54 protein-coding genes, 1 pseudogene and 1 other annotated feature (1 of these 56 running past the window's edge) are annotated in these 57671 nt (G+C 41.3%); of the genes and pseudogenes, 48 read left to right on the top strand and 7 right to left on the bottom strand.

Going from position 1 to position 57671, the window contains the following annotated elements; translation table 11 throughout:
• The 4 genes and pseudogenes from M3205_RS03610 to M3205_RS03595 all read left to right on the top strand — a co-directional run.
• Positions 1–430: the 3' portion of an NUMOD4 domain-containing protein gene (locus M3205_RS03610; RefSeq protein ID WP_251168676.1), read on the top strand. The gene continues 122 nt to the left of window position 1, outside the view; 430 of the gene's 552 nt are visible here — the last part of the coding sequence; its start codon lies off the left edge, out of view; the stop codon is at positions 428–430.
• Between the two features lie 120 nt (positions 431–550).
• Positions 551–628, top strand: a pseudogene (locus M3205_RS03605) (hypothetical protein); the annotation flags it as partial.
• Positions 629–1043: 415 nt separating this feature from the next.
• Positions 1044–1883 (top strand): EcsC family protein, encoded by an 840-nt coding sequence (locus M3205_RS03600; RefSeq protein WP_251168675.1) that lies wholly within the window; start codon positions 1044–1046, stop codon positions 1881–1883.
• Between the two features lie 41 nt (positions 1884–1924).
• Positions 1925–2437 (top strand): MogA/MoaB family molybdenum cofactor biosynthesis protein, encoded by a 513-nt coding sequence (locus M3205_RS03595; protein WP_251168674.1) that lies wholly within the window; start codon positions 1925–1927, stop codon positions 2435–2437.
• A gap of 35 nt (positions 2438–2472) precedes the next feature.
• On the opposite strand, the gene M3205_RS03590 is transcribed toward M3205_RS03595, so the two are convergent.
• Positions 2473–2787 carry a hypothetical protein gene (locus tag M3205_RS03590; RefSeq protein WP_251168673.1) on the bottom strand — a complete coding sequence of 105 codons (315 nt, stop codon included), beginning with the start codon at positions 2785–2787 and terminating at the stop codon, positions 2473–2475.
• 240 nt (positions 2788–3027) lie between these two features.
• Here M3205_RS03590 and pbp4b point away from each other — a divergent pair, with 240 nt between their 5' ends.
• The 3 genes from pbp4b to argH all read left to right on the top strand — a co-directional run bounded on the left by pbp4b (position 3028) and on the right by argH (position 7210).
• A complete protein-coding gene (gene pbp4b / locus M3205_RS03585) occupies positions 3028–4416 on the top strand; it encodes a penicillin binding protein PBP4B (RefSeq protein WP_251168672.1) in 1389 nt (462 codons plus the stop codon).
• A gap of 191 nt (positions 4417–4607) precedes the next feature.
• Complete coding sequence (locus tag M3205_RS03580) at positions 4608–5816, top strand: argininosuccinate synthase (protein ID WP_251168671.1); 1209 nt, start codon at positions 4608–4610, stop codon at positions 5814–5816.
• Complete coding sequence (argH, locus tag M3205_RS03575; RefSeq protein ID WP_251168670.1) at positions 5813–7210, top strand: argininosuccinate lyase; 1398 nt, start codon at positions 5813–5815, stop codon at positions 7208–7210. The genes M3205_RS03580 and argH overlap by 4 nt, the downstream gene beginning before the upstream one ends.
• Positions 7211–7247: 37 nt before the next feature.
• Here the strand turns inward: argH and M3205_RS03570 are convergent, their stop codons facing one another.
• Complete coding sequence (locus M3205_RS03570) at positions 7248–7700, bottom strand: universal stress protein (RefSeq protein WP_048008351.1); 453 nt, start codon at positions 7698–7700, stop codon at positions 7248–7250.
• A gap of 110 nt (positions 7701–7810) precedes the next feature.
• Between M3205_RS03570 and M3205_RS03565 the strand changes: the two genes are divergently transcribed.
• The 3 genes from M3205_RS03565 (at position 7811) to ald (ending at position 10828) form a co-directional block, all read left to right on the top strand.
• A complete protein-coding gene (locus M3205_RS03565; RefSeq protein ID WP_175609141.1) occupies positions 7811–7978 on the top strand; it encodes a hypothetical protein in 168 nt (55 codons plus the stop codon).
• 426 nt (positions 7979–8404) lie between these two features.
• Positions 8405–9370: an NAD(P)H-dependent glycerol-3-phosphate dehydrogenase gene (locus tag M3205_RS03560; protein ID WP_251168669.1), complete on the top strand. Its 966-nt coding sequence runs from the start codon at positions 8405–8407 to the stop codon at positions 9368–9370.
• 336 nt (positions 9371–9706) lie between these two features.
• A complete protein-coding gene (ald, locus tag M3205_RS03555; protein WP_251168668.1) occupies positions 9707–10828 on the top strand; it encodes an alanine dehydrogenase in 1122 nt (373 codons plus the stop codon).
• Positions 10829–10908: 80 nt separating this feature from the next.
• On the opposite strand, the gene M3205_RS03550 is transcribed toward ald, so the two are convergent.
• Positions 10909–12006, bottom strand: coding sequence for a M24 family metallopeptidase (locus M3205_RS03550; RefSeq protein ID WP_251168667.1), 1098 nt, complete (start codon positions 12004–12006; stop codon positions 10909–10911).
• Between the two features lie 162 nt (positions 12007–12168).
• On the opposite strand from M3205_RS03550, the gene M3205_RS03545 reads away from it, so the two are divergent.
• The 3 genes from M3205_RS03545 to M3205_RS03535 all read left to right on the top strand — a co-directional run bounded on the left by M3205_RS03545 (position 12169) and on the right by M3205_RS03535 (position 14603).
• Positions 12169–12849: a metal-dependent hydrolase gene (locus tag M3205_RS03545; protein ID WP_251168666.1), complete on the top strand. Its 681-nt coding sequence runs from the start codon at positions 12169–12171 to the stop codon at positions 12847–12849.
• A 103-nt stretch (positions 12850–12952) separates the two neighbouring features.
• The gene (locus M3205_RS03540) at positions 12953–13201 is read left to right on the top strand and encodes a hypothetical protein (RefSeq protein WP_251168665.1); all 249 of its coding nucleotides are present in this window, start codon (positions 12953–12955) and stop codon (positions 13199–13201) included.
• 82 nt (positions 13202–13283) lie between these two features.
• Positions 13284–14603 (top strand): CBS domain-containing protein, encoded by a 1320-nt coding sequence (locus M3205_RS03535; protein WP_251168664.1) that lies wholly within the window; start codon positions 13284–13286, stop codon positions 14601–14603.
• A gap of 72 nt (positions 14604–14675) precedes the next feature.
• Here M3205_RS03535 and M3205_RS03530 read toward each other — a convergent pair whose 3' ends face one another.
• Positions 14676–14981 carry a YtpI family protein gene (locus M3205_RS03530; protein ID WP_251168663.1) on the bottom strand — a complete coding sequence of 102 codons (306 nt, stop codon included), beginning with the start codon at positions 14979–14981 and terminating at the stop codon, positions 14676–14678.
• Between the two features lie 138 nt (positions 14982–15119).
• Here M3205_RS03530 and M3205_RS03525 point away from each other — a divergent pair, with 138 nt between their 5' ends.
• Positions 15120–16058, top strand: a complete 939-nt coding sequence (locus tag M3205_RS03525; protein WP_251168662.1) for a DHH family phosphoesterase — start codon at positions 15120–15122, stop codon at positions 16056–16058.
• Positions 16059–16087: 29 nt separating this feature from the next.
• Here the strand turns inward: M3205_RS03525 and ytrI are convergent, their stop codons facing one another.
• Together ytrI and ytrH are read right to left on the bottom strand one after the other, a co-directional pair.
• Positions 16088–16588, bottom strand: a complete 501-nt coding sequence (ytrI, locus tag M3205_RS03520; RefSeq protein WP_251168661.1) for a sporulation membrane protein YtrI — start codon at positions 16586–16588, stop codon at positions 16088–16090.
• Entirely contained in the window at positions 16585–16980 is a 396-nt protein-coding gene (gene ytrH / locus M3205_RS03515; protein ID WP_311315697.1) for a sporulation membrane protein YtrH, read from the bottom strand. Before ytrH ends, ytrI begins: the two co-directional genes overlap by 4 nt.
• A gap of 114 nt (positions 16981–17094) precedes the next feature.
• On the opposite strand from ytrH, the gene dnaE reads away from it, so the two are divergent.
• From dnaE to M3205_RS03475, 8 genes are all read left to right on the top strand, one after another.
• On the top strand, positions 17095–20454 hold the full coding sequence (gene dnaE / locus M3205_RS03510; RefSeq protein ID WP_251168728.1) for a DNA polymerase III subunit alpha: 3360 nt from the start codon (positions 17095–17097) through the stop codon (positions 20452–20454).
• 188 nt (positions 20455–20642) lie between these two features.
• Positions 20643–21881, top strand: coding sequence for an NADP-dependent malic enzyme (gene ystJ, locus M3205_RS03505; protein WP_251168660.1), 1239 nt, complete (start codon positions 20643–20645; stop codon positions 21879–21881).
• Positions 21882–21889: 8 nt separating this feature from the next.
• Positions 21890–22513, top strand: a complete 624-nt coding sequence (locus M3205_RS03500; RefSeq protein WP_251168659.1) for a FadR/GntR family transcriptional regulator — start codon at positions 21890–21892, stop codon at positions 22511–22513.
• 162 nt (positions 22514–22675) lie between these two features.
• A complete protein-coding gene (gene accD, locus M3205_RS03495) occupies positions 22676–23554 on the top strand; it encodes an acetyl-CoA carboxylase, carboxyltransferase subunit beta (protein WP_251168658.1) in 879 nt (292 codons plus the stop codon).
• Positions 23539–24516 carry an acetyl-CoA carboxylase carboxyl transferase subunit alpha gene (accA, locus tag M3205_RS03490; RefSeq protein WP_251168657.1) on the top strand — a complete coding sequence of 326 codons (978 nt, stop codon included), beginning with the start codon at positions 23539–23541 and terminating at the stop codon, positions 24514–24516. The genes accD and accA overlap by 16 nt, the downstream gene beginning before the upstream one ends.
• 346 nt (positions 24517–24862) lie before the next feature.
• The gene (gene pfkA / locus M3205_RS03485; RefSeq protein ID WP_251168727.1) at positions 24863–25822 is read left to right on the top strand and encodes a 6-phosphofructokinase; all 960 of its coding nucleotides are present in this window, start codon (positions 24863–24865) and stop codon (positions 25820–25822) included.
• Between the two features lie 85 nt (positions 25823–25907).
• Positions 25908–27668, top strand: coding sequence for a pyruvate kinase (gene pyk, locus M3205_RS03480; RefSeq protein ID WP_251168656.1), 1761 nt, complete (start codon positions 25908–25910; stop codon positions 27666–27668).
• Between the two features lie 118 nt (positions 27669–27786).
• Positions 27787–28173, top strand: coding sequence for an FxsA family protein (locus tag M3205_RS03475; RefSeq protein ID WP_251168655.1), 387 nt, complete (start codon positions 27787–27789; stop codon positions 28171–28173).
• 102 nt (positions 28174–28275) lie between these two features.
• On the opposite strand, the gene ytvI is transcribed toward M3205_RS03475, so the two are convergent.
• Positions 28276–29397, bottom strand: a complete 1122-nt coding sequence (ytvI, locus tag M3205_RS03470) for a sporulation integral membrane protein YtvI (protein WP_251168654.1) — start codon at positions 29395–29397, stop codon at positions 28276–28278.
• Positions 29398–30078: 681 nt separating this feature from the next.
• Here ytvI and M3205_RS03465 point away from each other — a divergent pair.
• The 26 genes from M3205_RS03465 (at position 30079) to M3205_RS03340 (ending at position 57521) form a co-directional block, all read left to right on the top strand.
• Positions 30079–30540, top strand: a complete 462-nt coding sequence (locus tag M3205_RS03465; protein ID WP_251168653.1) for a DUF441 domain-containing protein — start codon at positions 30079–30081, stop codon at positions 30538–30540.
• Between the two features lie 525 nt (positions 30541–31065).
• Entirely contained in the window at positions 31066–32187 is a 1122-nt protein-coding gene (gene citZ / locus M3205_RS03460) for a citrate synthase (RefSeq protein ID WP_251168652.1), read from the top strand.
• Between the two features lie 213 nt (positions 32188–32400).
• On the top strand, positions 32401–33669 hold the full coding sequence (gene icd, locus M3205_RS03455; RefSeq protein ID WP_095244902.1) for an NADP-dependent isocitrate dehydrogenase: 1269 nt from the start codon (positions 32401–32403) through the stop codon (positions 33667–33669).
• 354 nt (positions 33670–34023) lie between these two features.
• Entirely contained in the window at positions 34024–34965 is a 942-nt protein-coding gene (gene mdh / locus M3205_RS03450; RefSeq protein ID WP_076260697.1) for a malate dehydrogenase, read from the top strand.
• A gap of 184 nt (positions 34966–35149) precedes the next feature.
• Positions 35150–35626 (top strand): MaoC/PaaZ C-terminal domain-containing protein, encoded by a 477-nt coding sequence (locus M3205_RS03445; protein WP_251168651.1) that lies wholly within the window; start codon positions 35150–35152, stop codon positions 35624–35626.
• A 207-nt stretch (positions 35627–35833) separates the two neighbouring features.
• Positions 35834–36550 (top strand): response regulator transcription factor, encoded by a 717-nt coding sequence (locus tag M3205_RS03440; protein WP_251168650.1) that lies wholly within the window; start codon positions 35834–35836, stop codon positions 36548–36550.
• Complete coding sequence (gene pnpS, locus M3205_RS03435) at positions 36547–38307, top strand: two-component system histidine kinase PnpS (protein ID WP_251168649.1); 1761 nt, start codon at positions 36547–36549, stop codon at positions 38305–38307. Before M3205_RS03440 ends, pnpS begins: the two co-directional genes overlap by 4 nt.
• A 265-nt stretch (positions 38308–38572) precedes the next feature.
• Positions 38573–39538: an FtsH protease activity modulator HflK gene (gene hflK, locus M3205_RS03430; protein WP_251168648.1), complete on the top strand. Its 966-nt coding sequence runs from the start codon at positions 38573–38575 to the stop codon at positions 39536–39538.
• Positions 39531–40463, top strand: a complete 933-nt coding sequence (gene hflC, locus M3205_RS03425) for a protease modulator HflC (protein WP_251168647.1) — start codon at positions 39531–39533, stop codon at positions 40461–40463. Before hflK ends, hflC begins: the two co-directional genes overlap by 8 nt.
• Positions 40464–40721: 258 nt before the next feature.
• Positions 40722–43355, top strand: coding sequence for a DNA polymerase I (gene polA, locus M3205_RS03420; protein ID WP_251168646.1), 2634 nt, complete (start codon positions 40722–40724; stop codon positions 43353–43355).
• A gap of 51 nt (positions 43356–43406) precedes the next feature.
• Complete coding sequence (gene mutM, locus M3205_RS03415) at positions 43407–44234, top strand: DNA-formamidopyrimidine glycosylase (RefSeq protein ID WP_251168645.1); 828 nt, start codon at positions 43407–43409, stop codon at positions 44232–44234.
• A gap of 94 nt (positions 44235–44328) precedes the next feature.
• Positions 44329–44964 carry a sporulation membrane protein YtaF gene (ytaF, locus tag M3205_RS03410; RefSeq protein WP_251168644.1) on the top strand — a complete coding sequence of 212 codons (636 nt, stop codon included), beginning with the start codon at positions 44329–44331 and terminating at the stop codon, positions 44962–44964.
• Positions 44965–44988: 24 nt separating this feature from the next.
• Positions 44989–45588: a dephospho-CoA kinase gene (coaE, locus tag M3205_RS03405; protein ID WP_251168726.1), complete on the top strand. Its 600-nt coding sequence runs from the start codon at positions 44989–44991 to the stop codon at positions 45586–45588.
• A gap of 536 nt (positions 45589–46124) precedes the next feature.
• Entirely contained in the window at positions 46125–47156 is a 1032-nt protein-coding gene (locus M3205_RS03400; RefSeq protein WP_251168643.1) for a glyceraldehyde-3-phosphate dehydrogenase, read from the top strand.
• Positions 47157–47478: 322 nt separating this feature from the next.
• Positions 47479–47853: an adenosylmethionine decarboxylase gene (gene speD / locus M3205_RS03395; RefSeq protein WP_251168642.1), complete on the top strand. Its 375-nt coding sequence runs from the start codon at positions 47479–47481 to the stop codon at positions 47851–47853.
• A gap of 133 nt (positions 47854–47986) precedes the next feature.
• On the top strand, positions 47987–48391 hold the full coding sequence (locus M3205_RS03390) for a hypothetical protein (protein ID WP_251168641.1): 405 nt from the start codon (positions 47987–47989) through the stop codon (positions 48389–48391).
• A 104-nt stretch (positions 48392–48495) separates the two neighbouring features.
• Positions 48496–48960, top strand: a complete 465-nt coding sequence (gene nrdR, locus M3205_RS03385; protein ID WP_251168640.1) for a transcriptional regulator NrdR — start codon at positions 48496–48498, stop codon at positions 48958–48960.
• 138 nt (positions 48961–49098) lie between these two features.
• Positions 49099–50529 carry a replication initiation and membrane attachment family protein gene (locus M3205_RS03380; RefSeq protein WP_251168639.1) on the top strand — a complete coding sequence of 477 codons (1431 nt, stop codon included), beginning with the start codon at positions 49099–49101 and terminating at the stop codon, positions 50527–50529.
• On the top strand, positions 50529–51458 hold the full coding sequence (gene dnaI / locus M3205_RS03375; protein WP_251168725.1) for a primosomal protein DnaI: 930 nt from the start codon (positions 50529–50531) through the stop codon (positions 51456–51458). The genes M3205_RS03380 and dnaI overlap by 1 nt, the downstream gene beginning before the upstream one ends.
• 113 nt (positions 51459–51571) lie before the next feature.
• Positions 51572–52456: a putative sporulation protein YtxC gene (gene ytxC, locus M3205_RS03370; protein WP_251168638.1), complete on the top strand. Its 885-nt coding sequence runs from the start codon at positions 51572–51574 to the stop codon at positions 52454–52456.
• Positions 52457–52921: 465 nt separating this feature from the next.
• The gene (gene thrS / locus M3205_RS03365) at positions 52922–54853 is read left to right on the top strand and encodes a threonine--tRNA ligase (RefSeq protein ID WP_251168637.1); all 1932 of its coding nucleotides are present in this window, start codon (positions 52922–52924) and stop codon (positions 54851–54853) included.
• A gap of 238 nt (positions 54854–55091) precedes the next feature.
• Positions 55092–55215, top strand: a sequence feature (ribosomal protein L20 leader region).
• A gap of 175 nt (positions 55216–55390) precedes the next feature.
• Positions 55391–55894 (top strand): translation initiation factor IF-3, encoded by a 504-nt coding sequence (gene infC, locus M3205_RS03360; protein ID WP_048008086.1) that lies wholly within the window; start codon positions 55391–55393, stop codon positions 55892–55894.
• A gap of 14 nt (positions 55895–55908) precedes the next feature.
• The gene (gene rpmI / locus M3205_RS03355; RefSeq protein WP_009333215.1) at positions 55909–56109 is read left to right on the top strand and encodes a 50S ribosomal protein L35; all 201 of its coding nucleotides are present in this window, start codon (positions 55909–55911) and stop codon (positions 56107–56109) included.
• A gap of 26 nt (positions 56110–56135) precedes the next feature.
• Positions 56136–56495 carry a 50S ribosomal protein L20 gene (rplT, locus tag M3205_RS03350; RefSeq protein ID WP_251168636.1) on the top strand — a complete coding sequence of 120 codons (360 nt, stop codon included), beginning with the start codon at positions 56136–56138 and terminating at the stop codon, positions 56493–56495.
• Between the two features lie 120 nt (positions 56496–56615).
• Positions 56616–56888, top strand: coding sequence for a DUF1294 domain-containing protein (locus M3205_RS03345; protein WP_251168635.1), 273 nt, complete (start codon positions 56616–56618; stop codon positions 56886–56888).
• 63 nt (positions 56889–56951) lie between these two features.
• Positions 56952–57521 carry a TVP38/TMEM64 family protein gene (locus tag M3205_RS03340; RefSeq protein WP_251168634.1) on the top strand — a complete coding sequence of 190 codons (570 nt, stop codon included), beginning with the start codon at positions 56952–56954 and terminating at the stop codon, positions 57519–57521.
• The last annotated feature ends 150 nt before the right edge of the window (positions 57522–57671 follow it).

The following is a 57671-nucleotide window of genomic DNA, read 5'->3' as shown; positions in this document are numbered from 1 at the left end:
GAAGATTCTAAAGCCTGTTCATGATGGAAAAGGATATTTTCAAGTATGTTTATGCAGGAACGGAAAGGCGAAAATGTTTCTAATTCATAGGCTGGTATCCTTGGCTTTTAATCCAAATCCCTATAATAAACCTGAAGTAAATCATAAAGACGGAGATAAAGCCCATAATTATGCATCTAATTTAGAATGGAATACTGGCAGCGAAAACATAAAACACGCATTTGATACAGGATTAATGAAGCCGACAAAATTAATAGGTGAAGAAAATCCAAGTTCCAAATTAACTGAAAAAGAAGTTCGATATATCAGGGAAAATTATATCCCTAGAGATAAAGAATTCGGAACAGAAGCATTAAGGAAAAGATTCGGAGTCAGTCAACAGTGTATATCGAAAATAGTTAATTTTAAGGTATGGAAGAACGTAATATAATTTACTTGAATAACAATAAAAGTTGATTATTATGACTGTACAAACCATTACCAAAATGATACCATCTAATCAGATAATATTGAAAAAGATTGATTTAATAAGGTTTTGGTTACTAAAATCTCACCAGTTAAAGTCATGATTATCCCGACAAATGAGGAAGTTATGATTGCACGTGATGTTGTGAGATTGGCAAAATAGTATTGATAAAAAGGCAAGGGCTTCCCGCTCTTGTCTTTTTTATTGGCTCTTTTCGAATAAAATATTATTTTTCCACCTATTAAAGTTGCCCGTTGATTGCTGCGGGAGGCTGCTCAGCGAACCGCGGGGCAGGAGGTGAGCCCGACGCACGATCTGCGGGGGTCTCACCTGTCCCTCCACTCCCGCAGGACGTTGAGTAAGCTTCCTTGAGTAAACACCGCACTAAGAAAATGCGATAGCATTTTCGAGGATCTCGCACCTTCCGCTCCAATCAACTCAGTAAATAATATATAAATAGCCACAAACCTTGAGAAACGGCCTTTTTATTTGATTATTGCCCATCATCCGGTAGGAGAATTTCCCATCCAACTTATGCTATACTGAGTCCAAGAAAAATGTTTTGGGAGGAATTGCGATGCCATTGAACGAACGGGAAGAAAGTGTTTTGGCCGGAATTCAGGAGTGGGAGAACAAGCTGCTGAATTATGAGCCCAATGACTTGGAGATGGTTTATGATAAATCATTGGAAAGGTCTTTTTCACTATTGCCTGAAGAAGTTCAGCAGCAATTTTTTTCAGCAATGGATAGCTGGCTGTTTCATCTGCATGCGCTTATTCAGGGTTCACAGCTTCAAATGGATGCGAAAGAGCGTATATTGACGGCAGGCCGTGTTTTTCATTCTGATATAGAGACGATTGAAGATCTGAAGCAATTGAATATCGACCAGCTTCAATACATAGCTCAACAGCAGATTGCCCGTCATCGTCTTTATTCGTTTGCACAGGGCGGTATCGCGGGTTCGGGCAGCTCACTCATGCTGGGTGCTGATATTCCTGCAATGGCGGTAATTAATCTGCGTGTAGTACAGCTGATTGCCATGACCTATGGCTTTGAAGTCAATACTCCATTCGAAATGATGAGTTCACTTAAGGTTTTTCACGCTGCCACATTGCCGCCCAGGATGCAGAGCAGTGCATGGGAAGAATTAATGAACGAGCTGAAGAACCAGGAGGAATTTTACTTTTATGAAGGAAAAGAAGAGTTGACTGATATCAGCTGGATTGAGCAGCCAATGAAGCAGCTTCTTAAAGGAATGGCTATTTACTTTTTCCGGAGAAAATCCATTCAGGGAATTCCCTTTATCAGCATGGCCATTGGAGCAGGGACCAACTACCAGCTGACAAGAAAAGTAACAGAATTTGCCCATAAATATTATCAGATGAGATATTTGCAAAGAAAGAATGATCAGCAGTAAACTCAGGTTAATTATAATTTTCAAGCAAAGGTGGTGCCAATATGAGTATATTTGAGCATAAAAAAGTAGCGCCTAAAAAAGTCAGATGTAAAGTGATTACCGTAAGTGATACGAGAGATGAAGAAACGGATAAAAGCGGAAAGCTGATGATCCAGCTGCTCGAAGAGGCGGGACATATTATTGCCGACTATGAAATCGTCAAGGATGAAGGAACTCTCATTCGTGGGGCCGTATTAAAAGGCTGCGAAAATCCTGGCATTGACACTATTCTGACAAATGGGGGCACAGGTATTGCTCTCCGGGACGTAACGATCGAGACGGTTAGAGAATTATTTGATAAAGAAATCGATGGATTCGGTGAATTGTTCAGGATGCTGAGCTACACTGAAGATATCGGGTCTGCTGCCATTCTTTCACGGGCTGCTGCAGGCACCGTACGAAATAAAGCAGTTTTCTCAACACCGGGATCATCCGGGGCTGTCCGCCTTGCGATGAATAGATTGATATTGCCTGAACTCGGGCATATCGTCAGGGAACTAAGAAAAGATTTATAAAGACCAAAAACCTTTCCCCAGCGGAAAGGTTTTTCTTATGAATGCATCTTTCCTGAAATATCCTGATTCGTTCGATACCATAGCCAAAGATCATTTATTACAGATGCCAGTTCTGAAATTTCACTGTTGAGTCTGCATGATCTTTCGAAATCTCCTTCATCCGATAGCTCAGCCTGTTTCCTGTTAATATCCGCTTCAAGCTCTGCAATGCGGTCAGGAATCCTGCCTCTTATTTTTTCCCATTCAAACAGGATCATCTGCTGTATTTTTGGTGAATATTCATCCCATTCCCGGTCAAAGGCGGGTATAGGAATGCCAAGACGGCCATTATGCGAAAAATGCTCCTCCATTATGAATCCCCCATACATTAATCTTGTTTTTATTTTACTATAAAGATGTTTTCGGTGCATGGATGTTTTAGTATTCAATGGTTTTCTGCAGATAATACTATAGGACTAATATGAAGATGAATGAACGTGGTTCACAAGAACTGATTTAATAGAAAGGCAAAGGTATTGGTTTACAGCTTAAATGGATATCGAATAACATATTGATTATTAAGAAAATTGAATAAATAAAAGGAGGAGAATATGAAAAGGTTTTTAGCACTATTAGCAGTTTTATGCCTAATGCTGGGTTTGCTCTTGCCTTACCCCGCTGCAGCCCTGGGAGAAGAATTGGACAGAACAGGAAGCAGCCCCTTAGAGCAAGTATCTAAACATAAAAAAGCTTTAGAATATCCAACCCTGTCAAAAGCAAAGCGCCCCGAGGATGCAGGCTTTTCTTCCAAAAAGCTCAAAGAGGTTGATAAGCTCATCAATGAGGAAATCAAAAATGGGTTTCCAGGGGCTGCTTTAGTCGTTATTAAAGATGGCAAGATTGTAAAAAACTCTGCATATGGTTCAGCCAAGGTTTTTGATGAATTTGATCCTTTAAATCACCCGCAGAAAATGAAAACAAAAACCATGTTTGATCTTGCATCAAACACGAAAATGTATGCCGTTAACTTTTCACTGCAGCATCTTGTCAGTGAAGGAAAGATTAATCTTGAAGAAAAAATCCAGTATTATTTTCCAGAATTTAAAGATTCAGCTGACGATGAAATAAAAGGGAAAGCAGAGCTCCGGATAATCGATTTGCTTCATCATACCGCCGGATTTCCTTCAAGCGTCCATTATCATAATCCTGAAAGGGCGGGAGAATTGTATTCCCAGGAACGCAGTAAAACCCTTTCCATGATATTAAAAACTCCCCTCGAGTATGAACCAGGAACCAAACAGGTATATAGTGACATTGACTATATGCTTCTGGGATTTATAATTGAAAAAATTACTGGAGAGCAGCTTGACGATTATACGGAGAACCATATTTACAAGCCATTGGGGTTAAAGCAGACTTTATTTAATCCGCTCCGCAAAGGTTTCAAGGAAAAGGATTTCGCTGCAACTGAATTGCATGGAAATACCCGGGATGGAGTCATTTCTTTCCCTAATATTCGGACCTATACTCTCCAGGGAGAGGTTCATGATGAGAAGTCCTTTTATTCAATGGATGGAATATCCGGGCATGCAGGTCTCTTTTCCACAACTTCAGATCTTGCTGTACTGATGCAGGTGATGCTTAATGATGGAGGCTATGGAAATATAAAGTTATTTGATAAACAAACAATTGATAAATTTGTAAAACCATACGATGTGAATCCTACATATGGGTTAGGTTGGCGTTTGAACGGAGATTCAAGTATGGAGTGGATGTTCAGCGAGTATGCCGGGAAAGAAGTATTTGGTCATACCGGCTGGACAGGAACAGTAACGGTGATAGACAGAGAAAATAATTTAGCAATCGCTCTCCTGACTAATAAAAAACATTCTCCTGTCATCGATCCATTAAAAGATCCGCACAAGTTTCAGGGTGACACATACAGTATCAGTCAATATGGAAGTGTAATTACAGCGGTTTATGAAGCATTAAAACATTAACCTATACTGCTGGCAAAAGCTGAATACAGGGCTTTTGCCTTTTTTTATTGAATAATTGTATTTATTTTTATACATTTTTAAGAATAAGTATTGATTTTTAAATAAAAGGTTGTTAAAGTAAGAGAATAATAAATGAATAAAAATATAATTAAATTGTATATTTATACGTATTATCTAAGGAGGAAAAATAAATGTCACAAAATAAAGTTGTTCTTGCATACTCAGGCGGTCTGGATACATCAGTTGCGGTTAAATGGCTGCAGGATCAAGGTTATGCTGTAGTTGCATGCTGCCTTGACGTTGGGGAAGGAAAGGATCTGAACTTTATCCAGAAAAAAGCTTTAACTGTTGGAGCAGTCCAATCATATGTGATTGATGCAAAAGAGGAGTTTTCTAATGAATATGCATTAATTGCGCTTCAGGCACATGCTTTATATGAAAACAAGTATCCATTGATTTCTGCACTTTCACGCCCGCTGATCGCCAAAAAGCTTGTTGAAGTAGCAGAAAAGGAAGGTGCAGTAGCAGTAGCGCATGGATGTACCGGAAAAGGAAATGACCAGGTTCGTTTTGAAGTGGCAATTCAGGCTTTAAACCCTGATCTTCAGGTTTTAGCTCCGGTTCGTGAATGGAGCTGGTCACGTGAGGAAGAAATTGAATATGCAAAACAAAACAATATACCTATCCCAATTAACCTGGATTCTCCATACAGCATTGATCAAAACTTATGGGGCAGAAGCAATGAGTGCGGAGTTCTGGAAGATCCATGGGCTGCTCCTCCGGAAGATGCATACGATCTTACCGTGTCTCTTGAAAAAGCTCCTGATACACCTGATACGGTTGAAATCGGTTTTGAAAAGGGTGTGCCAGTCAGCTTGAATGGCAATAGTATGAAACTTTCCGTGCTTATTGCCGAACTGAATGAGATTGCAGGCAAGCATGGGGTTGGGCGCATCGATCATGTGGAAAATCGCCTTGTCGGCATCAAATCACGTGAAGTTTACGAGTGTCCGGGAGCCATGACGCTTCTTAAAGCCCATAAAGAGCTTGAGGACTTAACGATGGTAAAAGAAATGGCTCACTTTAAACCGGTTATTGAGAAAAAAGTGGCTGAGCTTATATATGAAGGATTGTGGTTCTCCCAGCTTAACAATGCGTTAACGGCTTTCCTGAAAGAAACACAAACATTTGTAACAGGAACAGTCAGAGTAAAGCTCTTTAAAGGCCATGCAATTGTTGAAGGAAGAAAATCTCCTTATTCCCTATACGACGAAAAGTTAGCAACCTATACTTCAGATGATGAATTTGATCACAATGCAGCAGTTGGCTTCATAAAGCTATGGGGATTGCCGACAAAAGTGCAGAGCATTGTTCAAAATAGCAAGAAGGTGACAGTGTGAAAAAATTATGGGGAGGCAGATTTACAAAATCTGCTGAAGAATGGGTAGATGAATTCGGAGCATCGATTTCATTTGATCAGGAATTGGTTATGGAAGATATCGAAGGAAGCGTGGCCCACGTTTCCATGCTTTCTAAAACAGGAATTATTACTGAGGACGAAGCAGAAAAAATCAAGGCTGGCCTTCAGCAGCTTAAAGCGAAAGCTGAAAAGGATGAACTCACTTACTCAGTAAAACTTGAAGATATTCATTTAAATCTTGAGAGCCATTTGACTGAACTGACGGGAACTGTCGGCGGCAAACTTCATACAGCAAGAAGCCGAAATGACCAGGTGGCAACAGACATGCATTTATATCTGCGCAAGCAGGTGGAGCAGATTGTTGAATTGATTCAGGAAATGCAAGAGGAGTTAATCATCCAGGCTGAAAATAATGTGGAAACCATCATGCCGGGCTATACTCATCTGCAGCGTGCACAGCCGATCTCCTTCGGCCACCATCTTATGGCTTATTTCTGGATGCTTGAGAGAGACAAAGAGCGCTTTACTGAAAGTCTAAAGAGAATTAACGTATCACCTCTTGGAGCTGGGGCTCTGGCTGGCACAACTTTCCCGATTGACCGTGAGTATACGTCTGAGCTTCTCGGGTTTGAAGGCATTTATGAGAACAGCCTGGATGCTGTCAGTGACAGAGACTTTATTTTGGAGTACTTGTCTTCAAGTTCCATTCTGATGATGCATCTGTCACGTTTAAGTGAAGAATTCATCCTTTGGTCAAGCCAGGAATTTCAATTCATTGAACTCGATGACAGCTTTGCAACAGGCTCAAGCATCATGCCGCAGAAGAAGAACCCTGACATGGCGGAGCTAATACGCGGTAAAACGGGACGTGTTTACGGAAATCTCATGGGTCTCTTGACGGTATTGAAAGGTCTTCCCCTTGCCTATAACAAAGATATGCAGGAAGATAAGGAAGGGATGTTTGATACTGTAAAGACAGTCACAGGTTCACTTAAAATCTTTGCGGGGATGATCCGTACTATGAAGGTTAAAACCGGGCAGATGGAAAAAGCGACTAAAAATGATTTTTCCAATGCTACTGAACTGGCGGATTATCTCTCTGATAAAGGAATTCCATTCAGAGAAGCACATGAGATTGTAGGGAAACTGGTTCTTGTCTGTGTTCGAAAGGGATGCTTCCTTGGTGATTTGCCGCTTGAAGATTTCAAGGATGCCCATCCATTGTTCGAAGAAGATATTTATGAAGTGCTGGATCCATATACAGCTGTCAAAAGAAGAAATAGTGCAGGCGGAACAGGATTCAAACAAGTAAGCATCGCGATTGAAAAAGCGAAGGAATACATCGTCGGCAATAAAGAGTTTGCCAATAAATAATAAAAAAATGGCGCTGCATCAGGCAGCGCCATTTTTTCTATTCTTCTTCTTTATCCGTTCTGACTACGAGGACATCACAGCGGGCATAGCGGGTGATATGTTCAGATACACTGCCGATGATGAAGCGTTCAACCGCGTTCATGCCTGTTGCCCCGCAAATGATCAGGTCAACATTGTGCTTCCTGGCAATATCCTTTGGAACCTTCACTTTAGGAGAACCATAGTCAACTTCATATGTTACATTCTCAATGCCTGCATCCATAGCCGTTCTTTTGTATTTTTCCATTAATTCTGTTGCGAACCGGTCAGCTCTCTCGGCAATCGTGCGGTCATAGGCTTCGACAGTAGCAAACGTGCGGGTATCAATGATATGTGCCAATACCAGAGAAGCGTTATTGCGCTTGGCGATTTCAATTGCCTTTTTAAAAGCCCATTCTGCTTCAGTCGAACCATCTACAGCGACTAATATGTTTTTATACTTCATGCCCATTTGAATCTCCTCCTTTACTTATATTATACATCTATAAAAATTGAATATCTGTAACAGAAAATCGAACAATAGTAAGGCTGATAAAAATTTTATGAAAAGGAGCAGATGAAATGGAAAAGAGAGAGCCAAAAGCAGAATCCGGATATTTTTTTGACGAGCAGGGTACAAATGAGGTTAGCGCACAGATCATGAATGCGTATAACAGCGGTGTAATTGATCAGCCAAATGCCGAGTTTGACATGGAAGCTCACGAACGGAATGAAGGCAATCTGCAATAAGAAAAGCGAGCTCTCATAAATACTAAAGGGTTCCGTTTTGAGGCGTTTTTCGAATAAATGACATTGAAACTGACTTATGAATTGGCATAGGTCAGTTTCTCTTTATATCAAGCTTCATTAGGTTTTTAATGAGAAAATGCCAAGACAAATGGCAACACTTTTATTCTGGACAATAGCTATTGTCCTCGTAAGAAGAGGTTCCAAAATGAGTGTCATTTTCCTGGCCGTTTTGTCCGTCAAAGATAACAACATAAACTTTTAAATAAGCAGTCTAACCTGTGGTAAGGTAAGGATAGAGGAAGATGAAGAATATTCCAATAAAGGGTAGGTTAATTGAATAAGTTGAATGGTTTTTTGCTAAAGGCCCAAGGTTAAAAAATGAATCCTTAAAGGAAAAGAAAAAATTAATCAAAAAAGGTGAGAATAATGAAAATTTCAGTTCTTGGTTGTGGTCGTTGGGGCACATTTATAGCTTGGTATGCTAACAAAATTGGTCATAAAGTAATGCTGTGGGGAAGAGAAAACTCAAAAAATTACATTAGATTAGACGAAACTAGAAAGAATGATTATCTTACATTGTCTGAAGATATTGAGTTAAGTAATTCTATACATAAAGCAGTTTCATTTGCAGAGTTCATAATTATTTCTATTAGTGCTCAGGAATTACGTTCGTTTGGAAGTCAGCTAAGCCTCATTAATGAAATACAAGGAAAAACCTTCATCTTGTGTATGAAAGGAATAGAAGCTTCTAGTGGAAAAAGGTTATCTCAAGTATTCGGTGAAACAGTTGGGTACGATACCAATGTAGCTGTTTGGGTAGGACCGGGACACGTACAAGATTTTGTGAATAATATCCCTAACTGTATGGTAGTTGATTCCGAAGAGGTCAAAATCACTAAAAAAATTGTGCAAGAATTCAGTAGTGATTTAATAAGGTTTTACTACGGACAAGATATGATTGGAAACGAGATAGGGGCAGCTGCGAAAAACGTTATGGGAACTGCGGCAGGAATGTTGGATGGATTGAATTACGGCAGTTTAAAAGGTTCACTTATGGCGAGAGGGACTAGGGAACTTTCACGCCTTGTTACAGCAATGGGAGGCAATGATGTAACCATCTATGGATTGAGTCACTTAGGTGATTATGAGGCAACGTTGTTCTCTTTACATAGTCATAACCGGAAGTTTGGACAATCTTATGTTTCAGGTGAAAAGTTTGAAAAATTGGCAGAAGGAGTCTCAACAGTCAAGGCATTAAAAGAGTTATCTGAACAATATGATGTTGAACTTCCAATTTGCAAGGCTATGTACGATATTTTGTTCAACGATCAAGATGCAAAAGATACGTTGGAAAACCTTTTTCTAAGACCTGTCAAGTTTGAGTTCCAATAATAATGAAATAGATATTATGAACTTCTTGTTCCATTATAGGGGGCTTTAATTGAAGATCGTTATGCCGGTAACACTTTATATTACAAGACAAAAGACTCGTCAATTTGACGAGTTTTTTGTCTTTTTAAGCTGCCAGTTTGGCTGTCAATATGAGTGTTGTTAGGTCTTGTTTTTTGGGTTTGAGCACCTCAAAACGGAACACTTTACATAAATACATGAGGGCTTTTTATTTGGTTGTTTGGGAGGAGAAAAATAGGCAAAGGAATTGTATACTTTTCCATAAAAAATCCATATAAAGTTAATAGTGATATCACTAAAAATACGGAGGTGTGCAGAATGCGCATCGGAGTTCCCAAGGAAGTAAAAAACAATGAAAACAGGGTTGCCATGACTCCTGCCGGTATTATGAACCTTGTCCAATTTGGCCATGAAGTCTATATAGAAACGGGTGCCGGGGTCGGATCGGGCTTCTCTGACAGTGACTATATGAGTGCAGGCGCACAGATTGTTCAGACGGCAGAAGAGGCATGGGCCATGGAAATGGTCATGAAGGTAAAGGAGCCGATACAGAGCGAATATGTGTATTTTCGGGAAGGGTTAATTCTCTTTACATATTTGCATTTAGCTGCTGAACCTGATTTGACTAATGCTTTAATAAATAAAAAGGTTGCAGGCATAGCCTATGAAACAGTCCAGCTTCCCAACCGGACTTTGCCTCTATTGACTCCAATGAGTGAAGTAGCGGGAAGGATGGCAGCTCAGGTAGGCGCGCAGTTCCTTGAAAAAATACATGGCGGGAAAGGAATCCTCCTATCGGGTGTCCCGGGTGTACATCGGGGGAAAGTTACAATTATCGGCGGCGGTGTAGCTGGGACTAATGCGGCAAAAATGGCAATTGGTCTTGGTGCCAAGGTGACTATGATCGATTTGAATCCGGATCGCCTTCGGCAGCTTGATGATATTTTTGGAAGAGACGTAACAACTTTAATCTCAAATCCTTATAATATCGCTGAAGCTGTTGAGGAGTCAGACCTCGTTATTGGAGCTGTACTGATTCCGGGTGCTAAAGCTCCTAAGCTTGTGACAGAGGAAATGATCAAAACGATGAGTCCGGGTTCTGTTATCGTGGATATTGCCATTGATCAGGGCGGGATTTTTGAAACAACTGATCGAATTACTACCCATGACCATCCAACATATGAAAAACATGGCGTCGTTCATTATGCGGTAGCTAACATGCCGGGGGCAGTTCCGAGAACATCCACTATGGCACTGACAAACGTGACGGTACCATATGCAGTTCAAATAGCAAATAAAGGCTATAAACAGGCTTGCCTGGATAATGAAGCTTTATTAAAGGGAATCAATACATTAAATGGCTACGTGACATACAAAGCTGTTGCTGAGGCCCATAGCCTTGACTATTCAGATGCGAGAACACAATTAGAGCAGCAATAGGATAATCGTGGATTCTATCTAAGTGTGAATTAATAAAAAAATCCGGGGCAGGCTCGCTCCGGATTCTTCTATTGAAGTTGTTATTTAATAACCTGAAGTTCTTTCGGAAACTTTGTCAAAATTTCTACTCCATCTGCTGTTACAGCAAGGTCATCCTCAATCCTCACTCCGGCAACACCCGGGACGTAGATTCCTGGTTCGATGGTGAAGACCATACCTTCTTCAAGCAAAAGTGGGTTTGTTTCTGTTAATGAAGGGTACTCATGCACGCTCACACCCAGCCCATGGCCTAATCGATGAGGGAAATAGTCGCCGTATCCGGCTTCTGCTATCAGATTTCTTGCTGTCAGGTCAATATCTGCGCAAGTGACCCCCGGCCTGCTCGCTTCCACCGCTGCAAGCTGAGCTTTTAAGACGGTATCATAAATTTCTTTCTGTTTATCATTGATATCACCGTAAGCTACAGTTCTTGTAATATCTGAGCAATAGCCATTCCAGACAACTCCGAGGTCAAACAGGACTAAATCCCCTTTTTGAATCTTCGTCATTCCTGGTGTGCCATGAGGTGAAGCTCCGTTAGCCCCAGTCAGAACCATGGTAGAAAAAGACATTTCATTAATGCCTTTTTTCTTTAACGCATATTCTACTGCAGCCAGAACATCCAGTTCCGTTTTTCCTTCCTGAATCTCTGAACAGCCTGTTTCAATCGCAAAATCAGCCAGTGCACATGCTTCGCGGATGATTTCCAATTCTTTTTCATCCTTAACCATACGAAGCTGACGAAGCTTTGCTTCAGCCGAAACGAATGAAGCACCGCTGAACAGTCCGGAGATTGATTCATAGCGCTCCACATTCATATGCTCTTTTTCAATTGCTGTTTTATTTATTTTTCCAATTCTTTTATGTATGGATGTTTGAATAAATTCCCAAGGGTTTTGAATATCGCTGTACCCAATAATTTCATGGCTCCAGCCGGCATTCTTAGCATCTTCTTTTTCCATAGCCGGGCATACGAGGAACGGCTCCTCTTCCTGGAAAACAGCCAGTCCAAGCAAGCGCTCATGAGGGTCGCTTAAAAAGCCACTTAAATAAAATACATTATCCGGTGATGTGACAAAAGTGACCTGAATATCATTTTCCTTCATCCACTGTGACAGTTTCTGCAATCTGTTATTCATAGTGAACCTCCTTATGTATTAATACTTTGAGAGTAGCAACTAAATAAGATATTGTAAACTTTTTAAAGATTGCCAATTCGGGTATATATTAAAAGAAAGCAGGAATAACCTGTTTTTCGTTGAAGTAACTTACATAACTTAAAATAGGAGAGGAGCATCCAATTGAAAGTATCATTTCATGGCCATTCAGTAGTAAAAATCGAATCACAGGGGAAAACCATTTTAATAGACCCCTTTATTACCGGAAATAGTTTGACAGACTTAAAAGCTGAGGATCAGAAGCCGGACGTCATCATTGTCACACATGGACATGGGGACCATCTCGGAGACACAATTGAGTTGGCAAAGCGTAATGATTCTCTTGTCATTGCCAACTTTGAGCTAGCCACATATCTTGAGTGGCAGGGAGTAAGAGCGCATGGAATGTCGATCGGCGGAGGATATAATTTTGATTTTGGAAGAGTGAAGCTGACACCTGCATTTCATGGAACAGGCCTCGAGACGGATAACCAGGAAATCATCTACTTGGGAATGCCTGCCGGTGTGCTTATCACATTAGAAGGAAAAACCATTTATCATGCAGGGGATACTGGACTTTTCTCTGATATGAAGCTAATTGGCGACCGTCATCCGATCGATTTGGCATTTCTGCCGATTGGAGACAATTATACAATGGGACCGGATGATGCAGCATACGCAGCAGAACTTTTGGGTGCCAAAAAGGTTGTTCCCATTCACTTCAACACATTTCCGCCAATCAGGCAGGATCCACATAAATTCATCAGCATGCTCGATAGTGGAGTCGGGCAGGTTCTCGAAACAGGGGAATCAATTGAAATGTAATGACAACGCAGCTTCTGATGGAGGCTGCGTTTGTTTTTTTATAACTAAATCCCGGCCTGTCCGCATACATATTAGGGAAGACAGGATAAAGGAGGAAGCGGAATTGAACAAAAATAGATATTTGCTATGCTTGCTGCTTTGCGGCTTGATGCTTTATTATGCAGCTCCAAGAATGGGCATATATAATGGAGGGACGGAAGGGATCTTCGCCATCAGTTGGCTGTCCCTTGCGCTATTTGTCATTGCCGGAAACCTTACTGCATTGCTCTATGCACCGAAAAAAGCGGCTGTTTCGGGGAAGCAGGTGCGCAAATTGGCAGACAGGAAGCGGGCGCACTCCTTAGGCAGGTAATGAAGATTGCCGGAGTCAATTGTATCAAGGCCTCTTTACCCTTATAATGAAAATAAGGAATAATTTGTAGAGGGTGAAAGTCTTGGCTACTAAGCATGAGCAAATATTACAATATATTGATGAACTGCCAATTGGGGAAAAGATATCGGTCAGACAGATCGCCAAGGCGCTCGCTGTGAGTGAAGGGACGGCATACAGAGCGATTAAGGATGCTGAAAATAAGGGATATGTCAGTACTATAGAACGTGTTGGGACCATAAGGATCGAGCGAAAAAAGAAAGAGAATATTGAGAAGCTTACTTTTGCAGAAGTTGTTAATATTGTTGACGGTCAGGTGCTCGGTGGAAGAGCAGGTCTTCATAAAACTTTAAATAAATTTGTTATTGGCGCGATGAAGCTTGAAGCGATGATGAGATACACAGATGCCGGAAACCTGCTTATCGTCGGAAACCGGACACAGGCACACGAATTAGCTTTGAAGGCTGGCGCTGCTGTATTAATTACCGGGGGATTTGATACAGAAGACCATGTCAAAAAACTGGCTGACGATTTGCAGATGCCTGTGATCTCAAGCAGTTATGATACCTTCACAGTTGCGACTATGATCAATCGGGCAATTTATGACCAGCTGATTAAAAAAGAGATTGTACTTGTTGAAGATATCCTCACTCCTCTGCAAGAGGCGGTTTTCCTGAAGACAACCGATACAATTGCAGATTGGATGACATATAACCGAGAGACCGGCCACAGCCGATTCCCGGTTGTCGACAATACTCTCAAGGTGCAGGGAGTAGTTACTTCCAAGGATATCATGGGACATGACAAGGAAACCCTTATCGAAAAAATCATGACTAAAAACCCAATGACAGTTGGCGGAAAGACGAGCGTTGCTTCTTCTTCGCATATGATGGTGTGGGAAGGAATTGAATTGCTTCCAGTGGTGGATGAAGGGAATAAACTCGAAGGCATTGTAAGCCGCCAGGATGTTTTGAAGGCTTTACAGATGATACAGAGGCAGCCTCAGGTGGGTGAAACAATTGATGATATTGTCACCAGCCAGCTGGTTATGACACGGGGGAAGACTAAAGGTGATGACGTATACCGCTGCGAGGTTACTCCGCAGATGACCAACCACCTTGGAACAATTTCCTATGGAGTCTTCACAACCATTGTTTCGGAAGCTGCAAACAGAGTGTTAAGAAGCTATAAAAAGGGAGATCTCGTAGTTGAGAATATGACTGTCTACTTTATAAAACCTGTGCAGATTGAAAGCATGCTTGAAATCAATCCTAAAGTCCTGGAAGTAGGGCGAAAGTTCGGTAAAGTGGATGTGGAAGTTTTTAACGAAGGCGTCCTTGTTGGCAAGGCGATGATGATGTGCCAGCTGATTGACAGGCATTAGTATTGAAATGCAAAAAAGCCGCTCAAATTGAACGGCTTTTTTGCATGGCTTCTTCCGGAAGTCAGGGAATCTTTAATTCTTCCTTGCTGCTTCAGCTTCTTTCACAGCATGAGGCGTGTAAAACTTGTATGCTTTAATGCCGCCCCATATGCTTAATCCGCCAATTAGTATAAACACAATCGCCACAATGAGAGCAGTGGTCGTGTCGTATAAAAACAGCTGGTTAAGGCCAAATATGGCAACAAATGTCCCGAGGGCAATTCTGGACTTCGCTGATATCCATTGTTTTTCAGCCGGCTGTCTGCTTCTGAAAAATTTTACTTTGTAGAAAATATAGAAAGAAAAAGAAAGTATAATCAGGATAACCAAAATAGGCATTTCATAACCTCCAAGTTTCGACAATCTCTTATTATTCTACCTTCATTAATAAAAAAATGCCATAAGCTCGGAATGTTTTCTTTTTCTTTTCATGGTGGTATGGTAAAAATATAGTAATCAGAATAAAAGGAGCGCGCCATGAAACAGAAGATATTTGATGAAATAATAAAATATGAAACAATCATTATTCATAGGCATGTCCGTCCGGACCCGGATGCATACGGTTCACAGGGAGGGCTTGCTGAAATCCTTAAGGCTTCATTTCCGAAAAAATCGATCTTTACTGTCGGGCAGGAAGAAGAAACACTTCATTTTATGAGAAGGCTTGATGATATATCTGATGATACATATAAAAATGCGCTGGTCATTGTCTGTGATACAGCAAATGCAGAACGGATTTGTGGTGAAAGGTATGGAATGGGCAGTAAGCTGATCAAAATTGATCATCATCCCAATATGGATCCGTATGGAGATTTAATGTGGGTGGATACAGATGCAAGCTCTACAAGTGAAATGATTTATGAGTTTTATCTTTTCGGCAAAGAACAGGGCCTGAAAATGTCTGATGAGGCGGCCAGGCTGTTATTTGCTGGAATAGTTGGGGATACCGGCCGATTCCTTTATCCAAGTACGACAGAAAAGACGTTTGCGTATGCAGGTGAATTGATTCACTATAATTTTTCACGTCCGGACCTGTTTGATAAGATGTATGAGCTGGACGCAAATATTGTTAAATTGAAGGGCTATGTGCTGCAGAATTTTGAGATGAGTTCCAGCGGGGCTGCTGTTATGGTCCTGAAAAAGGAATTGCTCGAAGAATTTAACGCTGTCCCTTCCAAAGCATCCCTGCTTGTAAGTACTCTTGGTGATGTTAAAGGTATAAAAGCATGGGTTTTCTTTATCGAGGAAAGCGATCAAATCCGAGTGCGGTTCCGTTCAAAGGGTCCAATCATTAATGAAATTGCAAGGAAGTATAAAGGCGGAGGACATCCTCTTGCTGCCGGTGCTTCAATATATTCATGGGATGAGATGGAATCCGTTGTAAAAGACCTTGAGGCTGTCTGCTTAGACAGCTGACATAAGATGCCCGGCAAAATAGCCGGGCATTAATCCAGCATTATATTCAATTCAATTGAGACAGTGGTATAGATGACCAATTCTTTAACTTCCACCCGGTATCTTTTTTCGTTTACGCGGTGTGACTTATTCTCTATGATTTTCTTGATCAGTTCACTGCTTTTATATACAGTATCCATGTCTTTAGCAATCATCATGCTAATATCCTCTTTTATTTTATCTTCCAGCTGGAAAACGCTGAAGGAATCCAGTTTATACTTTTCGCCGTTGACAATTTTAATGGAAATATCCTGGACAGTCAGTTTTTTTTGGTTTTCTTTATTCAGCTTTTTGAATTCCTCCTGCCAGATTTCTTTATCTTTCTCCAATTCATAAATTGCATCCTGCTGAAGCTTGATTTCTTTGCTATATCTCTCCTGCCATTGCCCAAAGATAAATAAAAAAATAAACCAGCTGATGATGCCTCCCAGGGCCATTCCTGCAAAAAAACGCTGCCAGGATGGCAATCGGTAGTAAGGCGGTATCCTCATACTGAAATGTTCTCCTGAGTCAGCCAGTTAATAAGCATGGCGCCGGTCTGGGCCCCTCCGAGAGCAGATAGAATTAGCATCAGTTGTTTAAAGATGTCTTTAGTCTGTCCATCCATAACGCCTCTTTCAAAGCTGTAAACGGTATCGAAGGTGCCTCCTATAGCTGCAATGATGGCCCATATGCGAATCATATTAGAAATCTGGAAAATTTGATTTAAAGGAGGCTTTCCTGTCAGAAAGGCAGCCATGCCGCCGATGATTGAACCTCCAATCAAAACACCGAACGCAATGAAATAGCTCTCAATTAAAGTGGAGAAAAAGGGCTGAGTATTCATATCATCCATCCTCGCTGCAGGAATGGTCCTGCCAGAATTATCTTGATACTTCATCATATGGACAAACTTAATAAAATATGTTTTTTAGGTGCTGTTAAAAAGAGAACATATTTTCTTTTTGGAAACGGGCGTTCTATAATGAAAATAGCAGAAATTAAGGGTGTGAGAAACGTGTCATTTATTCACCTTCATGTTTATAGCGCATATAGCCTACTGTCGAGCACGGCAAGAATAGAGCAGCTTGTGTCAAGCGCCAGGGAAAACAGGTTTCCTGCCCTGGCTCTAACAGACCGGAATGTCATGTACGGGGCGGTAGCCTTTTACAAAGAATGTCTTAAGAAGTCTATAAAACCAATTATGGGACTCACTGTGGATGTATTAAGCGAGAGATCGGAAGGCGAAGCTTATCCTTTGGTCTTATTGGCTAAAAACCGGCAAGGGTTTCAGAATCTATTAAAAATCACAAGTACGGTACAGACAAAATCGCCTGAAGGCATTCCTGTTAAATGGCTTAAACACTATGCCGGAGGATTGTTTGCTTTAACTCCAGGCACGGATGGGGAGATCGAACAATCTCTTATGGCAGATGAATACGGCCAGGCAAAAAGAACAACTGACCTTTTCAGCAGTATTTTCGATCCAAATTCTTTCTTCTTAGCTTTACAGGATCACGGTCTGCATGAAGAAAAAAAAATCCATGGCACTCTTGTTAAGCTTTCAGAAGAAACCGGGATTGGCCTGGCGGCTTCAAATGGTGTCTGTTACATAAAAAAAGAGGAAGCGTTTGCCCATGAATGCCTGCTGGCCATAAAAAATGGAGAAAAGCTACAGGATGAAGAAAGAGAACGGCTGAAGAGCAATGAGTATTACTTAAAGTCATCCGGGGAAATGGCAGAATTGCTATCGGAGTATCCGGATGCTTTAGAGAATACGATCATGATTGCTGAGCAATGCAATGTAATGCTTGAGTTAGATAAACAGAACCTTCCTAAATATCCTGCCGCCGAAGGCATGAGTGCCGACGAGCAATTGGAAGAGGTATGCTGGCAGGGCTTTGCTGACAGATATCCGGATGCCAATGATGAGCATAGGAATCGACTAAAGTATGAGCTGAATATAATCAGAAAAATGAAATTCAGTGATTATTTTCTAATCGTTTGGGATTTTATGAAGTTTTCGAGGGAAAATGGCATCCTAACCGGACCGGGGCGGGGATCTGCAGCCGGTTCCATGGTTGCTTATGTTCTATACATAACAGATGTGGATCCCATTGAGCATCAGCTCCTATTTGAGCGGTTCCTTAATCCGGAGAGAATCTCCATGCCTGATATTGATATCGATTTCCCGGATCACAAAAGGGATGAGGTAATACGGTATGTATCCCAAAAATATGGAGAACTGCATGTGGCTCAAATTCTTACATTTGGGACCCTTGCTGCCAAAGCGGCACTCCGGGATGTCGGCAGAGCATTTGGGCTTAATCCTAAAGAGCTTGACATGCTTTCAAAAAGAATACCTTCCAAATTGGGCATCACCCTCGAAGAGGCCTTTAAAGAATCTGAGCCTTTAAGAAGATTTACCCAGGAATCCGATTTAAATCGAAGACTATTTGAAACAGCTGTCAAACTGGAAGGACTCCCTAGGCATACATCGACCCATGCTGCAGGGGTTGTCATCAGTGAGCATCCGCTTGTGGAGGCCATTCCTATTCAAAAAGGGCATGAAAATGTTTATTTGACCCAATATTCTATGGAGCATCTCGAGGATGTCGGCCTTTTAAAAATGGATTTTCTAGGTCTTAGAAACCTTACATTGATTGAGAATATTTTAAGCTCTATACAGAGAAGGACTGGCACACAGATTGATATCAAACAAATTCCCCTGGATGATGAGGATGTATACAGTCTGTTGGGAAGAGGAGATACAACAGGTATTTTCCAGCTTGAATCTGACGGGATGCGCAGTGTCCTGACAAGGCTTCAGCCAACGCGGTTTGAGGATATTGTGGCTGTCAATGCTCTTTATCGACCGGGCCCAATGGAAAATATCCCTATTTTTATTGACAGGAAGCATGGAAGAAAGCCAATTATATATCCTCATCCAGACTTGAAGCCTATTCTTGAAAATACGTATGGTGTCATTGTGTATCAGGAACAAATTATGCAAATCGCTGCAAAACTGGCCGGATTTTCATTGGGTGAAGCAGATTTGCTTCGGAGAGCGGTCAGCAAGAAACAAAAAGAAGTGCTTGACCGTGAGCGTGTCCATTTTGTTGGGGGTGCAGTCAATAAAGGCTATGATGAGCAAACTGCTCACGAGATATATGACTTAATCGTCCGGTTTGCAAATTATGGATTCAACCGGAGCCATGCTGTTGCATATAGCTTCATAGCTTATCAGCTGGCTTATTTAAAAACTCATTATCCTCTTCACTTTATGGCTTCACTGCTGACTTCAGCTATCGGAAATGAAGGCAGGATTGCCCAATATATCGGAGAACTGAGGCAGATGGGCTTAACGCTCAGCCCGCCTTCCATTAATAAAAGCGGCTACTCCTTTCTGGCAGAGAAAAATTCTATCAGATATAGCCTGGCTGCTATAAAAGGAATCGGTGCTGCAGCTTTAAGAGATATTTTTCAGGCGAGAAAATACAAGCGCTTTGAAGATCTGTTTGATTTTTGCATAAGGGTTTCCACAAAAGCAGTAAATCGCAAAATCCTTGAATCGCTTGTTCATTCAGGCAGCTTTGATGAATTTGGAGAAGATCGAGCTGTGCTTCTGGCCAGCCTGGATGTAGCTGCGGAACATGCCCAGCTTGTTTTGCCGGAAGATGATCAAGCTGATTTCTTTGAAGATGATGAATTTTTTCCTAAGCCTAAATATACAGAAGTAGATCCGATCCGTTCAGAGGACAAGCTGAGATTTGAAAAAGAAGTGCTTGGCCTGTATTTATCAGATCATCCTGTTTCAATTTACGAATCCTATTTTTCCCTTCTGGATGCCTGTACGCTGACTGAACTCGAAAATACGGATAAAAAGCCAAAAACAGTTGCTTATTTATCTGAAGTGAAAAAAATCCGTACGAAAAAAGGCGAGCCAATGGCGTTTCTTTCCTTGAGCGATCAGACGGGAGATATGGAGGCAGTTGTGTTTCCAAAGGTGTTTAACCGAGTTTCCTTGCTCTGCTCTCAGGGAAACATCGTCTTAGCGGAGGGGAAGCTTGAGGAACGGGACGGAAAAAAGCAGCTGATTGTACAGCACCTCGATAATGTGAAGGAAGCCATTGAAAAAATGCAAAATAAAGATCCCGTATTGTATTTAAGAATTACTGAGGATCGGGAGACGACGGAAAATCTTCGTTTGCTCAAAGAATTATTTAAGAAAAATGAAGGCAGTGTTCAAGTGGTTTTGTATTATGAAACCTCCCGAAAAACCATTCGCCTGGGTGAAGAGGACCTGGTCTCTCCGACAGAGGATTTCCTGAATTTACTTATGAAGCATCTTGGCCGGAATAACGTCGTTTTAAAGTAATTACCCTTTACAACAATAACAATTATGGTATATTTGTAAGAAGAAAAATAAACTGGTCTGACCACTGTGAGCGAAAGAAAAGCCCTGTTTAGTCTGATACTGAAACAGACTGCAGCAGGGTTTAAAGCATGTATTCGTCAAGTCTATGTTTATATATAATCCTATCCGGAATATGAGGAGTGAAAATTTTGACCTTACGCGAAGAAGCTTTGCATATGCATAGAGCTAATAAAGGGAAATTGGAATCTAAATCTAAAGTACAGGTGCGAAATGCCAAAGACTTAAGTCTTGCTTACTCACCGGGGGTTGCTGAGCCCTGCAAGGAAATTTATGATAAGCCCGACACTGTCTATGAATATACGATGAAAGGCAACATGGTCGCGGTCGTTTCCGATGGAACAGCAGTGCTGGGGCTGGGGAATATTGGGCCGGAAGCTGCCCTGCCTGTAATGGAAGGAAAAGCTGTACTTTTCAAAAGTTTTGCAGGAGTGGATGCATTTCCAATTTGCCTTAATACGACAGACGTAGATAAAATTGTTGAGACTGTAAAACTTCTCGAGCCTACATTTGGAGGCGTAAACCTTGAAGACATTGCTGCTCCAAATTGCTTTTATGTAGAAGAGCGATTAAAGAAGGAAACAAACATTCCCGTTTTTCATGATGATCAGCATGGGACTGCCATTGTAACTGTTGCAGGCCTAGTAAATGCCCTGAAGCTTTCCGGGAAGAAAATGAATGAAATTAAGGTAGTCGCAAATGGTGCCGGTGCTGCCGGGATTGCCATTATTAAACTTTTATACAGCTACGGTGTTCGCGATATCATTATGTGTGACACTAAAGGTGCTATTTATGAAGGCCGGCCGCAGGGTATGAATGAAATTAAAAATGAAGTTGCAAAGTACACGAATCGCGAGAATGTGAATGGAAGCCTTGCAGATGTTATTAAAGGTGCTGACGTATTCATCGGGGTTTCTGCTGCCGGAGCACTGACGGCTGAGATGATTGGCACTATGAATCAAGATCCGATTATATTCGCCATGGCTAATCCAACTCCTGAAATTATGCCTGAAGAAGCGAAAGCGGCTGGAGCAATGGTGGTTGGAACTGGAAGATCTGATTTTCCAAACCAGGTAAACAATGTATTGGCTTTCCCTGGAATTTTCCGCGGAGCACTGGATGTCCGTGCAACTCATATCAATGAGAAAATGAAAGTGGCTGCTGTAGAAGCCATTGCTAATCTGGTGCACCAGGATGAATTGAATGCAGATTATGTCATCCCGGGGCCATTCGATTCCCGTGTCGCACCTGAAGTTGCAGCTGCTGTAGCAAAGGCAGCTATGGAGACTGGCGTTGCCCGCATTAAAGTTGATCCTGAAGAAGTGAAGGAAAAAACGAAGCAACTTGCAGTCATTGGAAAAGGTGAGTGAATCCATAATTGAATTCACCTCAAAATAACACGAAGGTTTATATAGGCATTGTCAAACAGCTTAGGACCATGATTGAACATGATGGCCTTAAGCCTGGAGATCGATTGCCTTCCGAAAGAGAGCTGTCAGAGCGCCTGGGTGTCGGGCGCTCTTCCGTTCGGGAAGCATTAAGAGCCCTTGAACTTCTTGGCTTAATTGAGACAAGGAGAGGCGAGGGGACTTTTATGAGGGATTTTAGGGGGCATCAGCTCGTACAGCTGCTCAGCACGTTCATTCTTCAGGATAAGAAATCTATAAGAGATGTTAAAGAAACCAAGTTTCTGATCGAACTTGATTGTTTATGGCTAATAATTCAAAAGGCTAGTGAAGATCGGCTTCTCAGGTTCAAAAAATGGACCCTGGAGGCAGACTACACAGATGATGACTTTTTTCTTGAAATCGTCACACTTGCAGATAATCATCTGTTCCTCCGTATTTGGATCATTCTCAAAGATTATTATAATTCGTTGGATTTAGAGAAAATGATGATAACCAAGCAGCAATATGCAGAGCTGATTGATACCTTGATTTCCAGAAAAGATTCCGAAGTTGTTCGTGTATATAGAAATTTAAGAAAATTGTCGAAGAATTAACGACAATTTTTTGCAGAATTTATTTATCATATCATCTATATTTAAATAATCAGTCAAGCATAAATGAAGCCTAGAAAAGTTAGGCATTCATTTTTAAATCAGTGGTCTGACCACTTGTGAAATTAATGGAAATGATTCAGCGATTATCAGGGAGGTTTCATCTTGCTTAAAGATATTTTTACTAAGACGAAGAAGAAGAAATATGCAACCATTCCATCGGAAACGGCAAAGCAGGATGTGCCGGAAGGAATCATGACAAAGTGTCCAAACTGCAAGAAAATCATGTATACCAAAGAATTGGTCAAGAATCTTAAAGTGTGTTTCCACTGTCATTATCACCACACCATGAATTCAAAAGAGCGCTTGGCAAGCTTTTTGGATGCTAATAGTTTTGAAGAAATTAACGCGAACATGATTTCAGAAAATCCTCTGAATTTCCCGGATTATATTGAAAAGCTGGAGAAGGATCGGGAAAAGACAAAGATAAATGAAGCGGTAGTGACTGGGACAGGCACTGTAGATGGTCAAAAGATTGCAGTAGCTGTTATGGATTCCACATTCAGAATGGGAAGTATGGGTTCAGTAGTCGGAGAGAAAATTACCCGTGCCATTGAAAAAGCTGATGAATTGCGAGTTCCCTTTATAATATTTACTGCTTCAGGCGGTGCAAGAATGCAGGAAGGCGTCTTAAGCCTGATGCAAATGGCAAAGACAAGTGTAGCACTAAAAAGATTCAGTGATAATGGAGGTCTTATTATTTCAATCATGACTCATCCGACAACAGGCGGTGTGTCTGCAAGCTTTGCTTCACTAGGGGACTATAATTTGGCAGAACCTGGTGCTTTGATTGGATTTGCGGGGCGGAGGATCATTGAACAAACGATCCGTGAAGAATTGCCGGAAGACTTCCAGACAGCAGAATTCTTATTAAAATGCGGTCAATTGGATGCAGTAATTCCGAGAACAGAGTTAAAAGGCAAGATATCAGCTATTTTATCCATACATCAACCAGGAGGTGACTTCCAATGGCAGGAGAATTAGAATTCGAGCGTCCGGTAATGGAACTGAAAAAAAAGATTGCTGAATTAAAAGAGTTTACCAAAACAGCTGATGTAGACCTATCTTCTGAGATAGAGAAACTGGAAGCGCGCTTGGAAAAATTAGAAGCCGATATATATGAAAATATGAAACCGTGGGACCGTGTGCAGATTGCAAGGCATCCCGCAAGGCCGACTACACTGGATTATATCTCTCATCTTTTTGAAGATTTCTTCGAGTGCCACGGGGATCGTGCTTTTGGTGATGATGAGGCGATTGTTGGCGGTATTGCAAAGTTTAAGGGGATTCCTGTTACTGTCATCGGCCATCAGCGTGGAAAAGACACAAAAGAGAATATCCGCAGGAATTTTGGCATGCCGCATCCTGAAGGCTATCGCAAAGCATTAAGGCTTATGAAGCAGGCCGATAAATTCCGGAGGCCTATTATCTGTTTCATTGATACAAAAGGTGCCTATCCTGGAAAAGCAGCAGAGGAACGGGGACAGAGTGAGGCAATTGCCAAGAACCTGTTTGAAATGGCAAGCCTTAGAGTCCCGGTTATCTGTATCGTCATTGGTGAAGGCGGAAGCGGAGGAGCTCTGGCTCTTGGTGTAGGAAACCATATTCATATGCTAGAAAACTCCACATATTCCGTTATTTCTCCAGAAGGAGCGGCAGCCATTCTCTGGAAAGATGCATCTCAGGCAAAAAAGGCTGCAGAATCCATGAGAATCACTGCGCCGGACTTAAAAGAACTGGGTGTGGTGGATGAGATTATTGAAGAGGTAAAGGGCGGAGCACACAAAGATGTCAAGGTTCAGGCTGAGGAAATCAGAGAAGTCCTTACTCACTCACTCAAGGATCTGATGGATCTATCTGAAGACCAGCTGATTGATCACCGGTACAACAAGTTCAAATCTATTGGCCAATATTCGTTTTTAAAGGAATTTATTGGGGTAAAATAAAAGCGTGCTTTCGGGCACGTTTTTTATTTTTGACTCGCGGTGCAGAATCCCCTCCTTATAGTGAAAATATGCAGTTTCTTCTATATAAAACGCTTTCAGTATCCCGACAATTCTGTATTTCTTTGAAATTGTCTGATTAAGTTGAGATGCTCCCTTCTTCATGGTATTTTAGAAATATTCAATAGCGTTTTGTTCAATAATAAGATAAGCAAAATATGCTTTGCTTTACATAAAAAGCCTGCCTGCAGATTTTTGAACATCATGCAGATAATGTTTAGGCCTGTTATAAAACAACACAGCAGATAACAGCTTTCTTATGATATAAATTACATACGGGGTGATTATTGTGAAAAAAATAGGAGTTTTAACAAGCGGCGGCGATTCTCCTGGGATGAATGCAGCTGTACGTGCAGTTGTCCGTAAAGCGATCTATCATAATATTGAAGTATATGGTGTATATGGCGGATATTCCGGCTTGATGTCAGGAAATATTAAGAAGCTTGACCTCGGTTCGGTTGGTGACATTATCCATCGCGGCGGTACTATCTTACAATCGGCTAGAAGCGAAGAATTCAAAACAAAAGAAGGTCAGCAAAAGGGTATCGACGAAATGAACAAGCACGGTTTAGAAGGTCTTGTCGTAATTGGCGGGGATGGTTCATTTCGTGGTGCAAAAGCTTTAACAGAGCAGGGATTTCCTTGTGTGGGCGTACCCGGCACCATTGATAACGATATTCCGGGAACGCAATATACTATTGGATTTGACACAGCTTTAAATACGGTTATTGATGCAATCGATAAAATTCGTGATACAGCTACTTCCCATGAAAGAACATTCATCATTGAAGTAATGGGAAGAGATGCAGGAGATATCGCTTTATGCGCTGGATTAGCAGGCGGTGCAGAAACAATCCTCATTCCTGAAGCAGGATATAATATGGATGAAATTGCAGAGAGACTTAAAAAAGGGCATGAACGAGGCAAAAAGCACAGTATCATTGTAGTTGCAGAAGGAGTCTGCAGCGGAGTGGAATTTGCCAAGCAAATTAAAGATTCAACTAATTTTGATACACGTGTTTCCGTGCTTGGCCATATGCAGCGGGGCGGTTCCCCAACTGCATTCGACCGGGTTCTGGCCAGCCGCCTTGGAGCATATGCAGTAGAGCTTATTCTTGAAGGAAAAGGCGGACGTGCAGTAGGAATTCAAAATAATAAACTGGTTGACCATGATATAATTGAAATATTGGATAGAGAGCATACACTTGACCTGGATCTCTACAAACTCTCCAAAGAGCTATCTATTTAATTTTGCCGCATATAAACCCGCACACGGCTCCCCAAAGTCGTATGTGCCGGTAATCTAGCTGCACTAATTCAGGAGGTAATTTATAATGCGTAAAACGAAGATCGTTTGTACTATTGGACCTGCCAGTGAAAGTGTTGAAAAGTTAACACAGCTTATTGAAGCAGGAATGAATGTTGCCCGGCTAAATTTTTCCCATGGTGATTTCGTGGAACATGGCCAGAGAATTCAGAATATCCGTGAAGCTTCAGCAAAGACTGGCAAGACTGTAGCCATCCTTTTAGACACTAAAGGACCTGAAATCCGCACAAATAATATGGTGGATGGCGCGATTGAACTTAGAGCTGGAGAAAACATTATTATTTCCATGAACGAGGTTGAAGGAACAGCAGAAAAGTTTTCTGTTACTTATGCAGGCCTAATTGATGATGTGGACACAGGAAGCAAAATTTTGCTTGATGACGGTTTAATTGGTTTGGAAGTGACAAAAATTGATAAGGCCAACAGTGAAATCTACACAAAAATTTTAAATAGCGGAACGCTTAAAAATAAAAAAGGCGTCAATGTTCCAGGTGTTTCTGTGAATCTTCCTGGCATAACAGAGAAAGATGCACAGGATATCATCTTTGGTATTGAACAGGGCGTCGATTTCATTGCCGCTTCTTTTGTCCGCAGAGCTACTGATGTTTTGGAAATCAGACAGCTGCTTGAAGAGCACAATGCATCATATATCAACATCATTCCTAAGATTGAAAATCAGGAAGGTGTGGATAATATTGAAGAAATTCTTGAAATTTCTGATGGACTAATGGTAGCGCGCGGAGACCTTGGAGTGGAAATTCCAGCTGAAGAGGTGCCACTCGTACAAAAGCAATTAATTAAAAAATGCAATGCACAGGGAAAACCAGTCATTACTGCTACGCAAATGCTAGATTCCATGCAGCGTAACCCGCGTCCTACACGCGCAGAAGCAAGTGATGTAGCAAATGCCATTTTTGATGGTACTGATGCGATCATGTTATCCGGTGAGACAGCTGCGGGCTCTTATCCTGTTGAAGCTGTGCAGACTATGCACAACATTGCTTCAAGAGCGGAGTCTGCATTAGATCATAAAGAGATTCTGTCAAATCGCAGCAAAGATAACGAGCATAACATTACTGATGCCATCGGAGAATCAGTGGCACATACAGCTCTAAATCTGGATGTCAACGCAATTATCACTCCAACTGAAAGCGGCCATACAGCAAGGATGATTTCCAAGTACCGTCCTAAAGCACCAATCGTTGCCGTTACTTCTAATGATCATGTGTCAAGGCGTTTATCTTTAACATGGGGGGTATACCCTCAAATTGGCCAAAAAGCGGCTACAACAGACGATATGCTTGATATCGCCGTTGAAGAAAGCTTGAACAGCGGAATTGTTGCTTCAGGAGATTTAGTTGTAATTACAGCAGGTGTTCCTGTGGGTGAAGCGGGAACCACCAACTTAATGAAAATTCATGTAGTGGGAGACATTCTTGCTAAGGCGCAAGGAATCGGACGGAAATCAGCCTTTGGAAAAGTAGTTGTAGCAAGAAATGCAGAGGAAGCATTAGCGAAGGTAACAGAAGGCTCTATTTTAGTTACGATTGGCTCAGACCGTGAAATGGTGCCTGCGATTGAGAAATGCAGTGCGCTTATTACAGAAGAAGGCGGGCTTACAAGCCATGCCGCTGTTGTCGGGCTTAATATTGGCATACCTGTCATTGTAGGAGTTGAAAATGCAACAACCCTTTTAATGGATGGGCAGGAAATCACTGTTGATTCTCAGCGGGGTGTAATTTATAACGGCCACGCAAGTGTATTATAATTTGGATTTGTAAAAGGAAGGGGCACCCTTCCTTTTTTCTATGCAGGACAAATAGTTATATTCTCAGTGCCTAGTTTGATATAATAATGGTAAATCTAAAAAAAATAGAGGTGGCTTCATGCGCTACATTCTCTTGCTGATGATTATCGTTCCAGCTGCTGAAATTGGATTTTTACTTCTTTCAGGCAATACCATTGGGCTATGGCCTACACTTGCGATTATCCTGCTTACAGGTGTTCTCGGTGCTTATCTCGCTAAAAAACAGGGTCTGGAAACAATCAGAAAAATCCAGGAACAGCTGCGCTGCGGGCAAATGCCTGGTGACACTATACTTGAAGGAGCCTGCATCCTTATTGGGGGTATAATGCTTCTGGCACCCGGTTTCATTACGGATGCATTAGGATTTACTTTGCTTCTTCCTTCTGCAAGAAAAGTCCTTAAAAACATGCTTTATATAGGGCTGAAAAAATGGATGAACAAAGGAACAATCACGATAATCCGGTAAAAGTAACTATATATAAAGCCGCTCCGATGTACAGGAGCGGCTTGTTAATTTTAATGGAGGATTATAATCATATTGACTGATGGCGATGCACAGGTTTTCATCCTAATCGGCTTCTTCAGTGCCTTTTATAAACATCCAAATATCCCTGAATACTCCAGCTTTATGAAGAGTAGTGATGAGTACAAGAGTAACCGGGCCTGCAATTAGGCCCAGAAAGCCAATCAGTTTAAAACCGGCAAATAAAGCAATCAGGGTAGCTAAAGGATCAAGCCCGATGCTTGAAGAAAGAATCTTTGGCTCCATTATCTGGCGCTGGACCAAAACGATGATATAAAGAATGCCGAGCCCGAGTGCCCTGCTCATTTCTCCGCCGATTGCCTCATATATAATCCACGGCACAAAAATCAGTCCTGTTCCAAGATAGGGAATAATATCGACAAGGCCAGTCACTAGTGCTATTGTGATGGCGTAATCGACACGCAGAATCAGAAGCCCGATAAGTATGATAACTGTAGTAATAGATACTAAAGTAGCCTGTGCCTTAAAGAAACCAAATAAAGCCTTCTGCAGATCAGCAAATATGGTTCTGCCACTTTTCTTTGCGCGGCTGGGCAGCATGCGGCTGAATATACCTGAAAGTCTGTGCCAATCCTTACTGATAAAAAAAGTGGCCAGCAGCGAGAAGATCAGGACAGTGGCAGCATTGGGAAACCATGAAAGAATGTTAGGGATTTTCTCGAAAAACGCCTGGATAAAATCTCCCAGTGTAGAGCCAAATTGCTTCCCGACGTTTTCTATATTCGTCATTATGGTATCCTGCTGTCCTGTTCCCAGATTATTAAATAAACTTGCCAGCTGATTATAAAGAGGGATGATCTGCCCTGCAAAGAACTGCTCAACAAAATCAATTAAGGTATCGAGGTGCTGCGGAACGACTTCTGCCAAATAATCCGCACCTGATACGATCTCTGCGACCAGTAAAGTGATTAATCCGGCAAAAATGGCAAAGATAAGAATCAGTGCAATGAGGACTGCGAGAACCCTTGGAATTTTCCATTTAACCTCCATTATATTAACCAAGGGGTTAATCAGAAAGGCAATAGCCAGTCCGATAATAAAAGGATAAGTCACTTTGGATAAATATAAGAAAGCATAGAGACTTAAGATCACCACTCCAATGACAAAGAAAAATCTTACGGTCCGATAGATATATGCCGGGTTCAAGTAATAGCCTCCTTATTTAATTTGAACAGACTAAGTCATAGCAGGTTTATTTTATCGCAGTCTAACGGGCAGTAAGCCCCCACTTTAAAACTCAGAGGAACCAAAAGAGGATAAGTGGGCGGCAAACTGCCCGTAAAGGCCCGATTGGTTCAACTAACAATCAGTGGGGGATAAGGATCCCCCCCACTGATTGAAGTTTCACCTTATCGCAGTCTAACGGGCAGTAAGCCCCCACTTTAAAACTTAGAGGAACCAAAAGAGGATAAGTGGGCGGCAAACTGCCCGTAAAGGCCCGATTGGTTCAACTAACAATCAGTGGGGGATAAGGATCCCCCCCCACTGATTGAAGTTTCACCTTATCGCAGTCTAACGGGCAGTAAGCCCCCACTTTAAAACTCAGAGGAACCAAAAAGAGGATAAGTGGGCGGCAAACTGCCCGTAAAGGCCCGATTGGTTCAACTAACAATCAGTGGGGGATAAGGATCCCCCCACTGATTGAAGTTTCACTTTATGTAATGTTATTAGTAATATCATACATCATTTTTTCAAGAGCTAAAAATAATTAGATATATTCTATTAGTACTTATTCTATTTTAAAATATCCGGCAAAGAACCCGGAAATTATTAAATTGATTTAAATTATGTTACGATAATATAGAAAGCTGGCAGGTGAATTAGCAGATGTTTTCCCAATCACTCATTTTTTTGTTTCTATTGCTGGGGATAGGTTTAACTGCAAAAAATCAATCACTGATCATTGCTGTCTTTGTTTTGATTATCCTTAAAGTAGCCGGCCTGGATTTAAAAGCCTTTTCATTCCTGCAGTCCAAGGGAATTAACTGGGGTGTAACTATTATTACCATTGCTGTCCTTGCACCTATAGCCAGTGGTGAAATAGGCTTCCGGGATTTAGGAGGGGCATTTAAATCCCCGTATGCGTGGGTTGCTCTAGTCTCAGGGATTGCAGTTGCTCTTCTGGCAAAAGGCGGCATCGTATTGCTGGCTGAAGATCCCCATATTACAACTGCTCTTGTCCTGGGGACTATTCTTGCTGTCTCCCTTTTTAAAGGCATTGCTGTTGGTCCTCTAATAGGAGCAGGGATCGCATATATGGCAATGAAAGTCTTTGAGCTTTTTAAATGAATGTTCTTAGATTCCTTCATTGCCATCGGGCAAAAATGTAAATAAACTTTTCTTGAAAAATAATATTTTTTAACAAATTAAGTGCTTTTCATTCACAAAAGTCAGATAATTGTTTATAATAGGACTTGTAAGCGCAACCTATTTTACGGTATCTATTAAATTCAGTTAAGCTCTATTAAAATGTTATTAATATATTTATTTTTCATTTTTGGAAAAATGTAAGCATTTTCTTTTTTTTTCAGAGAGTACCGAGCAACCGCTCGATTAAACCAGTTTATTTCTTCCATATATCGGGAGTTCGTGAAGGTTTCACCTTTCATAAATTTGGTCTGTAGATCGGCTATAAAGCCGGCTTTTAATGGCTGTCCTGCAGCCCTATAAAAGTGTCCCAAATAGATAAAACAGAATGTGGACATGACGAGGAAGCTTTTCTGAAAGATGAAAGACAGGTTCGGCTTACTTATGTTTAATGTACAGACAAAAATGGGTATGGGGAAATTTTATTATGTAAAGGAGAGATTCGGTATGACAGTAACACGCGGTCTTGAAGGGGTAGTAGCTACTACTTCGTCTATCAGCTCCATCATAGACGATACATTAACCTATGCTGGCTACAATATTGATGATTTGGCTGAAAATGCAAGCTTTGAAGAGGTTATTTATCTTTTATGGCACAGAAAGCTTCCTACTCAAGCCCAACTGGATGAGTTAAAGAGTCAGCTTGCAGCAAACTACTCTCTTCCAGAGGAAGTTCTGAACCATTTTAAAACATATCCAATTGACAAAGTGCATCCAATGGCTGCCCTTCGTTCTGCAGTATCTCTATTGGGACTTTATGATGAAGAAGCAGACCAGATGGATGTAGAAGCAAACTATAAAAAAGCAATTCGCCTTCAAGCTAAAATGCCTGCTATCGTTACGGCATTTGCAAGAGTAAGAAAAGGTCTTGAACCAATTGCTCCTAGAACAGATCTTGGATTTGCAGCCAACTTCCTATACATGCTTGCAGGCGAAGAGCCAGAAGCAATCGCAATTGAAGCATTTAATAAAGCGCTGGTTCTTCATGCGGACCATGAATTGAATGCCTCCACGTTCACTGCACGGGTATGTGTAGCTACTTTGTCTGATATTTATTCAGGAGTTACAGCGGCTATTGGCGCATTAAAAGGACCCTTGCATGGCGGTGCCAATGAGGCGGTAATGAAGATGCTTACTGATATCGGCACTCTTGAAAATGTTGAGCCGTATATTCGTGAAAAGCTTGAAAAGAAAGAGAAAATCATGGGCTTTGGCCACCGTGTTTACCGTCAGGGCGATCCTCGTGCCAAGCACTTAAGGGAAATGTCTAAAAAGCTTACAGAGCTTACCGGAGAACCACACTGGTACGAAATGTCCACGCAAATTGAAGCGATCGTTACCGGGGAGAAAAAACTTCCGCCAAATGTCGACTTCTATTCTGCGTCTGTTTATCACAGTCTGGGAATCGACCATGACCTGTTCACGCCGATTTTTGCTGTAAGCCGTGTATCTGGCTGGCTGGCTCATATTCTCGAGCAATATGAAAATAACCGTCTGATCCGCCCGCGTGCAGACTATACAGGCCCGGGAATGCAAAAATACGTGCCAGTAGAGCAAAGAAGTCTTTAATAGGCTGAAAAAACAGATTAAAAAAACTAAAATAACTACTCAGCATTTTACTTTTTATCGAAAAATTGCTGTAATAGAGAGAGCAGGGAAAAGGTTAGGGGCAAATGCTTTCTAGCCTTTGAATCTGATATACTGATGCAGCATTGAGCCGAACGGAAGACTAAATAAATAAAAAGGCTGATGCATGCACTTTTCAAAATGGAGGGTATAACAATGCAAGGTGAAAAAATCACAGTTACTAATGGTGTACTAAACGTACCAAACAACCCAATCGTTCCTTTTATCGAGGGAGACGGAACAGGTCCTGATATTTGGGCGGCAGCTTCCCGTGTATTGGATGCATCTGTAGAAAAAGCATATAATGGTGAGCGCAAGCTTGTCTGGAAAGAAGTGTTAGCAGGAGAAAAAGCATTCAACCAGACTGGCGAGTGGCTTCCTTCTGAGACACTTGATATGATCAATGAATATCTTATTGCTATTAAAGGTCCATTAACAACACCAATCGGCGGCGGAATCCGTTCTCTAAACGTTGCGCTTCGCCAAGAGCTTGACCTGTTTGTATGTCTGCGTCCGGTTCGCTGGTTTGAAGGTGTTCCTTCTCCAGTCAAGCGCCCTCAGGATACTGATATGGTTATTTTCCGTGAAAATACTGAAGATATTTATGCGGGCATCGAGTATGCTAAAGGCTCTGATGAGGTTAAAAAACTGATTTCATTCCTTCAAGATGAGATGGGTGTTAATAAAATCCGCTTCCCGGAAACATCAGGCATCGGCATTAAGCCTGTTTCAGAAGAGGGAACCAGCCGCCTTGTACGTGCTGCTATTGAATATGCCATTAAAGAAGGCCGTAAATCCCTAACACTTGTACATAAAGGCAATATCATGAAATTTACTGAAGGTGCCTTTAAGAACTGGGGTTATGAGCTTGCTGAAAGAGAGTACGGAGAAAAAGTATTCACTTGGGCTCAATATGACCGCATTAAGGATGAGCAGGGTGTTGAAGCTGCAAACAAAGCACAGGCAGATGCAGAAGCAGCCGGCAAAATTATTGTTAAAGATGCGATTGCTGATATTTTCCTTCAGCAGATCCTTACCCGTCCAAAAGAGTTTGATGTTGTTGCAACAATGAACTTGAATGGTGATTATATTTCTGATGCACTTGCTGCACAGGTAGGCGGAATTGGTATTGCTCCTGGAGCCAACATTAACTATGAAACTGGACATGCGATCTTTGAAGCAACACATGGTACAGCTCCGAAGTATGCCGGTCTTGATAAGGTTAATCCTTCATCTGTTATTCTTTCAGGTGTATTAATGCTTGAGCACCTTGGATGGAACGAAGCTGCAAACATGATCGTTAAATCTATGGAGAAATCTATTGCTTCTAAAGTTGTAACATATGACTTTGCACGTCTAATGGATGGAGCAACTGAAGTGAAATGCTCTGAATTTGCCGACGAACTAATTAAAAACATGGAATAAAGTGAAACTTATAATCAGGGGTGGTTTTCCACTGATTGTTAGTTGAACCAATCGGCCTTTACGGGCAGTTTAACCCCACTTATCCTCCTTTGATTCCACTGACTTGAAGTGGGGGCCTTACTGCCCGTTAGACTGCGATAAAAAAGTATTAAAAGCGCCTTTAATAAAAGGCGCTTTTGATTAATATATTATTCATGCAGGATACTTTGTGTGTACTTCCCTGAAGAAACTTCTTTTGCCGGGCAGCTGGCGATTCTCTGAAATTGTGTATATAGGAAGGCTGTTCCTTGAAACAGCCTCTTACATACAAGATGCAAATCCTGAAACTTTCATTTCCAAAAGGAGGAACTGCTCATGTCATTGAAACGCAAAAAGATTTCTGTAATCGGTGGAGGATTTACTGGAGCAACGACTGCATTCTTACTAGCTCAAAAGGAACTTGGGGATGTCGTATTGGTAGATATTCCGCAAATGGAAAACCCTACAAAGGGAAAAGCTCTTGATATGCTTGAAGCAAGTCCTGTTCAGGGATTCGATTCGAATATCACAGGAACTTCAAGTTATGAAGATACACAAGACTCCGACATTGTAGTTATTACAGCAGGCATTGCACGAAAGCCGGGCATGAGCCGTGATGACCTTGTACAAACGAACCAGAAGATCATGAAAAGTGTAGCTCAGGAGATTGCAAAACATTCTCCAAATAGCTATATTGTTGTGCTGACTAATCCAGTAGATGCAATGACCTATACAGTTTTCAAGGAATCAGGCTTCCCGAAAAATCGTGTAATTGGGCAGTCAGGTGTTCTTGACACAGCCCGTTTCCGGACATTTGTCGCGCAGGAACTGAATTTGTCTGTTAAAGACATTACAGGATTTGTACTTGGCGGACATGGTGATGACATGGTTCCGCTAGTCCGCTATTCATATGCTGGCGGTATTCCTTTAGAATCATTAATTTCTAAAGATCGTCTGGATGCGATTGTCGAGCGTACACGCAAAGGCGGAGGAGAAATCGTCAACTTATTAGGCAATGGGAGTGCATACTATGCTCCAGCAGCTTCCCTTGTGGAAATGTGTGAAGCTATCCTTAAAGATCAGCGTCGCGTACTGCCTTCTATTGCTTACCTTGAAGGAGAATATGGCTACGAAGGAATCTATCTGGGTGTGCCTGCAATCCTTGGAGCAAACGGAATTGAAAAAGTAATAGAGCTTGAACTGACAAGTGAAGAAAAAGCTGCCCTCGATAAGTCGGCAGATTCAGTTCGCAAGGTAATGGAAGTATTAGCTTACTAGGATGATCTAATCTAAGTGAAGAAAATCCGGGAATTTTCTCCCGGATTTTTTTTACTGGAAGCCCTTTTGGGAAATAGTATAAAATGATATCATAGAGCGAATAGACTGAATAATTTAAAATATTTAATAGTCTATTTTTTACAGAAATTATGTAAACGGTTACAACACTCGGAGGTGCTTAGCTATGCTGCTTGGAAAAAAAAGAAAATTGGGAAGAACCATTGAAGAAATATCTGTGGGCGAAAAATTGACGCTAACAGAAAAAATAGAAGATAAGGATCTTTTGCTGTACCTGGGCCTGACAAACGATGCAAACCCTTTATATATTCAGCATGATTATGCTTCACAAACACCTTATAAAAAACCAATTGTACCAAGTGTTATGCTGAATGGCATCATAAACTCTTCCATATCAAAATATTTGCCGGGTCCCGGAAGCCATGTTCTAAAACAGGAAATCGAGTACACGAAGCCCGTCTATCATTATGGTACGGTTCAATTTTTATTTGAAGTAACAGAAGTGAACGCATCAAATCATACCGTGCAAATTAAGGTCCAGGGAACAAATGAAGAGGACCAGACGGTTATTAATGGTCAGCTCCTTGTATGCCCGCCATATAAGCCTCAGCCTATGGATGGAAATGCTTTGGATAATTTCTGATAGTGAAAAGATGTGCAGCATATGCACATCTTTTTTGATGAAATCCTTCCTTTCCAGCAATTGACCCGAAAAAAATCATGAATTATATTATAATAAAGATATGTGGAAAATAAGGGTTTAATAGGCAGGAGGGATACCTGCTTTATATAAGTGAAAGTCAACCAATTGTAGTACAATGAGGGGTAATTCATTCACTCGGAGGATCACATGGATAAGAAAATTCTAGTTGTAGATGACGAACAATCTATCGTAACTTTACTTCAATACAACCTTCAGCAAGCGGGCTATGAAGTACTTACAGCCATGGATGGCCAAGCGGGCAAAGAACTGGCCATTTCTGAAAAGCCGGATCTTATTGTACTTGATCTTATGCTGCCAAAACTTGATGGAATAGAAGTATGCAAACAGCTTAGACAGCAGAAAATAGCGACGCCTATTTTAATGCTGACGGCCAGGGATGATGAGTTTGATAAGGTTCTTGGTCTTGAACTGGGTGCAGATGATTACATGACAAAACCTTTCAGCCCGCGGGAAGTGGTTGCCAGAGTTAAAGCGATCATGCGGAGAACACAATTTGTGCCTGAAGCTTTCGAAGAGAAAGCAGAAGTGGGTGATTCTTTTAGGATTGGCGGTCTTAAAATCTTTCCACAGCATTATGAAGCTTATTTTGAAGAAGAACTCCTTGAATTAACTCCGAAGGAATTTGAATTGCTATTGTATCTTGCCAAGAATAAAAGCCGTGTCCTTACAAGGGATCAGCTGCTAAGTGCAGTCTGGAATTATGATTTTGCAGGAGACACGAGAATCGTTGATGTACATATTAGCCATTTAAGAGAGAAAATTGAAGCAAACACCAAAAAACCTGTATATATTAAGACCATTCGCGGACTGGGCTACAAATTGGAGGAGCCTAAAGGCGAATGACTACCTTTCGCACCCGACTCCTCTTCGCATTGCTATCATTAATTCTGGTTGTATTAATTGCATTAGGCCTTCTTTTAGGCCAGCTTTTTAAAAGCTATTATTTAAATACATTTGATGCACGTCTCCAAAAAGAGACTGAAATGGCGGCCAGCTATATTGAGGGCAATGGAGGAATTGGATCCATCAGTATTGAGAGAATCAATGAGCTTGGTGACATACTTGATGTGCATGTAACTGCTACTGACAGCAAGGGCAGAATATTAATGGATAGCAGCATAACAAGTGAGACAACGCAAAACAGGCACCAGGAAATCATATTTGAAGTGTTAAAAAAGAAATCAGCACATGAATCAGGATGGGAAGTGGCAGGAGGGTTTAATCTGCACTATTATTGGCATCCGGTCAGGGTAAATGGCGAGATGGAAGGCTATATTTTCTTGAGCACAAAGCTGGCTGAATTCCAAAAAGCTTATCAGCAGATTTGGTGGATTTTAGCTGTCAGCCTTGGGCTGTCGTTGTTTATGATTATTCTGCTCGGATCAAGAATTATGGCACGATATACAAAGCCTATCGAGTCTGCAACACAGGTAGCGATTGAACTTACTAAGGGAAACTATCGGGCAAGGACATATGAAGATCAAGAAGATGAAATAGGTATGCTGAGTAAGTCTATCAATGTACTGGCGAGAAATCTTCAGGAAATGGTGAAATCCCAGGAAATGCAGCAGGACAGACTTGGTGCTCTAATTGAAAACATGGGAAGCGGTTTGATTCTAATTGACAGCAGAGGCTATATTAATTTAGTGAACCGGCCTTATAAAGAGGTTTTCAATGTCAATCCCTCCGAATACCTTTACAAGCTTTATTATGAAGTGATAGAACATAAGGGTATAACCGAAGTGATCGAAGAAATTTTCATGACCGAGCAGAAAGTAAAAAAACAGCTCATTATTCCGGTCAATATCGAAAGACGTTATTTTGAAGTATATGGAGTTCCGATTATCGGCACGAATGATGAATGGAAAGGGATATTGCTGGTTTTTCATGATATTACAGAACTGAAGAAGCTTGAGCAGATGAGGAAGGATTTTGTAGCGAATGTTTCTCATGAGTTGAAAACACCTGTTACCTCTATAAAGGGCTTCTCTGAAACTCTTTTGGATGGTGCAATGGAAAACAAACAGACTCTTAATGAGTTCCTCAACATCATTTTAAAGGAAAGTGATCGCCTGCAATCTCTTATTCAGGAATTGCTGGATCTGTCGAAAATTGAAAAACAAAGCTTTAGCTTGTCCATTCAGCAGCTGGATCTGGCTGATGTGCTCGAAGATGTGGTAGCCATCATGAAAGGAAAAGCAGCGGAAAAGGAAATAGTCTTGGAATATAAGAAAATGGATAAACCTGTATGTATTGAAGGGGATGTTCACCGGCTTAAGCAGGTATTTATAAATATCATATCAAATGCAATTTCATATACGCCAAATCAAGGGGTCGTCTATATTTCGTCCGCAGATACAGGCAGCACAGTTTTAACCGAAATAAGGGATACGGGGATTGGAATTGAAGCAAGAGAAATTCCGCGAATCTTTGAACGTTTTTATCGGGTTGATAAGGCCAGAAGCAGGAATTCCGGCGGAACAGGGCTTGGGCTTGCTATCGTAAAGCATCTCATTGAAGCACATAAGGGAACCATCTCAGTAAAAAGCGAGGTCGGCAAAGGCACCGCCTTTATTATTGAACTTCAGAAAAAGCTGTAGGAAAAAATGGATGGAGTGGCAGGATTAACTTAACATTATTTTTACAGGAGATTTATGTTCCCTTTACATTTTGCTGATAAAATCATAATTGTTAAACCCCCTTCAACCAAGAAGCATAGACAAAGGTGAGAGCTGACCCCGCTTTCGCCTTTGTCATTTTTTTACGACTTTCCCTCTTTTTTTAAACTTTTGTCATATTTATGAAACCTTTACGTAAATAAATCGTATGAAAAGTTATAGAAAGTGCATGGAAGGGGAGAGAGAGATGATCAGTTTAAAGCGGATTTATACAATCGCAGGGCTAATTATCGCAATTGTTATTTTAAGTATAGTTGCCTTTACAACATGGTATACCGTCGATGAATCAGATCAGGCAGTCATTTTAACATTTGGAAAAGTTGAGGAAGGCATTACGGAGCCGGGACTACATTTTAAGCTGCCGTGGCCTGTCCAAAGCGTGGAGAAGCTTTCGAAGGAAACCTTTTCACTGCAGTTTGGATATGAAGAAAAAGATGGAAAAATAAAGGATTTTCCAGATGAGACAAAGATGATAACCGGGGATGAAAATATCGTTCTTGCAGATCTGGTTGTACAATGGAAAATTACTGATCCGGAAAAATACCTTTATAATGCTGAAGCGCCGGAAGAAATTCTGTATGATGCTACTTCCTCATCCTTAAGAAGTATTATCGGAGGATCTAAGATAGATGACGCGCTGACTTCAGGTAAAGCAGATATCGAAGCGGATGTCAGAGAACTCCTAACCACTTTAATTGGTAAATATGATATTGGCATATCCATTCTTGCTGTAAAACTCCAGGATGTCGAACTGCCGAATGAGGATGTAAGAAAAGCTTTTACAGATGTAACCGATGCGAGGGAAACCGCTAATACTAAAAAAAATGAAGCAAATAAATATAAGAATCAGAGAATGAATGAAGCAGAAGGTGAGAAAGAAGCCCTTATCTCTAAAGCAAATGGGGAAAAGGCAGCCAGACTCGAAAGAGCACGTGGAGATGTAGCAGTCTTTAATAAATTGTATGGGGAGTATAAAAATAATCCTGATATAACAAGAGAGCGTCTTGTTATTGAAACGCTTGAGCAGGTTCTTCCGGGTGCAGAGATTTACATTATGAATGACGATGGAAACACTATGAAGTATTTCCCAATCAGGCCTCTAGAAAAAGAACAGGCTAAACCGAAAGAGGAGGGAGGCACGGATAATGAGTGATCAAAATATTGTGAATATCAATGAACGGGGTGGAAATTTCAAGTGGAGAAGCTATTCCAAACTAGGAATTATCTTGGTCCTCATCATTGCAGGATTAGGGATATTGTTCAGCAACCTGTTTATTGTAAAGGAAGGGGAATACAAGGTTATCCGTCAATTTGGAGAGGTGGTCAGGATAGAGAAAGAACCTGGATTAGCGTTTAAAATACCATTCATCCAAAGTGTTACCACACTTCCAAAATATCAAATGACTTATGACGTGTCTGAAGCTGAAATCAATACAAAGGACAAAAAAGTCATGATTATCGATAACTATGCTGTCTGGAAGATTGAAGATCCGAAGAAAATGATCTCAAACGCCAGAACATTGGAGGGAGCGGAGGCCAGAATGGAAGAGTTCATCTACTCCGTGACCCGCTCCGAACTGGGCCGGTTGAATTATGAAGAAATCATTAATGATGAAAAATCTTCACGAGGATCATTGAATGATCAAATCACCACAAAAGTGAATGAATTACTTGCAAATGATAATTATGGAATCACAGTAACAGATGTTCGGATTAAAAGGACTGACCTGCCGTCTGAAAATGAACACTCTGTGTATACTCGAATGATTTCCGAGCGCCAGTCTACAGCCCAGGAATATCTGTCCAGGGGTGATGCCCAGAAGAATGTTATTATTGCTGAAACAGACAGGACCGTAAGGGAAATGCTTGCGAAGGCCCAGGCAGATGCTGAAGTCATTCGGGCAGAAGGGGAAGCTGGAGCTGCGAAGGTCTACAATGAAGCCTTCTCAAAAGATCCTGAATTCTATTCCTTATTCAGGACACTTGAATCCTATAAAAAGACCATCAATGGTGAGACTGTAATTGTTCTGCCTTCTGATTCACCATATGCCCGTCTGCTGATGGGGAATACTAATTAAATAGCATTTAAATGGAAGCCGTTATTTTTCTTTCTCTATCTGCTCATGATAGAATAAAGGAAAATAACGGCTTATTTATTGTGGGCAAGGTCACTTGCGCTTTTCATGTTAGACCAGTGTCTAGCTGCAGCGCCTACCCCCTCGAGGTCACAAGCCAATCCTCCAAAAAGGCAAAGGACGCCTTTCCGGGAGGCTCGTCTTGTGCTTGTCGGGGGTGGACAAGGCGCTTCCGCTTTTCTAATAAGGAGGAGATATTAGTTGGATAAAAAAAAGCTTGTTCTGATAGATGGCAACAGCATCGCTTATCGGGCGTTTTTTGCTTTGCCGCTCTTAAACAATGATAAAGGAATACATACCAATGCTGTTTACGGATTTACCATGATGCTGCAGAGGATTCTGGAGGATGAAAAACCGACTCATCTCCTTGTGGCGTTCGATGCCGGAAAAACAACCTTCCGCCATAAAACCTTTAGCGAATATAAAGGTGGCCGGCAGAAAACCCCGCCTGAACTATCAGAACAGTTTCCTTATATAAGAGAGCTTTTGGATGCTTATGGAATCTCCAGATATGAACTGGAAAATTATGAAGCGGATGATATCATAGGAACACTGTCCCTGCATGCCGAAAAAGATGGCTATGAAGTTAAAGTTATATCAGGGGATAAGGATTTAACACAGTTAAGTTCCGATTCTGTCACAGTCAGCATCACCCGCAAAGGAATTACAGATATTGAAGAATACACGCCGGCTCATATAGATGAGAAATACGGAATCACACCTGACAGGATTATTGATATGAAAGGCCTGATGGGTGACAGTTCAGATAATATTCCGGGTGTGCCGGGAGTTGGCGAAAAAACAGCTCTTAAATTGCTGAAAGAGTTTGGGACCATTGAAGAGCTCTTGGAATCTGTTGATAAGGTGAATGGAAAAAAACTGAAAGAAAAGCTGGAAGAATACAGAGATCAAGCTTTAATGAGTAAAGAACTTGCTACTATCACGAGGGAAGCCCCCGTTGAAATAAAAATTGAAGACATTGAATATGAAGGTTTTGAAAAAGAGAAAGTTATAGGCATCTTTAAAGAACTTGGCTTTAACTCGCTGCTTGAAAAAATCGGCGGGGACACTGAAGCAATCGAAGAGAATTTGGATGAAATTAAATTTAGCATAGCAGATGAAATTAAAGAAGATATGTTTTCTGATGAAAATGCATTTTATGTCGAGCTTCTAGAGGATAATTACCACTATGCAGACATCATTGGTTTTTCCGTTGCGAATGAAAAAGGAAATTTCTTCTTCTCCAAAGATAAGGCACTGGAGTCAGATGTTTTTATAAGATGGGCTGAAGATGAAACGAAAAAGAAGACAGTGTATGATGCAAAAAGGTCTGAAGTGTCACTGCGGCATCATGGGGTTCATTTAAAGGGAGCAGATTTTGATCTTTATATTGCTTCATATATTATTAACCCGTCTCAGACTATTGAGGATATAGCGTCTATAGCAAAAAATCATGGCTATCATGCTATTCAATCTGATGAAGCATTCTACGGTAAAGGAGCAAAAAGACGGATTCCGGAAGAAAAAGAACTTGGCGGACATTTAGCAAGAAAAGCAGCAGCCTTGATGACATTGAGGGAAAAGCTTGATAGTGATTTAAAGGAAAACCAGCAATCCGAGCTGTTTTATGACCTGGAAATGCCACTTTCTTTAATATTAGCAGATATGGAATCAACTGGAGTTAAAGTGGATTTAGGACGCCTGAGGACAATGGGACAGGATCTGCTCTCCAAATTAGATGAAATTGAAAAGCGGATACATGGTCTTGCCGGAGAAGCCTTTAATATCAATTCTCCCAAACAGCTCGGTGTAATCCTTTTTGAAAAATTGGGGCTGCCAGTCATTAAAAAAACGAAGACAGGCTATTCCACTTCGGCAGACGTTCTGGAAAAACTTGAAAATGATCATGAAATAATCCGGGATATCCTGCACTACCGCCAGCTTGGCAAGCTTCAGTCCACTTATATTGAAGGCCTGCTGAAGGTAGTTAATAAAGAAACAGGCAAAGTCCACACGAGGTTCAATCAGGCTCTTACACAGACAGGAAGATTAAGCTCAACAGATCCGAACCTGCAAAACATTCCCATCCGTCTGGAGGAAGGGCGAAAAATCAGGCAGGCATTTGTCCCATCAGAACCCGGCTGGGCTATCTTTGCTGCAGACTATTCACAGATTGAATTGAGAGTGCTGGCTCATATTGCAGATGATGAAAAGCTGATCGAAGCCTTTATAGAAGATATGGATATTCACACCAAAACGGCAATGGAAGTATTCCACGTTAATGCCGATGAAGTTACGTCCAATATGCGGCGCCATGCTAAGGCAGTCAACTTTGGGATAGTATACGGAATCAGTGATTACGGTCTTTCCCAGAGCCTTGGCATCACACGGAAAGAAGCCGGAAAATTTATTGACAGGTATCTTGAAAGCTATCCGGGTGTTAAGCAGTACATGGACGATATCATCCATGAGGCAAAACAGAAAGGATATGTCTCAACCCTTCTTCACAGAAGGAGATATCTGCCTGAAATTACAAGCCGGAACTTCAACCTGCGAAGCTTTGCAGAACGCACCGCTATGAACACACCAATTCAGGGAAGTGCTGCAGATATTATTAAAAAAGCCATGATTGACATGGCTGACCGCTTAAGAAAAGAAGAACTCAAAGCACGCCTTCTGCTATCCGTTCACGATGAACTGATCTTTGAAGCACCAGAGGATGAAATAGAAACACTCATAAAAATCGTGCCGGAGGTAATGGAAAATACAGTAGAACTGAAAGTTCCGCTCAAAGTTGATTACTCCTATGGCCCCACATGGTTTGATGCGAAATAACTGTAAACTGTATTTTGTATGCAGAAAATGCATGACAAAGGAGGGATAACCATGCCCGAACTTCCTGAAGTGGAAACAGTCAGAAGAACATTGCAGGAATTGGTGGTCGGCAAAACCATTTCACATGTATCGGTTTTCTGGCCAAAAATGGTTAAGCATCCCGAAGAGCTTGCGCAATTCAAGGATGCTTTAGCATGCCAAACCTTTCAGGATATTGGGAGGAGAGGGAAATTCCTAATCCTCTATACCAATGAGTATGCACTAGTATCACACCTGAGAATGGAGGGCAGGTACGGCCTTTACGCTAAAGAAGAACCTGTTGAAAAACACACTCATGTGATTTTTCACTTTACAGATGATACTGAACTCAGATACAAAGATGTCCGTAAATTTGGAACGATGCACCTATATGCAAAGGGTGAAGAACTTAAGACACTACCTTTGTCACATCTGGGACCGGAACCATTTGCAGAAGAATTTACGGTGGACTATCTGGCTGCCAGACTTTCCAGGACCTCCCGCCATGTCAAAACTGCGCTTCTCGATCAGAAAACGATCGTAGGGCTTGGCAATATATATGTGGATGAGGCTTTATTCCGTTCACGTATTCATCCTGAAAGAGCGGCAAATAGCTTAACAAGAAGCGAATTTGAGACACTTCACAAAGAAATTGCAGATACCCTTAGAGAAGCGGTAGATAAAGGAGGGAGCACCATTCGCTCCTATGTTAATTCCCAGGGGCAAATTGGCATGTTCCAGCTAGAGCTTTTTGTTTACGGGCGAAAAGGGGAAGATTGCAAAGTCTGCGGAAGCACACTTGAGCGGATCATAACTGGAGGCAGGGGAACAGTCTATTGTCCGGCTTGCCAGAGAAAATAATAATTCCGAATAGAGCTTAACTGTGTTTCGAATAACATTGGATGGGCTCCTTCCATATACTATCGTAGCGATTGACAGGGAGGAGCTCTATTCTATGGCGCATATTTTCTCACTTTTGATACTTGCTTTTGCTGTCAGTCTTGACAGTTTCAGTGTCGGTTTAACATATGGTTTAAGAAAAATGAGCATACCATTTAAATCGATCAGTATAATCGCTTGCTGTTCAGCACTCACATTAATGGCCGCCATGACAATCGGCCATTTAATAGAAGCCATTCTGTCTCCGGCTTCAGCTGAAAGTTTAGGGGGAGTCATTCTGATTTGTCTAGGTGCCTGGGTCATATATCAATTTTTTAGGCCGGAAAAGGTGAAGGATGTCCTCCCGCATGAAAAGACAATTGTAAATCTGGAAATCAAATCTCTTGGGCTTGTCATTAATATTCTAAAAAAGCCAATGTCCGCCGATTTTGACAAATCCGGTGCCATTACAGGAATTGAAGCACTAATGCTCGGGCTGGCCCTATCACTTGATGCATTTGGAGCGGGGATTGGTGCAGCTATGCTGGGGTACTCACCTTACTACCTGGCAATAACGGTCGCCGTTATGAGCTCTCTGTTTGTGTTTATGGGAATGCAGGTGGGGTCCATATTTTCTAAAAGCGGATGGGTCCATAAATTTTCATTCATTCCTGGCATTATTTTGATTGTAATCGGGATTCTAAAAATCTAGTATTTTATGGGAAAGGAACTCACTATGTCACTGACTGTAGGTTTGACAGGCGGGATTGCTAGCGGTAAAAGCACCGTTTCATCCCTCCTAATCGAAAAAGGATATACTGTAATTGATGCGGATATAGAAGCCAGATTGGCGGTTGAAAAAGGAGAGGAAGCTTATCAGGATATTGTCCGCCATTTTGGGGATAGGGTTCTTCTCGATGACGGTTCTATAAATCGGGCAGAACTGGGCTCTATAATTTTTCATGATGAAAAAGAGCGGCAGGTCCTGAATAGCATAGTACACCCTGCAGTCCGAAAAAGGATGACGGCCAAAAAGGAACAGGCAATCAGCCGTAATGAACAACTGATCATACTCGATATACCGCTTTTATTTGAAAGTAAATTACAATATATGTGCGACAAAACTTTATTAGTGTATGCAGATGAAGATATTCAGCTCAAAAGGTTGATGCAGAGAAATCAGTTATCTGAGAATGAAGCGATGGCAAGAATTCAATCTCAGATGCCTTTAAGAGATAAGAAAGTATTGGCCGATGCTGTAATCGATAATAATGGCACCATTGAAGAAACAGAAAAACAATTATGGACGATATTAAAAAAATGGAATGCTGTCTAAGGAGCCTGTGATATAGGCTCTTTTTTAATGGCTGTTTTCGCAAAGTTTGTTGCTATTTATATTATATTTACTGAGTTGATTGTAGTGGAAGGTGCGAGATTCTCGAAAATGCATGCGCATTCTCTTCGTGCGGTGTTTACTCAAGGTAGCCTATTCAAGGTCCTACGGGAGTAGCGGGACAGGTGAAGACCCCACAGACGCGCAGCGTCGAGGATGCTCACCGCCCGCCCCGTGGTTCGCTGAGCATCCTCTCACTGCAATCAACGGACACCATTGATAAGCGAAAAACAACAATTTATACGAAAAGAGCCTTTTTAATATACTTAAAGCCTAATTAGTATGACAAAATTAATCAGGATGCGTCTGTACATAGATCATTACCTAATAAAAATTAGAAAAAGCGTGGGTAGATATTTCTGAATTATTGAACATTAAAAAATCCGCATTTTATTCATCACAAATGTTCTTCAATATGTTATACTAATTACATCATAGGGTAACAAAAAGTATAACACTAATGCGGAAGGGGCCGTAACATGAAGGCGAAAATAGCGATTAATGGTTTTGGAAGAATTGGACGTATGGTTTTTAGAAAAGCCATCCTTGATGAAAATCTTGAAGTGGCTGCCATAAATGCAAGCTATCCGGCTGAAACTTTGGCACACTTAATTAAATATGATACCAACCATGGACCATTCGAGGGAATCGTAGTCCCGGAAGATAATGCTATTGTAGTGAACGGTAAAAGAGTTCAGCTTGTCAGCAGCCGGAATCCTGAAGAACTTCCCTGGAAAGAAATGAATATCGATATCGTTATTGAAGCTACAGGAAAGTTTAATTCCCGTGATAAAGCGGCGCTGCATCTTGATGCCGGAGCTAAAAAGGTCATACTTACTGCTCCTGGAAAAAATGAAGATGTAACTATTGTTATGGGCGTAAATGAAAGCGCATTAAAAATTGAAGAACATGATATTATTTCAAATGCATCATGTACAACAAACTGCCTTGCACCTGTTGCAAAAGTCCTTGATGAACAATTTGGCATTGAAAACGGACTTATGACAACAGTTCATGCATATACAAACGATCAAAAAAATATTGATAACCCGCATAAGGACCTGCGCCGTGCACGTGCTTGCGGACAGTCGATCATTCCGACCTCCACTGGTGCTGCCAAAGCTTTGTCGCTGGTTTTGCCTCATTTAAAGGGCAAATTGCATGGAATGGCACTGCGTGTGCCAACTCCTAACGTTTCCTTAGTGGATCTCGTGGTGGACTTAAAGCGGGACGTTACAATAGAAGAAGTGAATGCGGCATTTGCTGCAGCTTCACAAGGATCGCTGCATGGCATCCTGGATATTACTGACGAACCGTTAGTATCAATTGATTTCAACACAAATGAACATTCTGCCATCATTGATGGATTATCTACAATGGTAATAGGCACCAGCAAGGTGAAAGTGCTTGCCTGGTACGATAATGAGTGGGGCTATTCTTGCCGTGTTGTAGACCTGACTAAATATGTTGCACAGGAACTTTTTCAGGCATCTGCCGTAAAGGTTGGATAATTGCCAATCTCTTTTAATATAAAACTACCCATACCTTTAAAGCCTGCCATCCCCGGCAGGCTCCTTTTATTGGACAAAACTAAATCCTGAGAAGAAAAAGTCATCGGTAATTTTGCCAAAAAAAATGTAAAACAATGTGTTGCAAAAAGAAATTAAACAAAGTATACTAATCCTCGTGAACTTCTCCGAGGTTTTGGTATGGTAGCTACTTAAAGGGTTAGGACCTCTCTGGACTAACTTTCCCCCGTGGTAGTTATAGACCAGTATAAATCTGGAATTTCATTAATTAATAGCTTAAAAGTTTAAAGGGGGAAATTTGAATATGGAAACTATGGGTCGTCACGTTATCTCAGAACTTTGGGGATGCGATTTTGAAAAGTTAAATAATATGGATTTTATTGAGCAGACATTCGTAAATGCTGCATTAAAATCTGGTGCTGAAATTCGCGAGGTTGCATTTCATAAGTTTGCGCCACAGGGTGTAAGCGGAGTGGTGATCATCTCTGAATCTCATTTAACTATTCACAGCTTCCCGGAGCATGGCTATGCCAGCATTGATGTGTATACGTGTGGAGATCTTGACCCTAACATTGCTGCAGACTTTATTGCAGAAGCGTTAGGAGCTCAAACGCGTGAGAATATCGAAATTCCTCGCGGTATGGGTCCAGTTCAAGTTAAACAAGCTCAAGTACTTTAATACTAGAATGATCTTAGGCAATCCAGAGGTGTATCTAATACACCTCTTTTTATTTTGTCTAAAATCTATTGCCTTTAGTATCTTTATTAAAAATAGTACAATAAGGATACAAATAATATACGGAGGAAAGAGAATGTCAATTTTCAAGCAACTTGCCAGCCGCTATAAAAAGCAGTGTGAAACAAATGAAAATCACTCTGACCCTGAGCTCACAACGAGATATTATAGAACCAATACAGCACAAATGCTGCAGACGATTGAAGAGTTATTCAAAGCAGATCATAATGTGAACATTCTCAGCATTTCCAAGGAACACGGCGAGATTGCAGCCGAACTTAAAAAAGACAAATCTTGTTTTGCTATTGTGACAGTTGTGACTGTCCGGCCATTTGAAACGGCTGTGGATATCAATATTTCAACGGAGCAGTCCTCACCGGCAGGTGTACATCCAATTCTTAAAAGAGAAGTTCTATCGATATATGAAAAGTTAAATAAACGGCATGATTTTCTTGGTTCTGCAAGAAACGCAGATAAATAGTTGTACTTGTACTGTCAACTCCTTTTTTATAAGATAAGAGTATCAAATATTATTCGGTAATTAGTCTAATGCCAACTTATTAAAAAAAATTCGGAGCTGATTGTATGAGATGCCCTTCATGCCAAAACAATAATACCCGTGTGCTCGATTCCCGTCCTGTGGATGACAGCCGGTCCATCCGCCGCAGAAGGGAATGCGAGAAATGCGGATACCGGTTTACGACTTTTGAGAAAGTGGAAGAAATTCCGTTAATCGTTGTGAAAAAAGAAGGTACGAGAGAGGAATTCAGCCGGGAAAAAATTCTAAGAGGCCTTATTAAAGCATGTGAAAAGAGGCCGGTAGCCCTTAAAGATCTGGAGGATATTACTTTTGAAGTGGAGAAAGAACTCCGCAGCAATGGTGTCTCTGAAATAAAAAGCGATGAAATTGGCGAAATGGTCATGGACAGACTTGCCAATGTGGACGAGGTCGCATATGTCCGTTTCGCATCAGTATACAGGCAATTTAAAGATATCAATGTGTTTATTGATGAACTCAAGGAACTAATTAAAAAAGAGCAACAATCATAAATCAGGTCAGTTTTGTCGTTGCCGCTGATTTTTGATGAATTAGGCTGATGGGCTGAAGGTTTTTCTTTGGCTCTTTTTTTTGCGGAATATGTTTTTGATGAACAGCCTGAAAAATTTAAATAGAAAAAGGTGAACACCATGGCCAAGCATTGGCAGGAGATGCTCCCTATTGATCGATATACAGTAGCAGCCAGCGGGCTTTTGCATGATTATGACCGGAAAGTGCTGACACTGTTATACCAGCCGCTCATTGGCTCTGTGTGCTTCAGTTTGTATATGACTTTATGGGCGGAGCTTGAAGAAAACCGGTTATGGTCATCTTCAAATTCACACCATAGTTTAATGAATTTTATGGGGATGGGGCTTAAGGATATTTATGAAGCCCGTCTCAAGCTCGAAGGAATAGGACTCTTAAAGGTATATGTTAACAAGGATGAAGAGACAAGATCGTTCATTTACGAACTTCTTCCACCGCTGACACCTGAACAATTCTTCCTTGACGGCATGCTCAATATCTATCTTTATAAGAAGTTAGGCAAAAATCAATTTATGAGACTGAAGCGCTTTTTCTCAGATCAGAAGGTGCAGCCGGCCGGAGGGTATAAGGAAGTAACGAAGGCTTTCCAGGATGTATTTCAATCCGGGCACCCTGGTTCATTTGACGATGAAGTGGTGCAGCTGATGAATGAAACAGATGAGGAAGGGTATATTGGAAGGCGGGAGCAGGAAGGAATTCAAATCGGAAATGAAAATTTTAATTTTGAATTGCTTCAGGCAGGACTGAACGAATCGCTTGTACCAAAAAAAGCCCTTACAGTTAAAGTAAAGGAATCCATCAGCAATCTTGCCTTTCTATATGAAATTGACCCTATCCAGATGAAAAACATTGTCATCAGTGCAGTGAATGAAGATAATGAGATAAACATTGATGAATTAAGAAAATCGGCACGTGATTGGTATCAATTCCAAAACCAGGATATGCTTCCATCCCTGATTGACAGGGTTCAGCCTGCCATTCATCAGGCTCAAAAAAAACAGCCTGAAACACAGGAAGAAGAATTGATCCGTTATTTGGAAATTACCTCACCAAGGCAGCTTTTAAAAGATATATCCGGGGGAGCAGAACCTTCGAAAGGCGATCTGCAGATTATAGAAGATGTCATGTTCCAGCAAAAGCTTTTACCCGGAGTAATTAATGTGCTGATTCAATATGTTATGCTCAAAACAGATATGAAGCTGACCAAAGGGTACGTAGAAAAAATAGCTGGTCACTGGGCAAGAAAGAAGATTAAGACACCCCAGGAAGCCATTGAATTAGCTAAAAAAGAACATCGCCAATACCTTGATTGGGCAGAAGGAAAGAAAACAGCAGGCCCAACGGGGAACAAAAGGAAGCCGATCAGGACAGAGATGCTCCCGGACTGGTTTGATGAAAATAGCAGCAAAGCCGCCAAGAAGCAACAGGCCCAACAGGAAAATAGCGAGAAGGAACAATATGAGCGGGAATTGAAAAAAAGGGAACTGAAAGAAAAATTAAAAAAACTGCGATCACAGGAGGTGACTGATTGATGAAAAAAATTAACGAAACATTAAGGCGCCTTGCGGGCAATGAAGGTTTTCAAAAAAGATATGAAATGATGAGGGACCAAACGCTTAATCACCCTGAAGTGAAGGCTTTTATCCAAACTCATCGGGATGAATTGACATCTGAAATGGTTGAAAAGAGTCTTAGCAAGCTCTTTGAATATACTCAGCAGAGCAAGGAGTGCAATAAATGTCCGAGCCTGGACAGCTGTATGAATTTTATGCAGGGCTATCATCCGGAATTTGTGATTCAAAGAGGGTCAATCGATCTGAAGTATGATAAGTGTCCGCGCAAGATCATGCACGATGAAAAGCGGAGAAATGAAAAATTAATTCAGAGTTTATATGTGCCAACAGATATCCTTCATGCCACTTTTGATTCGATATATGATGATGACGACCGCATTGAGGCTGTGGATAAGGCTGCATCCTTTGTAATGGACTATCAGCCGGGTTCCAAGCAAAAGGGGATTTACTTTTACGGCAAGTTTGGTGTAGGCAAATCTTATTTGCTTGGTGCTATTGCCAATAAGCTTGCAAGCCGGAAAGTACCTTCCATGATTGTCTATGTTCCTGAATTATTCAGGGAATTGAAAAATTCAATTGGAGATCAGACTCTGAACAGCAAGATGGAAACCATTAAAAAAGCGCCTGTTTTAATGTTTGACGACCTTGGTGCAGAAACTATGTCCAGCTGGACAAGGGATGAGATTTTAGGGCCGATTCTGCAGTTCCGAATGCAGGAAAGCCTCCCAACCTTCTTCACTTCCAATTTCGACCTGCAGGGCCTCGAACATCATTTATCATACAGCCAGCGCGGCGAGGAAGAGAAAATGAAGGCAAGAAGAATCATGGAACGCATTAAATACCTTGCTGAACCGGTGCTTGTAGAAGGACCGAACAGGAGAGTATAATCTAAAAGCTGCCGATAAAAATATCGGCAGCTTTTTTAGATCAAACCCCACTTCTAAATTGGCCAAGTCCGCCATATACATAGAACAGAGATTTGTATAAAGGGGGGATTTGGTTGATCGAAATCATTTTCCAGAGCAGCACGGATGCGAGGAACTTCTATGAGCATCTTTTTGAACAGCTGCAGTCTTTTTGTCAATGTGATAATAATACTCTTCATTTTGAAGATCAACATATAGTCAGAGTTTCAGCTGGAAATAGCAGCAATATCCTGAATACTGTTAAGACAGCATTCTTTCAATTTATCGTGAACCAGAAGCAGGATGATTGGTTTAAACGGATACTGATGGAGCAATATTATTATGATGATGAAGGCGAGCAGCAGCAGATCCTTGAAATTATTCACTCTATTCTGGAAGGAAGCCGCGAGGATCTTGCTGCGTTTGTCAGCGGACTAGATGTAAAAGAAGGCTTAAAAAGTGCAATTGATCAGCTTTTTCAAACTAACATTTCCTTTTCTTTTGATTCATTCGTAAAGTTTCGGATGCGCCCGCTTATGAATGAAATGACCAAGTATGTGGAAGTCTCCATCGATGAGTACAAAATGGAACAGGAATATCAGATGTTCATTCATACATTGAGAGATTTCCTGTCAGGCAGGCAGCCGAAAATGGATACGATCCATGTCCTCATGGATGAAGGTATTTATTTTTATGATGAGCAATTGTGTGAAATTAAACGAGGAGAGCTCCTAAGGATGATTGACCGTAAGCTATTATCCAATCATCCTGTATATGTGGATTCTGTTACAATTGCGCCGCTGCTCTCTATAGCGCCTTCAGCTATTTATCTCTATTCAGATGATTTTGACCAGCCGCTGGTCAGAACAATCCGCAATATTTTTGAAGAAAGGCTTCAATTAAGCCCTCTTGCAGCTTTTTATCGTTATCAAAACGCCCATTCTTATGCCGTTGATGAAAAATGTAAAAGATACCCTTGATTTTCCTGAAATAACAAACTATAATAACGTACATATTACAATAATCAATCAAAAGTTGCGATGAGGATACGGGTATTCTAATACGGTTTAAAGAGAGGGAAGGCAAGGCTGAAACCTTCCTAACACGATTTGAATGCTTACCGCCTCTGAACTCCAGTCAGGAAATGGGCTGGCGGGAAAAGACCGTTATCTTACTACAGAGTCGTTTGTCTTTATGAAGGCGAGAAGTAGGGTGGAACCGCGTGTTAATAATAACTCGTCCCTTTTTTTAGGGGCGGGTTTTTTTGTTTTTTGTGTAAAACGCGTTTTAGGAGCAAAATCTGAATCCAGCTCCAGCGCTTAGCCCCTCGAGGTCACAAGTCAATCCTCCAAAAAAGGAAAGAACGCCTTTTTAGGAGGCTCGCCTTGTGCTTTACGGGGCTGATCGAGGCGCTTACGCTTTATAAATAAGGGAGGAAATATCTCATGTCAGAAGTTGTTAAAGTTTCGTTTCCAGATGGAGCTGTAAAGGAGTTTCCCAAGGGAACGACAACAGAAGATATTGCAGCTTCGATCAGCCCGGGCCTAAAGAAAAAGGCAATTGCCGGCAAGCTGGATGGAGAAATGTATGATCTTCGCCGTCCAATCGAAAAGGATGGAGCTATTGAAATTGTAACCCCGGACTCAAGCGCTGCGCTGGAGGTTCTTCGCCATAGCACTGCCCATTTGATGGCCCAGGCGATCAAGCGCTTATATAAAAATGTAAAGCTTGGGGTAGGACCAGTTATTGAAAGCGGCTTTTACTATGATATCGACCTGGAAGAATCTCTTTCACCAGAAGACCTTCCGGTGATTGAAAAAGAAATGAAAAAAATCATTAATGAAAACCTTGATATTGTCCGCAAAGAGGTCAGCCGCAAAGAAGCTGTAGAAATGTACAAGGAAATAGATGACGAATATAAGCTTGAACTGATCGAGGCTATTCCTGAAGATGAAACAGTGACAATCTATGAGCAGGGCGAATTTTTTGACCTCTGCCGCGGTGTTCATGTTCCTTCTACAGGCAAATTGAAAGAGTTCAAACTATTAAGCATTGCCGGAGCATATTGGAGAGGCGATAGTGATAACAAGATGCTTCAGCGAATCTATGGAACAGCTTTCTTCAAGAAAGAAGACCTGGCAGAGCATTTACGTCTCCTTGAGGAAGCAAAAGAACGTGACCACCGTAAAATCGGCAAAGAGCTTAACCTGTTCATGAATTCGCAAAAAGTAGGCCAGGGCCTTCCTATGTGGCTTCCAAAAGGGGCGTCAATCCGCCGCAATATCGAGCGCTATATCGTGGATAAAGAAGAAAGACTGGGTTATGACCATGTTTATACTCCAATCATGGGAAGCGTGGATCTTTATAAAACATCCGGCCACTGGGATCATTACCAGGAAGACATGTTCCCTGTAATGGAGATGGATAACGAACAGCTTGTTCTGCGTCCAATGAACTGCCCGCATCATATGATGATCTATAAGAATGGCATCCACAGTTACCGCGAACTGCCAATCCGTATCGCAGAGCTTGGAACAATGCACCGCTATGAAATGTCAGGTGCCTTATCAGGCCTTCAGCGTGTACGAGGAATGACTTTAAATGATGCACATATCTTCGTTCGGCCTGACCAGATCAAGGAAGAATTTAAGCGCGTAGTACATTTGATCCTTGAAGTATATAAAGACTTCGATATCAATGACTACTCATTCCGACTTTCCTATAGAGATCCTCAGGATACTGAGAAGTACTTTGATGACGATGAAATGTGGGAAAAAGCACAGGCGATGCTTAAAGAAGCGATGGATGAAATTGGCCTCGATTATTTTGAGGCAGAAGGCGAAGCGGCTTTCTACGGTCCTAAATTGGATGTACAAGTTAAAACTGCGCTTGGCAAGGATGAGACATTATCTACTGTCCAGTTGGACTTCCTGCTTCCTGAACGTTTTGACCTGACATATGTAGGGGAAGATGGAAAGCCTCATCGTCCGGTCGTTATCCACCGCGGAGTAGTTTCCACTATGGAGCGTTTTGTGGCATTCCTGATTGAGGAGTACAAGGGAGCGTTTCCAACTTGGCTTGCCCCAGTTCAAGTCCAGGTCATTCCGGTTTCTCCTGATATTCATTTTGATTATGCGAAAAAAGTCCAGGAGCAGCTTCAGGCAGAGGGCTTCCGCGTTGAGCTGGATGACCGCAATGAAAAAATCGGATATAAGATCCGTGAAGCGCAAATGCAAAAAACTCCATACATGCTTGTTGTTGGAGACAATGAAGTAGCTAAAAAGGCTGTCAATGTCCGCAAATATGGAGAGCAAAAATCAGAAACTGTTTCATTTGAGGACTTCATTTCAGCGCTAAAAGCTGAAGTTAAAAGATAATAATGAAAAAGGGCTGCACGTGCTGCAGCCCTTTTTGATATGCTAATCCTTAGAATATGTATGAGGCGGATGAGACAAAGGAAAGAGCTGGCATTTAATTCATTTTGAAAAAATACTAAATACGTATTGCCAAAATCAATTAAGTTTGTTATGCTTTTCTTCGTTGTGATAAAAGTTATTCGTTTGACACGGAATCATTCTTTGTGATATAGTTGCTAAGGTAAATTGAATACAGTTTGAGGAAAAGAAGAAGCACCCGCTTCTCACCTGATTGACGCAAAGCGCAGTTGGCAGGTTTTACGTGAACATTTTCTGTTTATATACGTAAGTGTGGGTGATTTCATCCGCACTTTTTTATTTGGTTAAAACAGCTCTGATTCCGTCACGGAAGAGAAATGTTGCATAACTTGCGATTCAGCTTTGGTCCGGTGCAGCTTACAGCTTTAAAGTTGTCTGTTAAGCAGGCGCTTGCGCTTTTCTTGACCCAAACGTTGTGTTCGCATTAAACCTTGGAGGTGTCTAGCTATTAGCAAAGATATGTTGTTAAACGAGGGCATTCGCGCCCGCGAAGTCCGTCTTATTGACCAAAACGGCGAGCAGTTAGGTATTAAATCAAAATTCGACGCACTTGAAATTGCTTCTCGTGCCAATCTTGATCTTGTTCTGGTTGCACCGAGTGCGAAGCCTCCGGTAGCCCGTATCATGGACTACGGAAAGTTCAAATTCGAGCAGCAGAAGAAAGACAAAGAAGCTCGCAAAAACCAGAAGATTATTAGTATTAAAGAAGTTCGTCTTAGCCCGACTATTGAAGAGCATGACTTTAATACTAAACTTCGCAATGCTATTAAATTCCTTGAAAAAGGCGATAAAGTAAAAGCATCGATCCGATTTAAAGGACGTGCCATTACGCATAAGGAAATTGGCCAGCGTGTACTAATTCGATTCGCACAAGCATGCAATGAAGTTGCAATAGTGGAATCACATCCAAAAATGGATGGCCGAAGCATGTTTATGGTGTTAGCACCGAAAAACGACAAGTAAGAGGAGGAATTCCCATGCCAAAAATGAAAACTCACCGCGGCGCTGCTAAGCGTTTCAAAAGAACAGGTTCTGGTAAACTGAAGCGCTCTCACGCTTACAGAAGCCATATGTTCGCGAACAAATCACAAAAGCAAAAGCGTAAGCTTCGCAAAGGAACTCTTGTTTCTTCAGGCGATTACAAGCGCATCCGTAACTTATTAGTAAATCTTAAGTAATATCTTGAAATTAGGAGGGAAATAATATGCCACGTGTAAAAGGCGGTACAGTTACTCGCAAACGTCGTAAAAAAGTCATCAAATTAGCTAAAGGTTATTATGGTTCAAAACATACATTATACAAAGTTGCTAACCAGCAGGTTATGAAATCTCTAATGTATGCTTACCGCGACCGTCGCCAGAAAAAGCGCGACTTCCGCAAACTTTGGGTTACTCGCATTAACGCAGCAGCTCGCATGAACGGTCTTTCTTACAGCCGTTTAATGCATGGTTTAAAGCTTGCTGGCATCGAAGTTAACCGCAAAATGCTTTCTGAATTAGCAATCGCTGACGAAAAAGCATTTGCTGAATTAGCATCAGTTGCAAAGCAGCAGCTTAGCAAGTAATAATGTTCACAATAGCCATTCCCTATGGGATGGCTTTTTATTTTGCTTTTAATGGACAGTAAGCTTCCGATTCGTTTAAGCTCAGGTATAGACTTAATACATAGAAAAAGGAGAAAGCTCATGATTAAAACAATTGCTCTTTTCTATTTGATTATGAATGTGATTGGCTTTTACCTGATGAAGCTTGATAAAGAAAAAGCCAAACGGAATGAGTTCCGTATAAGCGAGAAGAACCTCTGGATCACAGCCTTTTTGAGCGGTGCAGCTGGAATGGCTTTTGGTATGAAGACCTTTAGGCATAAAACGAAGCATGTTCAGTTTAAATGGGGGCTGCCTTTCTTAGCATTGCTTGAAGCAGGCTTGCTTGTGTACCTGATTATTCAATTGTCATAAACAGTCAGCGCCATCCATAAGCTTTAGTGAACAGCAAGAAAGTCATCAGGGAGAGGTGAAGGCATGAATGATCAATTGACCTTATTGTTTGTTATGGCAGAGACTGCTGGCATTCTTGCTCCCATTGCTTTTGTTTTTTTTCATATCATCCGTCAGTTTCTATTTATTCCGGTACCACTTGTCTGTATAACAGGGGGAGTTATGTTTGGAAGTCTTTTTGGCTCTATTTTCTCTCTGGCAGGGTTAATGGTCAGCAGCATTCTTTTTTATTTTTTGATCGCAAAAATGCCGCGGACACATGAAAAGCTATCTTTATTAAAGAAGCGGTGGTTCGGGGAGTATCGGAATTTAACTGTCGGCCAGGTTGCAGTTTTAAGGCTAATCCCTTTTATTCATTATCATTTATTGAGCTTTTGTCTGATGGAAAGAAACAAGGGATTTAATCAGTATCTGAAAAGTTCATGGATCACCAATTTACCGCTGGCTGTGTTTTATACCGTTTTCGGAGAGTTTATCAGCAGATTTACTCCTTCAATGATTGTCCTGATTTTGCTGTCACTTTCTGTTTTGGTATTTGTACTGAGAGAAAAGGTTACAGTTATTAAATGGAAGGAATTCTTCAAAACAGCATAAAAAAACGTTCGGGGGTGCCGAACGTTTCAGACTGTCGACAAACTCGATGAAAATCGTACTTGTCGGGAGTCTTTTTTGATTTAAAATAGAAGTAATACAATGCTTGAGGTGATTAATATGCTTTCTAAACATAATCCAATTCAACGGGAT

The sequence above is a fragment of the Cytobacillus firmus genome, assembly GCF_023715565.1.
Classification (GTDB): Bacteria; Bacillota; Bacilli; order Bacillales; family Cytobacillaceae; genus Cytobacillus; species Cytobacillus firmus_C.
Note: the sequence above shows the minus strand (reverse complement) of the source record. Positions and strands in the feature narration are given on the sequence as shown.

Excerpts from the sequence above, each read along its gene's own strand:
- pnpS (WP_251168649.1), top strand. The coding sequence starts at position 36,547 with ATGACTACCTTTCGCACCCGACTCCTCTTCGCATTGCTATCATTAATT.
- ytaF (WP_251168644.1), top strand. The coding sequence starts at position 44,329 with ATGGCGCATATTTTCTCACTTTTGATACTTGCTTTTGCTGTCAGTCTT.
- hflK (WP_251168648.1), top strand. The coding sequence starts at position 38,573 with ATGATCAGTTTAAAGCGGATTTATACAATCGCAGGGCTAATTATCGCA.
- thrS (WP_251168637.1), top strand. The coding sequence starts at position 52,922 with ATGTCAGAAGTTGTTAAAGTTTCGTTTCCAGATGGAGCTGTAAAGGAG.
- M3205_RS03340 (WP_251168634.1), top strand. The coding sequence starts at position 56,952 with ATGAATGATCAATTGACCTTATTGTTTGTTATGGCAGAGACTGCTGGC.
- M3205_RS03345 (WP_251168635.1), top strand. The coding sequence starts at position 56,616 with ATGATTAAAACAATTGCTCTTTTCTATTTGATTATGAATGTGATTGGC.
- M3205_RS03550 (WP_251168667.1), bottom strand. The coding sequence starts at position 12,006 with ATGAATAACAGATTGCAGAAACTGTCACAGTGGATGAAGGAAAATGAT.
- citZ (WP_251168652.1), top strand. The coding sequence starts at position 31,066 with ATGACAGTAACACGCGGTCTTGAAGGGGTAGTAGCTACTACTTCGTCT.
- M3205_RS03380 (WP_251168639.1), top strand. The coding sequence starts at position 49,099 with ATGGCCAAGCATTGGCAGGAGATGCTCCCTATTGATCGATATACAGTA.
- M3205_RS03465 (WP_251168653.1), top strand. The coding sequence starts at position 30,079 with ATGTTTTCCCAATCACTCATTTTTTTGTTTCTATTGCTGGGGATAGGT.
- ald (WP_251168668.1), top strand. The coding sequence starts at position 9,707 with ATGCGCATCGGAGTTCCCAAGGAAGTAAAAAACAATGAAAACAGGGTT.
- M3205_RS03580 (WP_251168671.1), top strand. The coding sequence starts at position 4,608 with ATGTCACAAAATAAAGTTGTTCTTGCATACTCAGGCGGTCTGGATACA.
- nrdR (WP_251168640.1), top strand. The coding sequence starts at position 48,496 with ATGAGATGCCCTTCATGCCAAAACAATAATACCCGTGTGCTCGATTCC.
- infC (WP_048008086.1), top strand. The coding sequence starts at position 55,391 with ATGTTGTTAAACGAGGGCATTCGCGCCCGCGAAGTCCGTCTTATTGAC.
- M3205_RS03390 (WP_251168641.1), top strand. The coding sequence starts at position 47,987 with ATGTCAATTTTCAAGCAACTTGCCAGCCGCTATAAAAAGCAGTGTGAA.
- mutM (WP_251168645.1), top strand. The coding sequence starts at position 43,407 with ATGCCCGAACTTCCTGAAGTGGAAACAGTCAGAAGAACATTGCAGGAA.
- ytrH (WP_311315697.1), bottom strand. The coding sequence starts at position 16,980 with ATGATGAAGTATCAAGATAATTCTGGCAGGACCATTCCTGCAGCGAGG.
- speD (WP_251168642.1), top strand. The coding sequence starts at position 47,479 with ATGGAAACTATGGGTCGTCACGTTATCTCAGAACTTTGGGGATGCGAT.
- coaE (WP_251168726.1), top strand. The coding sequence starts at position 44,989 with ATGTCACTGACTGTAGGTTTGACAGGCGGGATTGCTAGCGGTAAAAGC.
- M3205_RS03570 (WP_048008351.1), bottom strand. The coding sequence starts at position 7,700 with ATGGGCATGAAGTATAAAAACATATTAGTCGCTGTAGATGGTTCGACT.
- M3205_RS03565 (WP_175609141.1), top strand. The coding sequence starts at position 7,811 with ATGGAAAAGAGAGAGCCAAAAGCAGAATCCGGATATTTTTTTGACGAG.
- pyk (WP_251168656.1), top strand. The coding sequence starts at position 25,908 with ATGCGTAAAACGAAGATCGTTTGTACTATTGGACCTGCCAGTGAAAGT.
- accA (WP_251168657.1), top strand. The coding sequence starts at position 23,539 with ATGGCAGGAGAATTAGAATTCGAGCGTCCGGTAATGGAACTGAAAAAA.
- hflC (WP_251168647.1), top strand. The coding sequence starts at position 39,531 with ATGAGTGATCAAAATATTGTGAATATCAATGAACGGGGTGGAAATTTC.
- M3205_RS03595 (WP_251168674.1), top strand. The coding sequence starts at position 1,925 with ATGAGTATATTTGAGCATAAAAAAGTAGCGCCTAAAAAAGTCAGATGT.
- M3205_RS03400 (WP_251168643.1), top strand. The coding sequence starts at position 46,125 with ATGAAGGCGAAAATAGCGATTAATGGTTTTGGAAGAATTGGACGTATG.
- rplT (WP_251168636.1), top strand. The coding sequence starts at position 56,136 with ATGCCACGTGTAAAAGGCGGTACAGTTACTCGCAAACGTCGTAAAAAA.
- rpmI (WP_009333215.1), top strand. The coding sequence starts at position 55,909 with ATGCCAAAAATGAAAACTCACCGCGGCGCTGCTAAGCGTTTCAAAAGA.
- dnaI (WP_251168725.1), top strand. The coding sequence starts at position 50,529 with ATGAAAAAAATTAACGAAACATTAAGGCGCCTTGCGGGCAATGAAGGT.
- M3205_RS03475 (WP_251168655.1), top strand. The coding sequence starts at position 27,787 with ATGCGCTACATTCTCTTGCTGATGATTATCGTTCCAGCTGCTGAAATT.
- M3205_RS03530 (WP_251168663.1), bottom strand. The coding sequence starts at position 14,981 with ATGCCTATTTTGGTTATCCTGATTATACTTTCTTTTTCTTTCTATATT.
- M3205_RS03525 (WP_251168662.1), top strand. The coding sequence starts at position 15,120 with ATGAAACAGAAGATATTTGATGAAATAATAAAATATGAAACAATCATT.
- icd (WP_095244902.1), top strand. The coding sequence starts at position 32,401 with ATGCAAGGTGAAAAAATCACAGTTACTAATGGTGTACTAAACGTACCA.
- M3205_RS03560 (WP_251168669.1), top strand. The coding sequence starts at position 8,405 with ATGAAAATTTCAGTTCTTGGTTGTGGTCGTTGGGGCACATTTATAGCT.
- pbp4b (WP_251168672.1), top strand. The coding sequence starts at position 3,028 with ATGAAAAGGTTTTTAGCACTATTAGCAGTTTTATGCCTAATGCTGGGT.
- mdh (WP_076260697.1), top strand. The coding sequence starts at position 34,024 with ATGTCATTGAAACGCAAAAAGATTTCTGTAATCGGTGGAGGATTTACT.
- ytrI (WP_251168661.1), bottom strand. The coding sequence starts at position 16,588 with ATGAGGATACCGCCTTACTACCGATTGCCATCCTGGCAGCGTTTTTTT.
- M3205_RS03440 (WP_251168650.1), top strand. The coding sequence starts at position 35,834 with ATGGATAAGAAAATTCTAGTTGTAGATGACGAACAATCTATCGTAACT.
- M3205_RS03600 (WP_251168675.1), top strand. The coding sequence starts at position 1,044 with ATGCCATTGAACGAACGGGAAGAAAGTGTTTTGGCCGGAATTCAGGAG.
- M3205_RS03590 (WP_251168673.1), bottom strand. The coding sequence starts at position 2,787 with ATGGAGGAGCATTTTTCGCATAATGGCCGTCTTGGCATTCCTATACCC.
- M3205_RS03445 (WP_251168651.1), top strand. The coding sequence starts at position 35,150 with ATGCTGCTTGGAAAAAAAAGAAAATTGGGAAGAACCATTGAAGAAATA.